This is a genomic window from Mycobacterium montefiorense (genome assembly GCF_003112775.1).
Classification (GTDB): Bacteria; Actinomycetota; Actinomycetes; order Mycobacteriales; family Mycobacteriaceae; genus Mycobacterium; species Mycobacterium montefiorense.
Genome location: NZ_BFCH01000019.1, coordinates 1 through 57,671 on the forward strand (window position 1 = coordinate 1; position 57,671 = coordinate 57,671).

At 64.6% G+C, this 57,671-nt stretch carries 49 protein-coding genes, 2 tRNA genes and 1 pseudogene (1 of these 52 running past the window's edge); 21 read left to right on the forward strand and 31 right to left on the reverse strand.

Features of this window, described 5'->3' with window-relative positions:
• The first annotated feature begins 44 nt into the window (after positions 1 to 44).
• Both DB708_RS18290 and DB708_RS18295 read left to right on the forward strand, forming a co-directional pair.
• Positions 45 to 998: a 4-(cytidine 5'-diphospho)-2-C-methyl-D-erythritol kinase gene (locus DB708_RS18290; protein WP_409347615.1), complete on the forward strand. Its 954-nt coding sequence runs from the start codon at positions 45 to 47 to the stop codon at positions 996 to 998.
• A gap of 321 nt (positions 999 to 1,319) precedes the next feature.
• Positions 1,320 to 2,957: a fatty acyl-AMP ligase gene (locus tag DB708_RS18295; RefSeq protein WP_108924406.1), complete on the forward strand. Its 1,638-nt coding sequence runs from the start codon at positions 1,320 to 1,322 to the stop codon at positions 2,955 to 2,957.
• A gap of 113 nt (positions 2,958 to 3,070) precedes the next feature.
• Here the strand turns inward: DB708_RS18295 and pth are convergent, their stop codons facing one another.
• The 10 genes from pth to DB708_RS18345 form a co-directional block, all read right to left on the reverse strand.
• The gene (pth, locus tag DB708_RS18300; protein WP_108924407.1) at positions 3,071 to 3,646 is read right to left on the reverse strand and encodes an aminoacyl-tRNA hydrolase; all 576 of its coding nucleotides are present in this window, start codon (positions 3,644 to 3,646) and stop codon (positions 3,071 to 3,073) included.
• A gap of 12 nt (positions 3,647 to 3,658) precedes the next feature.
• Positions 3,659 to 4,315, reverse strand: coding sequence for a 50S ribosomal protein L25/general stress protein Ctc (locus tag DB708_RS18305; protein ID WP_108924408.1), 657 nt, complete (start codon positions 4,313 to 4,315; stop codon positions 3,659 to 3,661).
• A 142-nt stretch (positions 4,316 to 4,457) separates the two neighbouring features.
• Positions 4,458 to 5,327, reverse strand: coding sequence for an oxidoreductase (locus tag DB708_RS18310; RefSeq protein ID WP_108924409.1), 870 nt, complete (start codon positions 5,325 to 5,327; stop codon positions 4,458 to 4,460).
• 328 nt (positions 5,328 to 5,655) lie between these two features.
• A complete protein-coding gene (locus DB708_RS18315; protein ID WP_235616847.1) occupies positions 5,656 to 5,868 on the reverse strand; it encodes a DUF4926 domain-containing protein in 213 nt (70 codons plus the stop codon).
• A 13-nt stretch (positions 5,869 to 5,881) separates the two neighbouring features.
• Entirely contained in the window at positions 5,882 to 6,604 is a 723-nt protein-coding gene (locus DB708_RS18320; protein ID WP_133251026.1) for a DUF6883 domain-containing protein, read from the reverse strand.
• A gap of 459 nt (positions 6,605 to 7,063) precedes the next feature.
• Entirely contained in the window at positions 7,064 to 7,717 is a 654-nt protein-coding gene (locus DB708_RS18325; protein ID WP_108924411.1) for an LpqN/LpqT family lipoprotein, read from the reverse strand.
• Positions 7,714 to 8,070, reverse strand: a complete 357-nt coding sequence (gene arsC, locus DB708_RS18330; protein ID WP_108924412.1) for an arsenate reductase (glutaredoxin) — start codon at positions 8,068 to 8,070, stop codon at positions 7,714 to 7,716. The genes DB708_RS18325 and arsC overlap by 4 nt, the downstream gene beginning before the upstream one ends.
• Entirely contained in the window at positions 8,071 to 9,051 is a 981-nt protein-coding gene (locus DB708_RS18335) for a ribose-phosphate diphosphokinase (RefSeq protein ID WP_108924413.1), read from the reverse strand.
• A gap of 100 nt (positions 9,052 to 9,151) precedes the next feature.
• Positions 9,152 to 10,627, reverse strand: a complete 1,476-nt coding sequence (glmU, locus tag DB708_RS18340) for a bifunctional UDP-N-acetylglucosamine diphosphorylase/glucosamine-1-phosphate N-acetyltransferase GlmU (RefSeq protein ID WP_108924414.1) — start codon at positions 10,625 to 10,627, stop codon at positions 9,152 to 9,154.
• 108 nt (positions 10,628 to 10,735) lie between these two features.
• Positions 10,736 to 10,807 (reverse strand) — tRNA-Gln (locus DB708_RS18345).
• Positions 10,808 to 10,977: 170 nt separating this feature from the next.
• On the opposite strand from DB708_RS18345, the gene DB708_RS18350 reads away from it, so the two are divergent.
• The gene (locus DB708_RS18350; RefSeq protein WP_133251027.1) at positions 10,978 to 11,571 is read left to right on the forward strand and encodes a TetR/AcrR family transcriptional regulator; all 594 of its coding nucleotides are present in this window, start codon (positions 10,978 to 10,980) and stop codon (positions 11,569 to 11,571) included.
• Positions 11,572 to 11,635: 64 nt separating this feature from the next.
• On the opposite strand, the gene lysA is transcribed toward DB708_RS18350, so the two are convergent.
• Entirely contained in the window at positions 11,636 to 12,976 is a 1,341-nt protein-coding gene (lysA, locus tag DB708_RS18355) for a diaminopimelate decarboxylase (RefSeq protein ID WP_108924416.1), read from the reverse strand.
• 107 nt (positions 12,977 to 13,083) lie between these two features.
• On the opposite strand from lysA, the gene mfd reads away from it, so the two are divergent.
• The 7 genes from mfd to DB708_RS18390 all read left to right on the forward strand — a co-directional run bounded on the left by mfd (position 13,084) and on the right by DB708_RS18390 (position 22,450).
• Positions 13,084 to 16,734, forward strand: coding sequence for a transcription-repair coupling factor (gene mfd, locus DB708_RS18360; RefSeq protein WP_108924417.1), 3,651 nt, complete (start codon positions 13,084 to 13,086; stop codon positions 16,732 to 16,734).
• 51 nt (positions 16,735 to 16,785) lie between these two features.
• A complete protein-coding gene (locus DB708_RS18365) occupies positions 16,786 to 17,922 on the forward strand; it encodes a nucleoside triphosphate pyrophosphohydrolase (protein ID WP_108924577.1) in 1,137 nt (378 codons plus the stop codon).
• A gap of 269 nt (positions 17,923 to 18,191) precedes the next feature.
• Entirely contained in the window at positions 18,192 to 18,923 is a 732-nt protein-coding gene (locus DB708_RS18370) for a lytic transglycosylase domain-containing protein (RefSeq protein ID WP_108924578.1), read from the forward strand.
• 78 nt (positions 18,924 to 19,001) lie between these two features.
• A complete protein-coding gene (gene eno / locus DB708_RS18375) occupies positions 19,002 to 20,291 on the forward strand; it encodes a phosphopyruvate hydratase (RefSeq protein ID WP_108924418.1) in 1,290 nt (429 codons plus the stop codon).
• Positions 20,292 to 20,326: 35 nt separating this feature from the next.
• The gene (locus tag DB708_RS18380) at positions 20,327 to 21,031 is read left to right on the forward strand and encodes an FtsB family cell division protein (protein ID WP_108924419.1); all 705 of its coding nucleotides are present in this window, start codon (positions 20,327 to 20,329) and stop codon (positions 21,029 to 21,031) included.
• A complete protein-coding gene (locus DB708_RS18385) occupies positions 21,024 to 21,515 on the forward strand; it encodes a DUF501 domain-containing protein (RefSeq protein ID WP_108924420.1) in 492 nt (163 codons plus the stop codon). Before DB708_RS18380 ends, DB708_RS18385 begins: the two co-directional genes overlap by 8 nt.
• Positions 21,506 to 22,450, forward strand: a complete 945-nt coding sequence (locus DB708_RS18390; protein ID WP_108924421.1) for a Ppx/GppA phosphatase family protein — start codon at positions 21,506 to 21,508, stop codon at positions 22,448 to 22,450. The genes DB708_RS18385 and DB708_RS18390 overlap by 10 nt, the downstream gene beginning before the upstream one ends.
• A gap of 101 nt (positions 22,451 to 22,551) precedes the next feature.
• Here DB708_RS18390 and DB708_RS18395 read toward each other — a convergent pair.
• From DB708_RS18395 to DB708_RS18450, 12 genes and pseudogenes are all read right to left on the reverse strand, one after another.
• Positions 22,552 to 23,232 (reverse strand): annotated as a pseudogene (locus DB708_RS18395) (response regulator).
• Complete coding sequence (locus tag DB708_RS18400; protein ID WP_108924422.1) at positions 23,229 to 25,808, reverse strand: sensor histidine kinase; 2,580 nt, start codon at positions 25,806 to 25,808, stop codon at positions 23,229 to 23,231. Before DB708_RS18400 ends, DB708_RS18395 begins: the two are co-directional and overlap by 4 nt.
• Positions 25,809 to 25,820: 12 nt before the next feature.
• Positions 25,821 to 26,747, reverse strand: a complete 927-nt coding sequence (locus DB708_RS18405; protein ID WP_108924423.1) for a potassium-transporting ATPase subunit C — start codon at positions 26,745 to 26,747, stop codon at positions 25,821 to 25,823.
• Position 26,748: 1 nt separating this feature from the next.
• Positions 26,749 to 28,881 carry a potassium-transporting ATPase subunit KdpB gene (gene kdpB / locus DB708_RS18410; protein WP_409347616.1) on the reverse strand — a complete coding sequence of 711 codons (2,133 nt, stop codon included), beginning with the start codon at positions 28,879 to 28,881 and terminating at the stop codon, positions 26,749 to 26,751.
• 14 nt (positions 28,882 to 28,895) lie between these two features.
• Entirely contained in the window at positions 28,896 to 30,566 is a 1,671-nt protein-coding gene (gene kdpA, locus DB708_RS18415) for a potassium-transporting ATPase subunit KdpA (protein WP_108924425.1), read from the reverse strand.
• Positions 30,566 to 30,655 (reverse strand): K+-transporting ATPase subunit F, encoded by a 90-nt coding sequence (locus tag DB708_RS18420; RefSeq protein ID WP_108924426.1) that lies wholly within the window; start codon positions 30,653 to 30,655, stop codon positions 30,566 to 30,568. The genes kdpA and DB708_RS18420 overlap by 1 nt, the downstream gene beginning before the upstream one ends.
• A gap of 292 nt (positions 30,656 to 30,947) precedes the next feature.
• Positions 30,948 to 32,456: a sensor histidine kinase gene (locus DB708_RS18425; RefSeq protein WP_108924427.1), complete on the reverse strand. Its 1,509-nt coding sequence runs from the start codon at positions 32,454 to 32,456 to the stop codon at positions 30,948 to 30,950.
• On the reverse strand, positions 32,453 to 33,226 hold the full coding sequence (locus tag DB708_RS18430) for a response regulator transcription factor (protein ID WP_108924428.1): 774 nt from the start codon (positions 33,224 to 33,226) through the stop codon (positions 32,453 to 32,455). The genes DB708_RS18425 and DB708_RS18430 overlap by 4 nt, the downstream gene beginning before the upstream one ends.
• A 244-nt stretch (positions 33,227 to 33,470) precedes the next feature.
• Positions 33,471 to 33,755 carry a WXG100 family type VII secretion target gene (locus DB708_RS18435; protein WP_108924429.1) on the reverse strand — a complete coding sequence of 95 codons (285 nt, stop codon included), beginning with the start codon at positions 33,753 to 33,755 and terminating at the stop codon, positions 33,471 to 33,473.
• Between the two features lie 48 nt (positions 33,756 to 33,803).
• Positions 33,804 to 34,100 (reverse strand): WXG100 family type VII secretion target, encoded by a 297-nt coding sequence (locus tag DB708_RS18440; protein ID WP_066824874.1) that lies wholly within the window; start codon positions 34,098 to 34,100, stop codon positions 33,804 to 33,806.
• A 141-nt stretch (positions 34,101 to 34,241) separates the two neighbouring features.
• A complete protein-coding gene (locus DB708_RS18445; RefSeq protein ID WP_108924430.1) occupies positions 34,242 to 35,417 on the reverse strand; it encodes a PPE family protein in 1,176 nt (391 codons plus the stop codon).
• 61 nt (positions 35,418 to 35,478) lie between these two features.
• Positions 35,479 to 36,408, reverse strand: coding sequence for a PPE family protein, SVP subgroup (locus DB708_RS18450; protein WP_108924431.1), 930 nt, complete (start codon positions 36,406 to 36,408; stop codon positions 35,479 to 35,481).
• A gap of 856 nt (positions 36,409 to 37,264) precedes the next feature.
• Here DB708_RS18450 and DB708_RS18455 point away from each other — a divergent pair.
• Complete coding sequence (locus DB708_RS18455) at positions 37,265 to 37,444, forward strand: hypothetical protein (protein ID WP_108924432.1); 180 nt, start codon at positions 37,265 to 37,267, stop codon at positions 37,442 to 37,444.
• Positions 37,441 to 39,891, forward strand: coding sequence for an ATP-binding protein (locus DB708_RS18460; RefSeq protein ID WP_108924433.1), 2,451 nt, complete (start codon positions 37,441 to 37,443; stop codon positions 39,889 to 39,891). Before DB708_RS18455 ends, DB708_RS18460 begins: the two co-directional genes overlap by 4 nt.
• 661 nt (positions 39,892 to 40,552) lie before the next feature.
• Here the strand turns inward: DB708_RS18460 and DB708_RS18465 are convergent.
• A complete protein-coding gene (locus tag DB708_RS18465) occupies positions 40,553 to 41,527 on the reverse strand; it encodes an AAA family ATPase (RefSeq protein WP_108924434.1) in 975 nt (324 codons plus the stop codon).
• Positions 41,528 to 41,598: 71 nt separating this feature from the next.
• Between DB708_RS18465 and DB708_RS18470 the strand changes: the two genes are divergently transcribed.
• A complete protein-coding gene (locus DB708_RS18470) occupies positions 41,599 to 41,922 on the forward strand; it encodes a helix-turn-helix domain-containing protein (RefSeq protein ID WP_165839867.1) in 324 nt (107 codons plus the stop codon).
• Entirely contained in the window at positions 41,919 to 44,333 is a 2,415-nt protein-coding gene (locus tag DB708_RS18475; protein ID WP_108924436.1) for a S8 family peptidase, read from the forward strand. Before DB708_RS18470 ends, DB708_RS18475 begins: the two co-directional genes overlap by 4 nt.
• A 698-nt stretch (positions 44,334 to 45,031) precedes the next feature.
• Here the strand turns inward: DB708_RS18475 and DB708_RS18480 are convergent.
• From DB708_RS18480 to DB708_RS18500, 5 genes are all read right to left on the reverse strand, one after another.
• Positions 45,032 to 46,429: a hypothetical protein gene (locus DB708_RS18480; protein WP_235616848.1), complete on the reverse strand. Its 1,398-nt coding sequence runs from the start codon at positions 46,427 to 46,429 to the stop codon at positions 45,032 to 45,034.
• Positions 46,430 to 47,262: 833 nt separating this feature from the next.
• Positions 47,263 to 47,793: a pyridoxamine 5'-phosphate oxidase family protein gene (locus DB708_RS18485; protein WP_108924580.1), complete on the reverse strand. Its 531-nt coding sequence runs from the start codon at positions 47,791 to 47,793 to the stop codon at positions 47,263 to 47,265.
• A gap of 265 nt (positions 47,794 to 48,058) precedes the next feature.
• Entirely contained in the window at positions 48,059 to 48,487 is a 429-nt protein-coding gene (locus DB708_RS18490; RefSeq protein ID WP_108924581.1) for a transposase, read from the reverse strand.
• Positions 48,488 to 48,578: 91 nt separating this feature from the next.
• On the reverse strand, positions 48,579 to 50,150 hold the full coding sequence (locus DB708_RS18495; protein ID WP_235616849.1) for an ATP-binding protein: 1,572 nt from the start codon (positions 50,148 to 50,150) through the stop codon (positions 48,579 to 48,581).
• A 46-nt stretch (positions 50,151 to 50,196) separates the two neighbouring features.
• A complete protein-coding gene (locus DB708_RS18500) occupies positions 50,197 to 50,394 on the reverse strand; it encodes a helix-turn-helix transcriptional regulator (protein ID WP_108924437.1) in 198 nt (65 codons plus the stop codon).
• A 171-nt stretch (positions 50,395 to 50,565) separates the two neighbouring features.
• Between DB708_RS18500 and DB708_RS18505 the strand changes: the two genes are divergently transcribed.
• The gene (locus DB708_RS18505; RefSeq protein WP_457852094.1) at positions 50,566 to 51,813 is read left to right on the forward strand and encodes a tyrosine-type recombinase/integrase; all 1,248 of its coding nucleotides are present in this window, start codon (positions 50,566 to 50,568) and stop codon (positions 51,811 to 51,813) included.
• A gap of 20 nt (positions 51,814 to 51,833) precedes the next feature.
• Positions 51,834 to 51,907 (forward strand) — tRNA-Leu (locus DB708_RS18510).
• Between the two features lie 91 nt (positions 51,908 to 51,998).
• On the opposite strand, the gene DB708_RS18515 is transcribed toward DB708_RS18510, so the two are convergent.
• Both DB708_RS18515 and DB708_RS18520 read right to left on the reverse strand, forming a co-directional pair.
• Entirely contained in the window at positions 51,999 to 52,328 is a 330-nt protein-coding gene (locus tag DB708_RS18515; RefSeq protein WP_108924438.1) for a DUF732 domain-containing protein, read from the reverse strand.
• Between the two features lie 155 nt (positions 52,329 to 52,483).
• Positions 52,484 to 53,689, reverse strand: a complete 1,206-nt coding sequence (locus DB708_RS18520) for a class I SAM-dependent methyltransferase (RefSeq protein WP_108924439.1) — start codon at positions 53,687 to 53,689, stop codon at positions 52,484 to 52,486.
• Positions 53,690 to 53,785: 96 nt separating this feature from the next.
• Here DB708_RS18520 and DB708_RS18525 point away from each other — a divergent pair, with 96 nt between their 5' ends.
• The 5 genes from DB708_RS18525 to DB708_RS18545 form a co-directional block, all read left to right on the forward strand.
• Positions 53,786 to 54,580 carry a hypothetical protein gene (locus DB708_RS18525; RefSeq protein ID WP_108924583.1) on the forward strand — a complete coding sequence of 265 codons (795 nt, stop codon included), beginning with the start codon at positions 53,786 to 53,788 and terminating at the stop codon, positions 54,578 to 54,580.
• A 68-nt stretch (positions 54,581 to 54,648) separates the two neighbouring features.
• Positions 54,649 to 56,232: an esterase-like activity of phytase family protein gene (locus DB708_RS18530; RefSeq protein ID WP_108924440.1), complete on the forward strand. Its 1,584-nt coding sequence runs from the start codon at positions 54,649 to 54,651 to the stop codon at positions 56,230 to 56,232.
• A gap of 113 nt (positions 56,233 to 56,345) precedes the next feature.
• Positions 56,346 to 57,101 (forward strand): dienelactone hydrolase family protein, encoded by a 756-nt coding sequence (locus DB708_RS18535; protein ID WP_108924441.1) that lies wholly within the window; start codon positions 56,346 to 56,348, stop codon positions 57,099 to 57,101.
• A gap of 12 nt (positions 57,102 to 57,113) precedes the next feature.
• A complete protein-coding gene (locus tag DB708_RS18540; protein WP_108924442.1) occupies positions 57,114 to 57,386 on the forward strand; it encodes a DUF6295 family protein in 273 nt (90 codons plus the stop codon).
• 7 nt (positions 57,387 to 57,393) lie between these two features.
• Positions 57,394 to 57,671 carry the 5' portion of a DUF427 domain-containing protein gene (locus tag DB708_RS18545; RefSeq protein ID WP_108924443.1) on the forward strand. The gene runs 493 nt beyond the window's last position, so the window shows 278 of its 771 coding nt (coding positions 1-278); its start codon is at positions 57,394 to 57,396; the stop codon falls past the right edge of the window.

Here is a 57,671-nt window from a genome sequence, read left to right on the forward strand (position 1 = left end):
GGCGGTGGCGGTGGCGGTGGCGGTGGCTTGCTGGGTGACTGCGAATGTCTGACGGCAACACCGCTGCGCAGTGGGTGCCCACCGGGTCAGTCACCGTTCGCGTGCCCGGAAAGGTCAACCTGTACCTCGCCGTCGGCGATCGTCGCGACGACGGCTATCACGAGCTGACGACGGTGTTTCAGGCCGTCTCGCTGCTCGACGAGCTGACGGTGCGCAATGCCGACGTTTTGTCGCTCGAAGTCGTCGGCGAGGGGTCCGACAAGCTGCCTACCGACGAACGCAACCTGGCCTGGCAGGCCGCCGAGCTGATGGCCGAGCACGTGGGCCGGGCGCCCGACGTCTCGATCATGATCGACAAATCCATCCCGGTGGCCGGCGGTATGGCGGGTGGCAGCGCGGACGCGGCGGCGGTGCTGGTCGCGATCAACGCGCTGTGGGAGCTCAACGTGCCACGCCGCGATCTGCGCATGCTCGCGGCGCGACTGGGCAGTGACGTGCCCTTCGCGCTGCACGGTGGCACCGCGCTGGGCACCGGGCGCGGCGAGGAGCTGGCCACGGTGCTGTCCCGTAACACCTTCCACTGGGTGCTGGCCTTCGCCGACGGCGAATTGCTGACCCCGGCGGTGTTCAGCGAGCTCGACCGGCTCAGGGAAGCCGGGGACCCCGACCGGCTGGACGAGGCCGGGCCGGTGCTGGCCGCGCTGGCCGCGGGCGACCCGGAAGCGCTGGCGCCACTTTTGGGTAACGAATTGGAAGCCGCGGCGGTCAGCCTGGATCCGACGCTGCGACGTGCGCTGCGGGCCGGCGAGGAAGCGGGCGCGTTGGCCGGCATCGTGTCCGGATCGGGCCCGACTTGTGCGTTTTTGTGCACGTCAGCGCCCTCGGCGATCGATGTCGGCACTGCTCTGTCAGGGGCCGGTGTCTGCCGTACGGTGCGGGTCGCGAGCGGTCCGGTGCCGGGTGCCCGGGTTGTGCCGACCCCGATGACCGACGCCTGAACACACTGTGAAATCCGACTCAAATCGCTGAAATGGTGGGTTGTTACTTAAGAGGAGTTTAAGATAACTCGCGGTGACGACTATCGATCAGCATTCGGCTTGGCCGCCCGCCGGGGGATACGGTGGACGGCCAATTGCTCTCCGCCTGCAGGGCAGGGTTGCGGCTGATCGGGCAACCGGACACGGGGTTGCTGGCTCATCACTATTCCGAGACGTAACTGCTTCCCAACTGTGCTCGCGTGGCTGCTACAAAGTGTTGCCCGGCGAGCGGAACATGAAAACCCGGGTCTTGGGGATAGCACCGGAACCAAGGAGGTTTGCGTGAGCAGGTTTACCGAGAAGATGATCCACAATGCCCGGATTTCGAAGAAGGGCATGGTCACCGGTGATCCTCACGCACCTGTCCGCCACACCTGGGGTGAGGTCCACGAGCGCGCTCGCTGCATCGCCGGCGGCCTGGCCGCCGCGGGCATCGGCCTCGGCGACGCTGTGGGCGTGCTCGCCGGCTTCCCGGTAGAGATCGCCCCCACCGCCCAAGGTCTATGGATGCGCGGAGCCAGCCTCACGATGCTGCACCAGCCCACCCCACGCACGGACCTGGCTGTGTGGGCCGAGGACACCATGAACGTCATCGGCATGATCGAAGCCAAGGTCGTCATCGTCTCCGAGCCCTTCCTGGTCGCGATCCCGGTGCTGGAGGAAAAGGGCATCAAGGTCCTCACCGTTACCGACCTGCTCGCGTCGGAGCCGATCGACGCCGTCGAGGTGGGCGAGGATGATCTGGCGCTGATGCAGCTGACGTCCGGCTCGACCGGCTCGCCGAAGGCCGTCCAGATCACCCATCGCAACATCTACTCCAACGCCGAGGCGATGTTCATCGGCGCCGAGTACGACATCGAAAAAGACGTGATGGTCAGCTGGCTGCCCTGCTTCCACGACATGGGCATGGTCGGCTTCCTCACCATTCCGATGTACTTCGGCGCGGAGCTCGTCAAGGTCACGCCGATGGACTTCCTGCGCGACGCGCTGCTGTGGGCCAAGCTGATCCACAAGTACAAGGGCACCATGACCGCGGCGCCCAACTTCGCCTACGCGCTGCTGGCCAAGCGACTGCGCCGCAACGCCAAGCCCGGCGACTTCGATCTGTCGACTCTGCGCTTTGCGCTGTCCGGCGCGGAGCCCGTCGAGCCCGCCGACGTCGAGGACCTACTGGACGCCGGTAAGCCGTTCGGTCTGCGGTCCTCGGCGATCCTGCCGGCCTACGGCATGGCCGAGACGACGCTGGCCGTGTCGTTCTCCAAGTGCAACTCGGGTCTGGTCGTCGACGAGGTGGACACCGACCTGCTGGCCGCCCTGCGCCGGGCCGTACCCGCCACCAAGGGCAACACCCGCCGGCTGGCCACGCTGGGCCCGCTGCTCAAGGACCTCGAGGCCCGCATCATCGACGAGCAGGGCAACGTGATGGCCCCGCGCGGAGTCGGCGTCATCGAGCTGCGCGGCGAATCGCTGACACCCGGCTACCTGACCATGGGCGGCTTCATCTCGGCCCAGGACGAGCACGGCTGGTACGACACCGGTGACCTCGGCTACATCAACGAAGACGGCCACATCGTGGTCTGCGGCCGCGTCAAGGACGTCATCATCATGGCCGGCCGCAACATCTACCCGACCGACATCGAGCGGGCCGCCGGCCGCGTCGACGGTGTCCGGCCGGGCTGCGCCGTGGCGGTCCGCCTGGACGCCGGCCACTCCCGCGAGACGTTCGCCGTCGCGGTCGAGTCCAACGCCTTCCAGGACCCGGTCGAGGTGCGCCGGATGGAACACGAGGTCGCCCGCGAGGTCCTCAAAGAGGTCGACATGCGGCCCCGCAACGTCGTGGTCCTCGGTCCCGGGACCATCCCGAAGACGCCGTCGGGCAAGCTGCGTCGGTCCAACTCCGTCACCCTGGTCACCGGGTAGCGGTCTTTTCCACCGGCGGTCTTTTCCACCGAGTGTGCGCTGACGGCGGCGACACGCCGCGCGGCGCAGCCCTGGACGCACACTCGGTGCTCTGGATGCACGCTCGGCGCGAATTACCAGGCGTGGACGCGGTTTTGCGCGGGCTCTAGCCCCAATTCGATCAGTGTCTCGGTGGCGTCGGCGGCCTGCTCGCAGATGGTAGGAATCTCGGGCCGTTCGGTGGCGGTGAAATTCTCCAGCACGAATGCCGCGGGGTCTTTGCGTCCGGGCGGACGCCCGATCCCGATGCGCACCCGCTGAAAGTCTTTGGTGCTCAACGCCGAAGCGACCGAACGGAGCCCATTATGGCCGCCCTCGCCGCCGCCGATCTTGAGCCGGATGCGACCGAAGTCGAGGTCAAGGTCGTCGTGGATGACGATGATGTCGGCGGGCGCCACTGAGTAGAACTTGGCCAGCGGGCCGACCTGTCGGCCGGACTCGTTCATATAGCAACGCGGCTTGGCCACCAGCACCGAGTGCCCGGCTAGCCTGCCGCTGACCACTTCGGCGCCGGAGCGCTTGTGCACCTTGAACTTTGAGCCCAGTCGTGTAGCGAGCAGGTCGGCAACCATGAACCCGACGTTGTGCCGGGTGCGGGCGTAGTTGTCTCCGGGATTGCCCAGGCCGACCACCAGGAGCGGTTCGGCCATGTTGCCGGCCGCCTACTCGGACTCTTCTTCGGAGGCCTCGGCTTCGTCGCCCGGCTCCTCCGCGGCTTCGACACCTTCGGCCTCGCCCGCGCCCTCTTCCTCGAGGTCCTCGGCGGTCGGTGCGGTCACCACGTTTACCACCAGCATTTCCGGGTCGGAAATCAGGTTGACGCCCGATGGCAGCGCGATCTGTCCGGCGGTGAACTGGGTGCCCGGTTCGGCCTCCTCGACGGACACCGTCAGCTGCTCGGGGATCGACAGGGCGTCGGCCTCGATTTCGATGGTGTTGGTGTCCTGGGTGACCAGGGTGCCGGACGCGGCCTCGCCCTCGACGATGACCCTGACCTCGACGACGACCTTCTCGCCGCGGCGCACGACCAACAGGTCCGCGTGCTGGATGTTGCGGCGGATCGGGTGGATGTCGAGCGCCTTGGTCAGCGCCAGCTGTTCCTTGCCGGCGATGTCCAGGGTCAGTACCGCGTTGGTGCCCGAGTGGCGCAGCACCGCCGCGAACTCATGCCCGGGCAATTCCAGGTGCTGCGGGTCGCTGCCGTGGCCATAGAGGACGGCGGGAATCCGGCCGTCGCGGCGGGCCCGCCGGGACGCGCCCTTACCGGTCTCGGTTCGCACCGTGACGCTGAGTTGGTTGACTGCGGATTTCTTAGCCATCGTGTCGCTCCTGTGTGCTGACGTACCTGAGTGTCAAGGCACGGCTAGGGTCGCGACATATGTCGGTCTCCGTCGATAACGGTGCTGGCTAGACGCCTGCCACCCTCGCCGTGACGCCCGGCCAGGGTAGCGCATCAGCGCCTCAGAGCGGAAATTCGACGCCGGTGAGCTGCTCGGACAGCTCCCACAGCGCGGCGGCGGTGGTCGGGTCCTGTGCCCGTCGGCTGCGGCTGACGAGCTGGGTTCGGCCGAGGTAGCCGAACTTGGGGCCGATGTACGTATCGCCGGGCAGGTCCTGCGACGCGGCGTACAGCGTTTGCTGCGCGCCGAAATCGGCGCTGACGGCGAACACCCGGGTAGCGGTCAGCATAACCGCGTCGCCCACCTTGCGGCCGGTGGCGCCGTGCAAGTTGGTGGTCGCGTAGCCGGGATGGGCCGCCACCGAGCGCAGCGGCGAACCGGCCAGCCGTAGGCGCCTCTGCAGCTCGCTGGTGAACAGCAGGTTGGCCAGCTTCGACTGGCTGTACGCCGACCACGGCGAGTAGCGCCGGGTTTTCCAGTTGATGTCGTCGAAGTCGATGCGGCCCAGCCAGTGCCCCATCGACGTCAGCGTCACCACCCGGTCGGTGAGCTTGGGAAGCAACAGATTGGTCAGCGCGAAATGACCGAAGTGGTTGGTGCCGATCTGGCTCTCGAAGCCGTCGGCGGTGAGCTCGAACGGGTGGGCCATGATGCCCGCGTTGTTGATCAGCAGATCGGCTGCTGCGATCCCGTCGGCGAATTGGTGCACCGACGCCAGGTCCTGCAGATCCAGTTGGCGCACCTCGACGTCGCCGGGCATCTGCGCGGCCGCGGCCTCACCCTTGCTCGGGGTGCGTACGGCCAGGATGACGTGGGCGCCGGTTCGGGCCAGCTCGCGGGCCGTGATGGCGCCCAGCCCACTGTTGGCGCCGGTGACGATCACGGTGCGCCCGGCGAATGATGGCAGATCGACGGCGGTCCAATCGGTCATGCCCTCATTGTCTCCTAGTGCCCGGGATCGAATTCCAACGGCACGCGTGATGTCGACTCGATCCGGATCGGTGTACGCGTCCGGCGATCGACGTCTTCGGCGGCCTCCCGGACGATATCGAAAATTACTGGCTAGCGACGCATTAACTCCTCAGCCGCATAAGGCAACAGCTCGGGATCCCGGCCTAGCGGAGCCACTCGTCCGGATGGTTGCAGAGTGCCCGCGCCGCAAGGGCTTCGTCTCCGCATGAGGCGAGGGATTCGCGTTGCCCATCAAAGGGGCGATCACGTATGCGCAGCGCGGTCGTGGCGCCCCGATATCGGACCGCTTACGAAGGCCGCCAGACGACTTCGAGGTTGTCCTCCGGCACGTGGACCAGCGCCTGAGTCACCCCGTCAGAATCCGCGAACTCCACGAGGTAAGCGGGTGGTACATCCGGCGTCTGGACGTCGTTAACAACGGTTCCTTGCGCTCCGGCCGCAAGGCTATGCTCGGGCAGCGACTGGCGCAGTCGGACGATATCGGAGTCTTCGGGTTTCACGCTTCAACCGTCCTCATTTTTTCTTGTTGTCGACATATGCCGTTGTCAGCCGCACGAAGTCTTCGTCGAGTTTGCGAATAAAAGCACATAGAACGTTTTTCATCGCACCGTTCGGGCCCGTGACGAGTATACGCTGTTCGTACCTGGTGCCGTACTGATCGATTCCTTTCTGCACCGCTTTGCCTGAATCGAACACAATCTGGTGTTGCAGATCTTCGTAATTAGTGAGGTCAAAACCCAGTGCCGATTTGAAGACCCTCGCTTTGTCCTTGCCCTTTGGGTGCTCGCTGTTCAGACAGTATTTCGTCAATTTGTTTTTCAACGACTCCGGCTCGACGCGGTCCGCCTCAGCGCTTGCAACGATTTGGCCGGCACGCCCGGACGATTCAGCCGCGCCATCTATCGAACGCCCAGGTTGAGGCGACACGGTTTCTTCTGAGCCTATACTTTTGAAATACGATGCGCCGGTTTCTTCTTGTTGTTCGACCATCGAGATACCCTGCTGCAGTGTTCCCGTGATGCTGCCCAATGTGGAGTTGTTTGTCTGACAGACTTGCTTAATCTCGTCCGCCGCGTTTTGGAATGCATCTGCCATTGGGCCCTGGGCATTATTTCGGAGGCTGTTAGCGGCGGCTCCCAGCTCCTGATTATTAGCTGCCGTCTTATCGACTAATTCGGCGAATGTATTCGTTTGTGCAGCCTGATTATTAAGATCCTGCTGAAACGGGGTAGTCATGGACGCTAATCTTCCACTGATTGACGTCAGGTGACCGGTTGCGCGCAATTGTGCCGAGGAGAGCCCGCGCCAAGGTTTGTAGCTCACTAGCAACCGGTCGTAGCACTCAGAAGCAATGTTTACCATAGAAACTATATACATAGGCAAGCAAAGATGGAAGTAGTTTGCGCATCCTCTTCCGGCCCTCGTGAATCGACTACCTGCAGTGTGGGTCTGCTGCACGAATTAGGTGACAACCGAGATGGCTTGGCCAGGGAGGCGGGCCGGACGGATGTCACTATGGCACACGGCCGTATTCGAGAGAGTTCCGTGACGATGTTGTTCGGGTTGCCCGCAGTCGCGATTCATCTTTCACCCTGACAGGGCAGTGAATTTCGAAGCCGCCGATTCGTCCATGCATTGGGCCGCGACCACATGGCCGGCTCGATGGGCAGCGTCGGAACCGCCGGCGACACCGCACTATTTCGTAGTGACGACGAACCCGTGGATGATCGCGTCGATGTCTGTCGACTGCGCGGCCGCCTGGTCGGCCAGACCGGTGATGGTGAGCTGAACGAAGTAGCGCTGCTTGGCCGGGGGCGACCCGGTCGGCAGCACGATCCGGTTCCAGCTGTGCAGCCGGGTGCCGTCATCACTGTTGTAGCTGCCCTGGATCATCGACGACGGGAACCCGTTGAAGGGTGTCATCGAGGAGTCCAATTGCTTGAAGTTCTGGAACAATTGAGCATCGTCATTGCCGTGCTTGATCACCTGCGCCGGGTCGAAGTCCCCGATCAGCTTGAACACCACCAGCCGCGCCGTCGGATACTTGCCGCCCTTAGCCAGGATCAGCGTTTGAGACGCGATGTGTGGATTGGTAAACGGCGCCCAGCGCGAAGGTGTCGGAATCGACACCTTCAGGTCGGTCAGAGAACTCGGCGCCACCTGCTGCCCGGTCACGCCGATGCTGTCCAGGTACAGCGATAGGGGGACCGGCTTGTCCGTGGTGGTGGTGGTCGTCGCGGTCGCTGAACTCGTCGTCCAAACCGAGGAGTAGTCAGGCGCTTTCGGTCCACACGCCGCCGCGACCACCGTCAGCGCGGCGATCGTGACAGCGGCCGCGAGCCGTCTCACAGAATCTCGCGGACCGCGTCGATCGGACGGGCCAGCCGGGTGCCGTTGGCCGTCACGACGAACGGGCGCTCGATCAGAATCGGATGTTCGGCCATCGCGTCGAGCAGCTGATCGTCGGTTGCGTCGGCGAGGTTGAGTTCGGCATACAACGCTTCACGCTTGCGCACCGCGGTCCGCACGTCGATGCCCGCATCGCGGATCATCTTGACGAGCTCGTCCCGGGACGGCGGCGTCTTCAGGTACTGGACAATGGTGGGTTCTAAACCGTCGTCCCGCAACAAATCCAGTGTCTTGCGTGAGGTACTGCACTTAGGGTTGTGGTAGATGACGGTGCCATCGGAACCAGAAGCCATCTAGGCGTCTCCGTCGAATAGTCCTGTGACAGAGCCATTTTCGAATACGGCGCGAATGGTGCTGGCCAGCAGCGGCGCGATCGACAACACCGTGAGCGCCGCGAAGCGCTTGTCGTCGCCGATCGGCAGCGTGTTCGTGACGATGACCTCGCGGGCACCACATGCGGCCAGCCGCTGCGCGGCGGGCTCGGACAGCACACCGTGGGTCGCCGCGACGATCACGTCACTGGCGCCGTCTTCGCGCAGAAGATTGACGGCGCCGGCGATGGTGCCACCGGTGTCGATCATGTCGTCGATCAGCACACAGGTGCGGCCGTCGACTTCACCGACCACGCGGTTGGAAACCACCTGATTGGGCACCCGCGGGTCACGGGTCTTGTGAATGAAGGCCAGCGGGACGCCGCCCAGCGAGTCGGCCCACTTCTCGGCGATGCGCACCCGGCCCGAGTCGGGGGAGACGACGACCATGTTGCCGTCGGGGTAGTTCTCCTTGATGTAGGTGGTCAGCAGGGTCTGGCCGCGCATGTGGTCGACGGGCCCGTCGAAGAAGCCCTGAATCTGGTCGGTGTGCAGGTCGACGGTCACGATCCGGTCGGCGCCCGCGGTCTTGAGCAGGTCGGCGACCAGCCGCGCCGAGATCGGCTCGCGGCCGCGATGCTTCTTGTCCTGCCGTGCGTAGGGATAGAACGGCATGACGGCGGTGATCCGCTTGGCGCTGCCTCGTTTGAGGGCGTCGATCATGATCAGTGCTTCCATCAGCCAGTTGTTCACTGGATCTGGACAGGACTGCAGGACGAACGCGTCGCACCCGCGCACTGACTCGTCGAAGCGGACGAAGATCTCGCCATTGGCGAACTCGCGCGCGGTCTGCGCGGTGACGTGAACGTCGAGTTCCTTGGCGACCTGCTCCGCCAGCTCGGGGTGTGCCCGGCCGGAGAACAGCATCAAATTTTTGCGGTTATCGGTCCAGTCGTGGCTCACCGTGCTGCCCTCGCCGTTCGGATCGAAATGGAAGTGCCCATCGTACGTAGCGAATCGTACGGAAGGTTCGCCGGGTTGCCAGCCATCAAATTCATGGTGTCTATTCGGCTTCGGCCGGCGCAGTCGCCGGCGGCGCTTGCTGGGCGGCCTTGTCCGCGGCTTCCGCGGCGGCGCTGCCTGGACGTTTCCGTTGCACCCAGTTCTCGATATTGCGCTGCGGGCCAGCCGAAACCGCCAGTGCGCCCGGCGGCACATCGTCGCGCAACACCGTGCCCGCGCCGGTGTAGGCGCCGTCGCCGACGGTTACCGGCGCCACGAACATGGTGTCCGAACCGGTGCGGACGTGTGAGCCGATGGTGGTGCGCCGCTTGGTCGTGCCGTCGTAATTGACGAACACGCTGGACGCGCCGATATTGCTGTGCTCGCCGATGTCGGCGTCGCCGACGTAGGTCAGGTGCGGCACCTTGGTGGCGGTCCCGATATTGGAGTTCTTGACCTCTACGAACGCGCCAAGCTTGCCGTCGGCTCCCAGCACGGTGCCGGGCCGCAGGTAGGTATACGGGCCGACCGTGGCATCGCGACCGATCGCCGCCGACTCGCCATGCGTCCGGATCACCGCGGCTCCATCGGCGACGGTCACGTCGGTCAGCGTGGTGTCCGGGCCGACCACACAGCCGCCGCCGATCTGGGTTCGGCCGAGCAGCTGGGTTCCGGGGTGCACCACGGTGTCGCGGCCGATCGCCACGTCGACGTCGATCCAGGTGGTGGCCGGATCGATCACCGTGACGCCCGCCATTTGGTGTGCGGCGACGATGCGGCGGTTGAGCTCGGCTCCCAGCTGGGCCAGCTGGACGCGGTTGTTCACCCCGGCCACCACTGCGCTGTCGTCCACGTGCCGGGCACGCACGGGCTGGCCGTCGCCGCGCAGGATGGCGATGACGTCGGTCAGGTAGAGCTCTTGCTGGGCGTTGTTGGAACTCAGCCGGCCCAGCGCCGAGCGCAAAGCCGCGGCGTCGAAGGCGTAGACGCCGGCGTTGACCTCGCCGATCTTGCGCTGCGAGGCAGTCGCGTCGGCTTCCTCCACGATCGCCATCACTTCGTCGTCCTGAGTGCGCAGGATGCGGCCGTAACCGAAGGGATCGCGCAGCGTGGTGGTCAGCACCGTCGCGGCGGCCGAGACCGCGTTGTGGTTCGCGATCAGATCGGCCAGGGTGTCGGAGTCCAGCAGCGGGGTGTCGCCGGAGGTGATCACGACGACACCGGCGTAGTCCGCCGGCAGCGCGGACAGGCCGCAGAGTGCGGCGTGGCCGGTGCCGCGGGGACTGTCCTGCAGCGCGACGTCGATGGGACGCCCGAGCACATCGGCGAGTTCGGCGACGATCGGCGCGATGCGCTGGTGCTCATGCCCCAGGACCACGACCAGTCGTTGTGGCGCCACCTTGGTGATCGCGTGCAGTGAATGCGACAGCATGCTGCGGCCGGCGATGGTGTGCAGCACCTTCGGAGTGTCGGAGCGCATCCGGGTGCCGGGCCCGGCCGCTAAAACCAGGACCGCAGTGTCACCGCGAAACGACATCGACTCTCCTCGGGCTTTGTCTCACGCGAGGCGGGAAGCCGAAGCCCCGCCACGCCGTCAAGACTGTTATTTCACCCCTGATGCGACCTCTAAGACAAGCAGCCGAAGCTCCGTCGCCAGGACTCGAACCTGAACTATCTGAACCAAAATCAGAGGTGCTGCCGATTACACCACGACGGACTGTAGATCACGGCCGGCGGCGGTGAACCACCGATTGCGCCACCAAGACTTTAGACGGTGCCGGGCCATTTGCGGTCCCCAGGGAAACTCCGGCAATTTCACCTGGGCAAACCGATACGCTGGTTGCCGTGGCAGCCCCGGATAAAGAAGTGCGCGCCCCGCGCGCGCGGATGACCGGTACTGAGCGCCGACACCAACTCATCGGCATCGCGCGCTCGCTTTTCGCCGAACGCGGTTATGAAGGCACCTCGATCGAGGAGATCGCGCAGCGCGCCAACGTCTCCAAACCGGTCGTCTACGAGCATTTCGGCGGCAAGGAGGGCCTGTATGCGGTGGTCGTCGACCGGGAGATGTCGGCGCTGCTGGACATGATCACCTCGTCGCTGACCAACAACCGGTCCCGGGTGCGGGTCGAGCGGGTGGCGCTGGCATTGCTCACCTATGTCGAAGAACGCACCGACGGCTTCCGGATCATGATCCGCGACTCGCCCGCGTCGATCAGCGCCGGCACCTATTCCAGCCTGCTCAACGACGCTGTCAGTCAGGTCAGTTCCATCCTGGCCGGCGACTTCGCCCGCCGCGGCCTGGATCCGGATCTGGCGCCACTGTACGCCCAGGCGTTGGTCGGCTCGGTGTCGATGACCGCGCAATGGTGGCTCGACACCCGCGAACCCAAGAAGGAAGTCGTCGCCGCGCACCTGGTCAATCTGATGTGGAACGGCTTGACGCATCTGGAATCCGATCCCCGCCTGCAAGACGAGTAAGTTGCGCCGGGCGACCCCACCCGTACCCTCGGCGAAGCATTGGCCCCGGCTCGCGGGGCCACATTCAACCGCAGTCGCGTGACATCAGGTCGGCGACCGTCTCCCGGCGAATCAGCTGATGCGCCCGACCGTCCCGTACGGCCACCAGCAGCGGCCGGCAGACCATGTTGTAGTTCGACGCCATGCTGTGGTGGTAGGAGCCGGTGCAGGCCACGGCCAGCAGGTCGCCGGGGTGCAGGTCTACCGGTAGCTCGATATCGCGGGCGATCTCGTCGCCCGCCTCGCAGTGCCGCCCGGCGACCGTGACCCGCTGCTTAGGCCCCATCGAATGGCGATTGGCCAGCGTGACCGTGTACTGGGCGCCGTACAACGACACCCGCGGGTTGTCGCTCATGCCGCCGTCGACCGCGACGAAGGTGCGTCCGCCTGGCTGCGTCTTGACCGAGCACACGCGGTACAGCGTCACGCCGGCCCGGCCGCTGATGGCGCGACCGGGTTCCACCACGATGGTCGGCCGCGGGAAATGTTCGGCCGCGCAGGCCTCGTCCAGGGCGTCTTCGATCACGACGGCCAGGTCGTCGATCTCGAACTCGCGATCGCCCGAGATGTAGGGGATCGCGTGGCCGCCGCCGATGTTCAGCTCGGTGAGGATGACGCCATGCTGCGCGCGGATGTCAGCCATCGCGGCGATCATCCGGTGGATGGCCTCGCCGTACAGGGCAGGGTCGGTGACCTGCGAGCCGATGTGGCAGTGCAGCCCGATCAGGTCGAGGATCGGGTGCGCCAGCACCCGCTTCACCGCGTCGGCGGCCTGGTCGTGGGCGAGGGTGAATCCGAATTTCTGGTCGCTGATACCGGTGGTGACCGCGCGGTGCCCGTGGATGTCGATGTCCGGGGTCACCCGGATGAGCACCGGCTGGCGCTTGCGGGCGCATCCCGCCAAGTAGGCGATCTCGATGCAGGAGTCCAGCACGATGCGCCCCACTCCGGCGCGCACCGCCTCCTGCAACTCGTCGGGTGATTTCGCGTTGCCGTGCATGATGATCCGGGCCGGGTCCATGCCGCCGGCCAGGGCGACGGCGAGCTCACCGGCCGAGCAGACGTCGACGCCCAGGCCTTCTTCGCGTGCCCAGCGTGCCACCGCCGTGGTCAGTAGTGACTTTCCGGCGTAGACCACCTCGACGCCGCGCAGCGCCTTGCGGTAGCGACGGGCGCGGAAACGGAAGTCGGTTTCGTCGATGACGTAGGTGGGGGTGTGGAACTCGTCGGCGATGTCCGAAAGGGGTAGGTCGCCGATGCAAAGGCGGCCCTCCTCGTCGGAATGTGTAGTGACAGGCCAGATCGCGGGATCTAGCCGTCGGGGCGCCGCCCGACCAATGGAGGGCAGCATGTCAAGCAATGTCATGACTTCAAAGTGCGCCCAGCCCGGGGTCGATGGCGAGATCCTTACGATCCTTTGACGCACCCAGGGGCAATATTGACGATGTTCGGCGCACCTAGAATGGGTGCATCATGACCGCACCGGGGCTTGCTCGCCCAGAAACCCCGATCGCGGGGCTTGTTGAATTAGCGCTGACAGCGCCCACCTTCGCCCAGATCGCCGCGGATGCGCCGGCCGAATTGCACCTGGTCGGCCCGGCCAGCGCGCGCTTGTTCGTGGCCAGCGCGCTGGCGCGGCGGGGTCCGCTGCTCGTCGTCACCGCCACCGGGCGCGAAGCCGACGACCTGAGCGCCGAACTGCGCGGCGTATTCGGCGACGCCGTCGCGGTGTTTCCGTCCTGGGAAACGCTGCCGCATGAACGCCTTTCACCGGGCGTCGACACCGTCGGTACCCGGTTGATGGTGCTGCGCCGGCTGGCGCATCCCGACGACGGGAGGCTGGGTCCGCCGCTACAGGTGGTGGTGACCGCGGCACGCTCGCTGTTGCAGCCGATGACGCCGCAGCTGGGCCTGGTGGAACCGCTGACGTTGAGCGTCGGTCTGGAAGTCGAATTCGAGGGTGCGATCTCCCGGCTGGTCGAGTTGGCTTACACCCGCGTCGACATGGTCGGCAAGCGCGGCGAATTCGCCGTGCGCGGTGGCATTCTCGACATCTTCGCGCCCACCGCCGAGCATCCGGTGCGCATCGAGTTCTGGGGTGACGAGGTCAGCGAGATGCGGATGTTCGCGGTCGCCGATCAGCGATCCCTGCCGGAGATCGAGGTCGACACGCTCGTCGCGGTCGCGTGCCGCGAACTGCTGCTGACCGACGACGTGCGGGCGCGGGCCGCCGAGTTGGCCGCACGCCATCCCGCGGTCGAGGGCTCGATCACCGGCAGCGTCTCCGACATGCTGGCCAAGCTGGCCGAAGGCATCCCGGTCGACGGAATGGAGGCGCTGCTCCCCGTCCTTCGCCCCGACGACCACGCGCTGCTGACCGATCAGCTGGCCGCCGGCACACCGGTCTTACTGTGCGACCCGGAGAAGGTGCGCAGCCGCGCCGCCGACCTGATCAAGACCGGCCGCGAATTCCTGGAGGCGTCCTGGTCAGTCGCGGCCATGGGCACGGATGCGCCCGTCGACGTCGAACAGCTGGGTGGGTCGGGCTTCGCCGAACTGGACGACGTGCGGGCCGCTGCTTCCCGAGCCGGTCATCCGTGGTGGACGCTGAGTCAGCTGTCCGACGAGTCGGCCATCGAACTGGACATCCGGGCGGCGCCGTCGGCGCGCGGGCATCAACACGACATCGAGAGCGTCTTCGCGATGCTGCGAGCGCACGTCTCGACTGGCGGCTACGCCGTGATCGTCGCCCCAGGCACCGGTACCGCCCACCGCGTGGTGGAGCGGCTGGCAGAGTCCGATACCCCCGCCGCGATGCTGGATTGCGGCGGGGTTCCGAAGGCGGGCGTGGTCGGGGTGCTCAAGGGCCCGCTGCACGACGGCGTCGTGATACCCGGCGCCAATCTGGTGGTGATCACCGAGACCGACCTGACCGGAAACCGCGCGACGTCGCCCGAAGGTAAGCGGCTGGCCGCCAAGCGGCGCAACACGGTCGACCCGCTGGCGCTGACGGCCGGCGACCTGGTGGTGCACGACCAGCACGGCATCGGGCGGTTCGTGGAGATGACCGAACGGACCGTGGGCGGCGCACGGCGCGAGTACCTGGTCCTCGAGTATTCGTCGAGCAAGAGGGGCGGGGGTTCCGACAAGCTGTTCGTCCCGATGGACTCGCTGGACCAGCTCTCGCGGTACGTCGGTGGGCAGGCGCCGGCGCTGAGCAAGCTCGGCGGCAGCGACTGGGCCAACACCAAGACGAAGGCCCGCCGCGCGGTGCGCGATATCGCCGGTGAGCTGGTGGCGTTGTACGCCAAGCGGCAGGCCAGCGCCGGACACGCGTTCGCGCCGGACACGCCCTGGCAGGCCGAGATGGAAGACGCGTTCGGTTTCACCGAGACCGTCGACCAGCTGACCGCGATCACCGAGGTCAAGTCGGATATGGAGAAGCCTGTCCCGATGGATCGGGTGATCTGCGGCGACGTCGGCTATGGCAAGACCGAGATCGCGGTGCGCGCGGCGTTCAAGGCGGTGCAGGACGGCAAACAGGTCGCGGTGCTGGTGCCCACCACGCTGCTGGCCGACCAGCATTTGCAGACCTTTACCGACCGGATGACCGGCTTCCCGGTGACCGTCAAGGGGCTGTCCCGGTTCACCGATTCCACCGAATCCCGCACCGTGGTCGACGGCCTGGCCGACGGGTCGGTGGACGTCGTGATCGGCACCCACCGGCTGCTGCAGACCGGGGTGCGCTGGAAGGACCTGGGCCTGGTCGTGGTCGACGAGGAGCAGCGATTCGGCGTCGAGCACAAGGAACACATCAAGTCGCTGCGCACCCACGTCGACGTGCTGACCATGAGCGCTACCCCGATCCCGCGCACGCTGGAGATGAGCCTGGCCGGGATCCGCGAGATGTCGACGATCCTGACGCCGCCCGAAGAGCGCTACCCGGTGCTGACCTACGTCGGGCCGCACGACGACAAGCAGGTCGGCGCCGCGTTGCGCCGCGAGCTGCTGCGCGACGGGCAGGCCTTCTACGTGCACAACCGGGTGAGCTCCATCGACTCGGCTGCCGCCCGGGTGCGGGGTCTGGTGCCCGAGGCCCGCGTCGTCGTCGCGCACGGGCAGATGAACGAGGACCTGCTGGAGCGCACCGTGCAGGGCTTCTGGAACCGCGAATACGACATCTTGGTGTGCACCACGATCGTGGAAACCGGCCTGGACATCTCCAACGCGAACACGCTGATCGTCGAGCGCTCCGACACCTTCGGGCTGTCCCAGTTGCACCAGCTGCGGGGCCGGGTCGGCCGCAGTCGAGAACGCGGCTATGCCTACTTCCTCTATCCGCCGCAGGTGCCGCTGACCGAGACGGCCTACGACCGGTTAGCGACCATCGCGCAGAACAACGAGCTGGGCGCGGGGATGGCGGTCGCGCTGAAGGACCTCGAGATTCGCGGCGCGGGCAACGTGCTGGGCGTCGAACAGTCCGGGCACGTCGCCGGGGTCGGCTTCGACCTATATGTGCGGTTGGTGGGCGAGGCCGTGGAGGCCTACCGGGCGGCCGCCGACGGCCAAACCGTCACCACCCCCGAAGAGCCCAAGGATGTGCGCATCGACCTTCCGGTGGACGCGCACCTGCCGCCGGATTACATCGCCAGCGATCGCCTGCGGCTGGAGGGCTATCGGCGCCTGGCGGCCGCGCCCGACGACGCGGCCGTCGACGCCGTCGTCGAGGAGCTCACCGACCGCTACGGCGCACTGCCCGAACCTGCCCTGCGGCTGGTGGCCGTGGCGCGGCTGCGGCTGCTGTGCCGGGCCTCCGGCATCACCGAAGTGTCGGCCCCATCTGGGGCGACGGTGCGGCTGTCGCCGATTGCGCTGCTAGATTCTGCCCAGGTGCGGCTCAAGCGGATGTATTCGGCCGCCAACTATCGCGCCACGACGTCCACGGTGCAGGTGCCGATCCCGCGGGCCGGCGGCGTGGGTGCACCGCGGCTCCGCGACGTCGAGTTGGTGCAGATGGTGGCGAACTTGGTGACGGCCCTGCAGGGGAAACCGCAGCAAGAAATTGGTATAACCAGTTCGTCACCGGAGCACGACGAAGATGAAGGCCGCAAATCGGCCGGCTGAGAAGTCCGGCTAGCAGCTTCAGCGATGACGAGGGAGGAGCAACAAGCGAACATGATCGTCGTCTTGTTCGACCCCCGCCGCCCGTCGCTGGTGCCCCTCGATGCGATCGAGCACCTCAGCGGTGAGATCCAGTACACCGAGGAGATGCCCGTCGCGGTGCCCTGGACGCTGTCGTCGGCGCGGCCGGTCGACACCGGGGACGACGCGCCGGTGTTGCTGTCCTCGGACCGCGATCACCCCGCCGTGATCGCCCGATTGGCCGCTGGCGCCCGGCTGATCTCGGCGCCGGACACGCCGCGCGGTGAACGACTTGTCGATGCCGTCGCGATGATGGACAAACTGCGCACCGCCGGGCCGTGGGAAAGCGAGCAGACCCACGATTCGCTGCGCAGGTTCTTGCTCGAGGAGACCTACGAGCTGTTGGACGCGGTCCGCAGCGGCAATGCCGACCAGCTGCGCGAGGAACTCGGTGACGTGTTGCTGCAGGTGCTCTTTCACGCCCGCATCGCCGAGGAAGCGCGCCAGTCCCCGTTCGACATCGACGAAGTCGCCGCCACGCTGATGCGCAAACTGGCTAACCGGGTGCCAGGAGTGCTTGCGGGCCAACCGATTTCGCTCGAAGAGCAACTGGCTCAATGGGAAGAGCGTAAAGCGGCCGAGAAACCCCGCAATTCGGTGATGGATGACGTCCATACCGGTCAGCCGGCCTTGGCGCTGGCGCAGAAGGTGGTTCAACGCGCGCATGCGGCCGGTCTGCCTGCCGACCTGGTTCCCGCCGAGATCACCTCGATCTCGGTGCTGGCCGACGTCGATGCGGAAAGCGTCCTGCGCGCAGCGGTTTTGGAGTTCGTGGACACTGTCCGCGCGGTCGAGCGGTCGATCGCCGCCACGCGCCGCGGGGACAGCGTGCCGGAAGAATTCGACGTGGCCCCGATGGGCGAGGTTAGCGAGGAGGAGTGGCGCCAGCACTGGCCCTCCGACCCGGCCGACGATGTCGAGCCCGACGAGTCCGGCCAGACGGGCGCGGTTGACGAGGCGGCCGAGGATGCCGACGAGGACACCGCCGAGCCCGACGACGAAGCATCAGCCGACGACGAGCGCGACGATGCCGGCGACGCCGATGGGGAGTCCTGCAAGGCGTCGAAGAGATCCGGCAAGGGCTCCAAGCGGAGCCGGGACCGAGGCTGACGCCGGTTTGGATCGGGCGCGCAGGTTTACCGATCAGCGACCGCCGCGGTGTTTGCCATTTTTCGTGGTGCCGACGGGTAATGTAGCTCGCGAGTTGGTGAATCCCGGTGGTCGGCATCGTTCTCACGTTGCCAGCCGCGGTAGCCGGCGGCTAATCGAAAAATTAGCTGACGGCGGGGTTGCCGGCTTGCGACGACCGGCTCCGGCGAAAGGTCATGGGACGATAATCAGTGGGTGACGTTGGTATAGGGGAAGCTAAGGAGTACGTGGTGTCGCCGAGGCGTTGGTTGCGGGCGGCCGCCGTGATCGGCGCGACTGCGATGCTGCTGGCCTCGAGCTGTACCTGGCAACTCAGCCTCTTTATCCCCGCCGGCGTTCCGCCGCCGTTCGGAGACCCGGTGCCGGCGGTGAACACTCATGCCAGCGGCCGGCCCGCGGACCAGTTGCGGGCCTGGGCACTGCCACGCTCGGCGGCATTGGAGATTCCGCTGATCGCTTTGGAGGCCTATGCCTACGCGGCCCGGGTCGCCGAGGTCGAAAACCCGAAGTGTCATATCGCCTGGACCACGCTGGCCGGCATCGGGCAGGTCGAGAGCCACCACGGCACCTACAAGGGCGCGACGCTGTCGCCGAACGGTGATGTCAGTCCACCCATCCGGGGTGTTCAGCTGGACGGTAGCGGCGGCAACCTGCGCATTGTCGACGCCCAACAGAACAGCACTGATAGCGAGCCCGCGGTAGCGCGCGCGATGGGGCCCATGCAGTTCATTCCGGAGACATGGCGGTTGTACGGCGTCGACGCCCACAACGACGGTCGCCTCAGCCCGGACAACATCGACGACTCGGCGCTTGCGGCGGCGGGTTACTTGTGTTGGCGGGGAAAGGATCTCGGGACGGCCAGGGGATGGATTACCGCGCTGCGGGCCTACAACAACTCCGGCGTCTATGCGCGCGCGGTCCGGGACTGGGCGACCGCCTACGCGGCGGGTCACCCGCTGTAGAAGGATGAATCGCTGACCCAGGCTTTAGGCTGAAGGCCGGCCCGGGGACAGCATCAGCTACGACGCAAGGAGATCCTAGTGCCGATTATCGAGCAGGTCGGGGCCCGCGAGATCCTCGATTCCCGAGGTAACCCGACTGTCGAGGTCGAGATTGCCCTGATCGACGGAACCTTCGCCCGCGCGGCGGTGCCGTCCGGCGCGTCGACCGGCGAGCACGAGGCGGTCGAGCTGCGTGACGGCGGCGAGCGCTACGGCGGCAAGGGCGTGCAAAAGGCTGTGCAGGCCGTGCTCGACGAGATCGGCCCCGCTGTGATCGGACTCAATGCCGACGATCAGCGGCTGGTCGACCAGGCGCTGGTGGACCTCGACGGCACCCCCGACAAGTCGCGGCTCGGTGGCAACGCGATCCTGGGCGTCTCGCTGGCCGTCGCCAAGGCGGCCGCCGATTCGGCCGAGCTGCCGCTGTTCCGCTACCTCGGCGGGCCGAACGCGCACATCCTGCCGGTGCCGATGATGAACATCGTCAACGGCGGCGCCCACGCCGACACCGGGGTGGACGTCCAGGAGTTCATGGTGGCGCCGATCGGTGCGCCCAGCTTCGTCGAAGCGCTGCGCTGGGGTGCCGAGGTGTATCACTCGCTGAAGTCGGTTTTGAAGAAGCAGGGGCTTTCCACCGGTCTGGGCGACGAGGGTGGCTTCGCCCCCGATGTGGCCGGAACCACCGCGGCGCTGGACCTGATCAGCTCGGCCATCGAGGCGACCGGTTTGAAGCTGGGCACCGATGTGGCGTTGGCCCTCGACGCCGCGGCCACCGAGTTCTACACCGACGGCAGCGGCTACAGCTTCGAGGGCGCCACCCGCACCGCCGAGCAGATGACGGAGTTCTACGCCAAGCTGCTCGACTCCTACCCGCTGGTGTCCATCGAAGACCCGCTGTCCGAAGACGATTGGCAGGGCTGGGCGGACCTGACGTCGTCGATCGGCGACCGGGTGCAGATCGTGGGTGACGACATCTTCGTCACCAATCCCGAGCGGCTCGAGGAGGGCATCGAAAAGGGCGTGGCCAACGCGCTGCTCGTCAAGGTGAACCAGATCGGCACGCTCACCGAGACACTCGACGCGGTCGCCCTGGCTCACCACAGCGGATACCGCACGATGATGAGCCACCGCAGCGGCGAGACCGAAGACACCACGATCGCCGATCTGGCGGTGGCCGTCGGCAGTGGGCAGATCAAAACGGGCGCGCCCGCCCGCAGCGAGCGGGTCGCTAAATACAACCAGCTGTTGCGCATCGAGGAAGCGCTGGGCGACGCGGCCCGCTACGCTGGCGATCTGGCCTTCCCGCGCTTCGCATTGGATGTGAAATAGCTTGACAGCCAACGAGAAACGCGACTAGATCTGAGATGCCCGACGCGAAGCGGCCAGATCCGAAGCGGCGCTCCCCGGCATCGCGCCCGGGGAAAGCGGGTGATTCGGTTCGCCGCGGTCGCGCCGCCAAACCGTCGTCCAAGCCGTCGTCACGCGCGTCGAAACTCGCGCAGAACGCCGCCGATGCCAGGACGACGGCTGAGCACATCGTCGAACCGATCAAGCGGCAAATCGCGGAGTCCGTCGAGCAGCGGTCTGAGCAGCGGATGGGCTTCACCGCCCGGCGTGCGGCGGTGCTGGCTGCGGTCGTATGCGTGCTGACGCTCACCATCGCGGGTCCGGTGCGTACCTATTTCGCGCAGCGCACCGAGATGTCTCAGTTGACCGCCAGTGAGGCCGCGCTGCGCCGTCAGATCGCCGACCTCGAGCAGAAGAAGGTCAAGCTTGGCGATCCGGCCTACATCGCGGCGCAGGCCCGGGAGCGCCTGGGGTTTGTGATGCCCGGCGACACGCCGTTCCAAGTCCAGCTTCCGGCGGGCGCGGCGGCTTCCCCGCAGCCGGGCGGCGAGACGGCCAAGCCGGCGAGCAACGCCCCGTGGTACTCGTCGCTGTGGCACACCATCGCCGACGCCCCGCACCTGCCGCCGGCCCCACCGGCCAACGCCCCGGCGCCCGCGCCGGCCGACCCCTCGGCGCCCGCGCCGCCGGAATTACCGAAGCCCACGACTCCCGGTGGTTGATCGTGCCGACCTGGAAGCGGTGGCACGCCAGCTCGGTCGCGAGCCGCGTGGTGTGCTGGAGATCGCCTACCGGTGTCCCAGTGGCGAGCCCGGCGTGGTGAAGACCGCGCCGAAACTTCCTGACGGAACTCCGTTTCCGACGTTGTACTACCTGACGCACCCGGCGCTCACTGCGGCCGCGAGCAGGCTCGAGACGACGGGGCTGATGCGGGAGATGACCGAGCGATTGCAGACGGACTCCGATTTGGCCGCCGCCTACCGGCGCGCCCACGAGTCCTATCTGGCCGAGCGCGACGCGATCGAGCCGCTCGGGACGGCGTTCTCGGGGGGCGGCATGCCGGACCGGGTCAAGTGCCTGCACGTGCTGATCGCGCATTCGCTGGCCAAGGGGCCCGGGGTTAATCCGCTCGGAGACCACGCGTTGGCGCTGCTTGCCGCCGAGCCGGCGATGGCCGCGGTGCTGGACGGTGAGCTGTGGCGTTGAGAGCGGCCGGCGTCGATTGCGGCACTAACTCGATTCGGTTGCTGATCGCCGACGTATCGGGCGGGCAGCTGTGCGACGTGCATCGCGAGACGCGGATCGTGCGCCTGGGCCAGGGTGTCGACGCCACCGGTCAGTTTGCGCCGCAGGCGATCCAGCGGACCAAAGCGGCGCTGGTCGACTATGCGGATCTGATGCGAGCCCACGGCGTCGAGCGGGTTCGAATGGTTGCCACCTCGGCCGCTCGCGACGTCACCAACCGCGATGACTTCTTTGCGATGACCGCCGACGTGCTGGCCGGTGTGCTACCCGGTGCGGTCGCCGAGGTGATCACCGGAGCCGAAGAGGCCGAGTTGTCATTCCGCGGAGCGGTCGGCGAATTAGACGTCGCCCGTGGACCTTTCGTCGTCGTCGACCTCGGTGGCGGCTCAACCGAAATCGTGCTGGGCACAGACCAGGTGTTGGCGAGCTACTCGGCCGACATCGGCTGCGTCCGGTTAACCGAGCGCTGCTTGCACTCCGACCCGCCGACGCGTGCGGACGTGCACGCGGCGCGTCAGTTTGTGCGCGATCGGCTCGAGCCCGCACTGCGGGCCGTGCCCGTCGAGGCAGCCCGGACCTGGGTCGGGCTGGCCGGCACGATGACCACCCTGTCGGCGTTGGCGCACCGCATGACGACGTATGACGCTGCGGCCATTCATCTTTCGCGGGCTGCCGGCGATGAACTTTGGTCGGTGTGCGAGGGGCTGGTCGGCATGACGCGGTCCCAGCGTGCGGCACTGCCGCCGATGCACGAGGGCCGGGCCGATGTGATCGGCGGCGGCGCGATCGTGGTGCAGGAATTGGCGCGCGAGCTACGCGCCCGGGCCGGCATCGACGAGCTCTCCGTCAGCGAGCACGACATTCTCGACGGCATCGTGCTGTCGATCGCGCGGTAATGAGCATGGCTTTCAGTGTGCGGTGACGGCGGCCTTTCCCGGCGTGTCGTCGCCGTGGGCGCACACCCGGCGCCGTGGACGCACATTGGGCGCCGGAAAGCTCATGCCTCGAAGCGGTAGCCCATACCGGATTCGGTCAGCAGGTGTTTGGGATGCGACGGGTCGTCTTCGAGTTTGCGCCGCAACTGTGCGAGATACACACGCAGGTAATGGGTTTCGGTGGCTTACGCTGGGCCCCACACCTCTTTGAGCAACTCCTCGCGGCCGACCAGCTTGCCGCGATTGCGCACCAGTACCTCGAGCATGCCCCACTCGGTCGGGGTGAGGTGCACCTCGGCGCCGTTCTTCGTCACTTTCTTGGCGGCCAGGTCGACGGTGAAAGCATCGGTTTCGATCACCGGCTCGTCGGTTTCCGATGCCGCGGCGTTGCGGCGGACCGCGGCCCGCAGCCGGGCTAGAAACTCGTCCATCCCAAACGGTTTCGTGACGTAGTCGTCGGCCCCGGCGTCCAGCGCTTCGACCTTGTCGGACGAATCGGTGCGCGCCGACAACACGATCACCGGTGCCGTCAGCCACCCGCGCAGACCGGCAAGCACCTCGATACCCGAGATGTCGGGCAAGCCGAGGTCGAGGACCACCACATCGGGTTTGTGTTCGGCAGCGGCGCGCAGGGCGCCGGCACCGGTCGCCGCCGTGACGACTTCGTAGCCGCGCACCGAGAGATTGATGCGCAGCGCACGCAGAATATGCGGCTCGTCATCGATCACCAATACCCGGGTCATCGGACACCAATCGGTTGCGGCGGTGCCGCCAAGTCTACGACGACGGTGAGTCCGCCCCCGGGCGTGTCGCTGGCCTGGATGGTTCCGCCCATGGCTTCCACGAAGCCACGCGCCACCGACATCCCCAGCCCCACACCGGTGGTGTTGTCGTGATCGCCCAGCCGCTGAAATGGTTCGAAGAGCTGATCTTCGTTCCCGGGTGGGACTCCCGGTCCTTCGTCGATGACGTTGATCAGGACCCGATCGCCCACGCGCCCCGCGTTGACCCGGACCACGGAGTTCGGCGCGTAGCGCAGCGCATTGTCGATCAGGTTGGCCAGCACGCGTTCGAGCAGCCCGGCGTCGGCCATGGCCACCGCGTCACCCACGTCGACTTTGACGCGATCGATCGCTGATCGGTAGAACCCGGTGGCGCCCTTGCCGATACTGACCAGCGCGCGTTGCACCGTTTCCTCCAGATACACCCAGCGCAGATCCGGGCGAACCACGTCGGCGGCCAGACGCGAAGAATCAAGCAGGTTTCCAACCAACGCGGTCAACTGATCGATCGACTCCTCAATGGTGGCCAGCAATTCCGCGGTGTCTTGCGCGGAGAACGCAACATCTTCGGCGCGCAAACTGGATACCGCGACCTTGGCCGCGGCCAGCGGTGTGCGCAGATCATGGCTGACCGCCGAGAGCAGCGAGCGCCGCAGCTCGTCGGCCCGCACAATCGCCTCGGTTCGACTTGCTTCGTCGACCAGCTCACGCTGCCTGATCAGACCCGCGGCTTGTCTGGCCACCGCGCTCAGCACCCGGCGATCGCGCGCGGACAGCTTGCGGCCGGCCAACAGCATCCAGAATTCGTCGTCACCGACCTCGATCGCGGTGTCCGCGGAATCAACCGTGACACAAGGATCTTTGCCCACACAGGCCACGATGTAGCTCTTCTTGCCGACGGCGCGGTCCTCGTCGCTGGGCTCTCGCAGCACGCTGACCGCCTGCTGCGAGTAGGTCTCGCGCACGCGTTCGAGCAGTGTGTCGAGGTCGGCGCCGCGCAGCACCGATCCAGCGAACAGCGTCAGCAGTTCGGCCTCTTGGGAAGCCCGCCGGGCTTCCCGGGCTCGTTTCGCCGCGAAGTCGACCAGCACCGCGACCGCCACCGCGATCAGCAGCAGCACCAATTCGGTAATGGCGCTGTTGGGTTCGGCGATCGTGAAGCTGTGTCGTGGCGCGATCAGGTAGTAGTTCAGTAGCAGCCCGGACAGCACCGCCGAAAGAGCTGCCGGGGCAACACCTCCCAGCAGGCCCACCAGCAGAACCCCGACAAAGAACAGGGCGCTCTTTCCGCCGGTGTCCAGATATGGGTCGAGCACGCCCACCGTGACCGCGCAGATCGCGGACGGGACGATGCAGGCCGCCAGCCAGGAGGCGATGCGTCGCTCGCGGGGCGCCAGCGACGCGATGTGGAAGCCGCGCCTGGATTCTTCGTGCGTGACGATGTGCACATCGATCTTGCCGGATCGCTGCACAATGGTCGGGCCGATGCCCTCCTCGAAAATCCGCGACCACCGCGACCGGCGCGAGCTGCCGATCACTAACTGGGTGCCGTTGATCTCACGCGCGAAATCCAGTAGCGCTGTGGGCACGTCGTCGCCGACGACGGTGTGCACCGACGCGTCCAGACTGCCGGCCAGCTCGCGGATCTTGATCATCCGGGTTTCCGACAAGCCGGCCAGCCCGTCGCCCCGTAGCACGTGCACGACCATCAGCTCGGCGCTGGACTTCGACGCGATCCGGGATGCCCGTCGTACCAGCGTCTCCGATTCCGGGCCGCCGGTGACCGCCACCACGACGCGCTCGCGCGCCTCCCACATGTCGGTGATCTTGTTCTCCGCGCGGTACTTGGCCAGCGCGGTATCCACCTGATCGGCCAGCCACAGCAACGCCAATTCCCGTAGGGCGGTGAGATTTCCGCGGCGGAAGTAGTTCGACAGTGCGGCATCGATTCGGGCCGGGGCGTAGACGTTGCCGTGAGACAGCCTGCGCCGCAGCGCTTCCGGTGTGATGTCGATCAGCTCGACCTGTGCGGCTTCCCGCACGATCGAGTCCGGCATCGTCTCCTTCTGTTCGATCCCGGTGATCTGGGCGACGACGTCGTTGAGGCTTTCCAGGTGCTGGATGTTGACGGTGGTGATCACGGTGATCCCGGCGTCGAGCAACTCTTCGACATCCTGCCACCGTTTCTGGTTCTTGCTTCCCGGTGTATTGGTGTGGGCCAGTTCGTCGACCAGAACCACCTGCGGATGCCGCTCCAGCACGGCCGGCACGTCGAGTTCGGCGAAGCTACCGCCGCGGTACTCGATGAAACGCGGCACGATGATTTCGATGCCCTCCAGCATCTCCGCGGTTTTGCGGCGGCCATGCGTCTCCACCACGGCGGCCACCAGATCGGTGCCGCGTTCCAAGCGCCGGTGAGCCTCCCCGAGCATCGCGAACGTCTTGCCGACACCCGGGGCCGCACCGAGGTAGATGCGTAGCTCCCCGCGCTTGGGATGGTGGTCCCCGAGGCTGACGTCGCTCACGTCAACCATCATCCACCCGCGTCCCTAGCTCGTGGCCGGGAACCGGTGGTCGAGTTCGGCGTTCAGCTGCAGCACATTGACCGTTGGTTCGCCGAAGAATCCCAGGGCACGGCCGTCGCTGAACTGCGCGAGGACCGCGCGTATCTGGTCCGGGCTGACGTGGCGGGCCTTGGCCACCCGGGTGACCTGAATAGCGGCGTAGGCCGGTGAGATGTTCGGATCCAGGCCACTGCCGCTGGCGGTGACGGCGTCGGCGGGCACCTGCGGGCTACCCGCGGCGGCTCCGCCAATCGGCACGATCTGGCCGTTCGAGTAGTCGTCGCCGAACTTTGCGCACTCGACCCGAACACCTTCGTAGAAGTCCAGGAAGGGTTGCTTCGTCGTCGCGCACGGCTCGTTGACGCTGACCACCCGAGTCGGGTGGACGACGTAACCGCGCGAATCGCGGGGGCCAATCACCGACAGCACCGCTCCGACACCGCCGCCGGTGCAGAACGGCCTTGCGCCATTGACACCTTCGAGTTGTCCGATCGATACGCTTCGCGTGCACACCTGCGTCAGCAGGCTTGGCTTGAACCCGGCGTCGGACGCACTGGCGCCCGACGCCAGTTTGGCCGGATCGCCCGGGGTGTCGACAATGCTCTCGGGCCCAAGGTTGCTGCCGCCACTCGACGTCGGGTCATATCCATTGCTGCCCGCCGCCGAAGGCCGGCTCTGGAAGTACTTCGGCAGCGGGTTGCCGCTAGCGTCGGTGAACGACTGGCCGATCAGTCGACTGCCCACCGGCTTGCCGCCGATGGTGATGATCGAACCCTCCGCCTTGTCGTGCAGTCCCGGGATGAAGGCAATCAGCCAAATCAGCAGCGGGTAGCCAAAACCGAGGATCACCGTGAGGACGAGCAGCGCGCGCAGCGCGGCCACGTGTTGGCGAATCGTGTTGGCGATGTTCATCTCAGGCCATCCCAGGGAGCAGTTGAATCAGCAGGTCGATGAGCTTGATCCCCACGAACGGGGCGACGATGCCGCCCAATCCGTAGACGTAAAGGTTTCGGCTGAGCAGTTTCGATGCACGGCTGGGCGTGTACCGAACACCGCGCAGCGCCAACGGAATCAGGGCGACGATGACGACCGCGTTGAAGATGACCGCGGACAGGATCGCCGATTGCGGGCTGTGTAGCCGCATCACGTTGATCAGGTCCAGGCCGGGGAAGATCGCCACGAACATCGCCGGGATGATCGCGAAATATTTGGCGATGTCGTTGGCGATCGAGAAGGTCGTCAACGCACCACGGGTGATCAGCAGTTGCTTACCGATTTCCACGATCTCGATGAGCTTGGTCGGATCGGAGTCCAGGTCCACCATGTTGCCGGCCTCTTTGGCGGCCGATGTGCCGGTGTTCATCGCCACTCCGACGTCGGCCTGAGCCAGCGCCGGCGCGTCGTTGGTGCCGTCGCCGGTCATCGCCACCAGGCGACCACCCTGCTGCTCCTTTTTGATCAGCATCATCTTGTCTTCGGGTGTGGCCTCGGCGAGAAAGTCGTCCACTCCGGCCTCGTCGGCGATTGCCTTGGCGGTCAACGGATTATCGCCGGTGATCATCACAGTACGGATGCCCATCAGGCGCATCGCGTCGAACCGTTCGCGCATGCCCTGCTTCACCACGTCCTTGAGGTGGATGACGCCGAGCACTTCGGCCTTGCCGTCATCGACCTGCCCGACGACCAGCGGGGTTCCGCCGGCCGCCGAGATGCCGTCGACGATCTCGCCGAGTTCGGTCGGGACGTTGCCGCCGTGGCCGCGGACCCATTCCGAGACCGAGCTCGCCGCGCCCTTGCGTAGCTGCCGGCCGTCGAGGTCGACGCCCGACATCCGGGTGGTCGCAGTGAATTCCACCCAGTTAGCGTTCGTCAATTCTCCAGGTGTTCGCGCGCGCAGGCCGTAGGCCTCTTTGGCGTACACCACGATGGAGCGTCCTTCTGGAGTCTCGTCGGCGAGACTCGACAGCTGTGCGGCGTCCGCCAAGTCGGCGTTGGTCACGCCGGTCACCGGAATGAATTCCGACGCTTGACGATTGCCGAGCGTGATCGTTCCGGTCTTGTCCAACAGCAAGGTGTTGACGTCACCGGCCGCTTCGACCGCGCGGCCCGACATGGCCAGCACGTTGCGTTGCACCAGCCGGTCCATACCCGCGATACCGATCGCGGAAAGCAGCGCACCGATGGTGGTCGGAATCAAACACACCAGCAGTGCCACCAGGACGATGCCACTGATGCCGTCGGAGCTGAGCGCCGAGGTATCAGGCACCCCAGGGTTGTTCACCTTGGAGTAGATCGCCAGCGGTTGCAGTGTTGCGACCGCGAACACGAAGATGATGGTCAGTGCCGCCAGCAGGATGTTCAGCGCGATCTCGTTGGGCGTCTTCTGCCGGTTCGCGCCCTCGACGAGCGCGATCATCCGGTCCACAAAGCTCTCGCCCGGCTTCTGGGTGATCTTGACGACGATGCGGTCCGACAGCACGGTTGTCCCGCCGGTCACCGCCGAGCGGTCACCGCCGGATTCCCGGATCACCGGTGCCGATTCGCCGGTGATGGCCGACTCGTCAACCGAGGCAATGCCTTCCACGACATCGCCGTCGCCGGGAATGACTTCGCCCGCGGTGATCACCACGAAGTCGCCTTGCTGCAGCAGCGGCGCCGCAATCTCTTCGGGGTTGCCAGCCGCGCCGGGCTTCCAATCCTTGAGCCGGTGCGCGATGGTGTCGGCCTTCGTCTTGCGCAGCGAGTCGGCCTGCGCCTTGCCGCGCCCCTCGGCGACCGCCTCGGCCAGGTTCGCGAAAAGCACTGTCAGCCATAGCCAGAACACTGTTAGCCAGCTGAACCAGGTGCCGTCGCCGACCGCGAGCACCGTCGACCAGACGGCGCCGATCTCCACGATGAACATCACTGGGTTGCGCCACAGCGTGCGGGGATCGAGTTTGCGCAGTGCGTCCGGCAGCGACTTCAGCAGCAGGGCCGGGTCGAGCGAGCCGCCCTGAAGCTTTTCGCCGGGCGCCTGCGCGGTGCGTCGGCGGGTGCCTGAATTCAATGTGGTGGTCACTTTCAGTGAATCCCTTCGGCAAGCGGCCCGAGCGCCAGCGCGGGCAGGAAGGTGAGGGCAACCAGGATGACTGTCACGCCCACCACAAGTCCCACGAACTGCGGCTTATGCGTGGGCAGGGTGCCACTGGACTCGGGCGTCATGCCCTGGCTTGCCAGTGAACCGGCAAGCGCGAGAACCAGAATCATCGGCAGGAAGCGGCCGAAGACCATAGCCAGACCCAAGGCGGTGTTCCACCAGACCGTGTTGGCCGACAGACCCGCGAAAGCCGAACCGTTGTTGTTGGCTGCCGAGGTGAAGGCGTACAGCACCTCGGACAGGCCGTGCGGCCCGCCGTTGGCCATGGCGGCGCGCTCACCCGGCAGCGCCATCGCGATCGAGGTGCCGAGCAGCACGAGCAGCGGGGTGATCAGGAAATACCCTGCGGCCAGCTTCATCTCGCGCGGATTGATCTTCTTGCCCAGGTACTCCGGTGTCCGGCCGACCATCAACCCCGCGACGAACACCGTGATGACCGCGAGGATCAGGATGCCGTACAGCCCCGAGCCAGTGCCACCGGGCGCGACCTCACCGAGCTGCATGTTGAACATCGTCATCATGCCGCCCAGGCTGGTATAGGAGTCATGGGTGGAATCGACTGCGCCCGTTGAGGTCAGCGTGGTCGCGTCGGCGAAGACCGCGGAGTCGGCGACGCCGAAGCGCTGTTCGACTCCTTCGGATGAGGCGCCCACCGCCGAGGGGACGGTGCCGTGGTGCTGCAGCTGGAACAGCATCATGAAGGTGACGCTGAGCAGGGCCAGGACGCTGACGATCGCGGCGATGGCGTAGCCCTGCTTCTTGCTGTTAACCATGCGGCCGAACGTGCGCGGCAGCGAGAAGCCGATGACCAGGATCAGGAAGATCTCGACCCAGTTGGTCCACGCGGTCGCGTTCTCGAACGGATGCGCCGAGTTGGCGTTGTAGAAGCCACCGCCGTTGGTGCCCAACAACTTAATTGCCTCTTGGCTGGCAACCGGACCACCGGGAAGGGTCTGCGGGGAGCCGGCCAGGGTGTTCACCACCTGGTCATTGAGGTGGAAGTTCTGGATGACACCGCCGGCCAGCAGGGTGAGCGCGCCGATGATCGAGATCGGCAACAGGATGCGCAGCGTGCCGCGGGTCAGGTCCACCCAGAAGTTTCCCAGTTCATTGGTGCGGTGTCGGATGAAGCCGCGGACCAGCGCGACCGCGACCGCCATCCCGACCGCGGCGGATACGAAGTTCTGTACCGCCAGACCGGACATCTGGACCAGATGGCCCATGGTCGACTCACCGGAATAGGCCTGCCAGTTGGTGTTTGTGACGAAGCTGATCGCGGTGTTCCAGGCCAGCGCCGCTGTCATCGGCGTTCCCGGATCGTGCAGATGCAGCGGCAGCTTTCCCTGCACGAGTTGCAGGACGAATAGGAACACGACGCTGACCGCCGAAAACGCCAGCACGCTACGGGCATACGTTTTCCACGTCTGCTCAGAGTCGGGGTTGGCGCCAATCAATCGGTAAATGAATTTCTCGGTGCGCGAATGCTTTTGAGCGCTGTACACCCGATACATGTAGTCGCCCAGCGGCACGTGGACCACCGCCAACGCGACAATCATCAGCGCGAGGAAGACCACACCCGCGGCGGTGCCGCTCACTAGAACCGCTCCGGAAACATCAAGGCAGCCCCCAGTAACAGTGCGATCAGGACAGACAGAATCAGGCCCACCGTATTGGCGGTGCTCACGATCCGAGCCTCAGTGTCAAGCCGAGTGCGGCGAACACCACCACAGTCAGCACCAGGTAAATCACCACAGACATGTTTGTCTCTCGTTCAATGACCGATTAATGCCAGATTGTTTTCGGGCAACAGTGACCTGACCTCGGTGAGGAGGTCACGATCGAATCTAGGCTCGCCCGCGGGGCAAAGCGTTGCCCTTAACGCTTTCTTTACGTCTTGACCGCCACTTTTGCGGTCTTCCTGACCTTTGCCGCCTCGTTTGTCCCGCGCGTCTCACTGACCTCGCGCGCGGTGGGCGCTAGCTGGCGCCCGGACTGTCGATCAACGGCAGCTTCACCCGGAAGACCGTTCGGCCCTTGCTGGATTCGGCGCTGACCGAGCCGTGGTGGGCTTTGACGATCGAACTGACGATGGCCAGGCCCAGGCCGATGCCCGAACCGTCGGACCGGGAGGTGTTTGCGCGGACGAATCGCTCGAACAACCGGGGGAGCAGGTCGGCGTCGATGCCGGGCCCGTCGTCGGTGACGGTGAGCTGGGCATGCGGCGCGTCGGGGTCGCCGCGGTGGCAGGCGATCGCGGTGGTCACCGTGACGTCGGGCGGTGTGTGCAACGCGGCGTTGCTGAGCAGATTGCTGACCAGCTGATGTAGCCGGGCATGATCCCCGCGGACCCAGACCGGTTCCTCGGGAAGGTCTTTGACCCACTGGTGTGTCGGCGCTGCGACCGCGGCGTCGTTCACCGCGTTGTTGACCAGATCGGCCAGGTCGACGTCTTCGTTCTGCAGGTCCTCACCCTCGCCCAGGCGGGACAGCAACAGCAGCTCCTCGACGAGCAGAGCCATGCGGCGTGCTTCGGACTCGATGCGCGCCAGTGCGTACTCGGTGGTCGGCGGCAGGGCCGAACTGTCTTGGCGGGTCAGCTCGGCGTAGCCCTGAATCGCCGCCAACGGGGTTCTCAGCTCGTGGCTGGCGTCGGTGAGGAATTGGCGCATCCGCAAGTCGGAATCGACGCGATGCGCCAGCGCGCTATCCACGTTGTCCAGCAAGCGATTCAGCGTGTGCCCGACGATCCCGACTTCGTTGTCCGGGTCGGTGTCTTCCTGCTGGACCCTGACGCCGATCCGGTGTTCGTCGCCGGTGAGCGGCATCACCGCAACTTCCGCGGCGGTCGCGGCGACCCGGCGCAGCGGGCGAAGTGTGTAGCCCACCACCCACACGGTGAGTCCCGCGGTGACTACCAGGGCGGCCGCGACCAGCAGGCTGGTGGTGATGTACTTGCGGGCCATGATCTCGTCGGCGAGCTTCACCGACATCCCGACGATCAGGAGGTCGGATCCATCGACTCGGCTGTCGACGCGATAGGCGCCGAGGCTGCCGAGCCGTATGGTGCGCGGCGGCGCGTCGGCCCAGGACTCCGCCTCGATCGCACGGATGACATCGGCTGGGGCGGGTTTTGGCTGGTCCTCCGAGAAAACCGCCGAGCCGACGACATCGCCATGGTGCACCACGGCGATCACGTTTCCCGGCGTTTGCCCGGTGAACTCCAGCAGCGCCTCTGCTATCGGCGGAGTGCGCCGGTGTGCCGAGGTGTGTTCGCCGTTCTGGTACCGGATGTACGAGTTACTGAATGCATCAAGGGATTCGGAGACATCGGCGTCGGCTATCGCGGTGACGTAGCCGCGCAGGCTGAGCACTGAGACTATGCCGACGGTTACCAATACCACTGTGACGACTGCTAATACGCCAATAAGCAGTTGGCGGCGCAGAGACCGTGGTAGCCACGAAGGGGTGTTGCGTTGCCGGGTCATTCCGCTGGTCGCAGCATGTATCCAACACCACGGACGGTGTGGATCATCGGCTCCCGGCCGGAGTCGATCTTCTTTCTCAAGTATGAGATGTACAGGTCGACGATGCTGGTACGCCCGGCGAAGTCGTAGTTCCAGACCCGATCGAGGATCTCGGTGCGGCTCAATGCACGGCGCGGATTGCGCATCAGGAAGCGCAGTAATTCAAATTCGGTCGACGACAGCGATATCGGCGTGCCGTCGCGGCTGACTTCGCGGCTGGCGGTGTCGAGCCGGAGATCGCCGACCTTGAGCGCTTCGGCCGCCGGTGGGGACTGCTGGCTGGAGCGCCGCAGCAGCCCGCGAAGCCGGGCGACCAGTTCTTCGAGGCTGAACGGTTTGGTCATGTAGTCGTCGGCGCCCGCGGTGAGACCGGTGACACGGTCCATGACCGAATCGCGTGCGGTCAGGAACAGCGTGGGGGTGTAAATTTCGGATTCGCGGATTCGCTGCAGAATGCGCAGGCCATCCATGTCGGGAAGCATGATGTCGAGGACCAGCACATCGGGGGCCGCCCGCTCGAATTTGGCCAGTGCTTCGCGGCCGTTGTGGGCGATCTCCACCACCCAGCCCTCGTAATGCAGTGCCATCTTGACCAGGTTGGTCAGCGCTGGCTCATCGTCCACCAGCAATACCCGGATCGGTGATCCGTCAGCACGATAGATCCTGGGTAGCTGCCCAAGAATGGCTTGGCGTGGACGCTGGCTTCCTGCGTAACCCGACATTACGGTCATGTTCTTGAATTCTCGCAAAGCACATATGCGCTTGTCACCTCGTTCATAGATTTCTCAAATGTTTAGGTGACCGGATCGGGCCCTGCTGCGCGGAGTTCTCTGTGTCGCGTCCGCCGCATCGGGACGTGGCGATTCGCGAAAAGCACTGAAATGAACGACCTTAGTTCAAATCACTAACACCCTCGTGCCACAGAAAACGGGGCCGCACACCAGTCGGTGCGCGGCCCCGGTTAGAGACGAGGTGCTAGGCCCAGCTGGACCCGACGGCGCTGTCGGTGCTGGCCATGTTGTTGCCCGCGGACTGCACCTTCTGGCCGTGCTGGTTGGCCCGCTCGTAGATCACCTGGAAGTTGCGACCCAACTGGGTGATGAACTCCTGGCAAGACACCGAACCGGCGCCACCCCAAAAGTCACCGGCGGCCAGCACATCGCGAACGATGGCCTGGTGCTCGGCTTCCAGCGAAGCAGCCTGCGCGCGGATCAGGGCGCCGTGGGCGTCCACATCTCCGAACTGATAATTGATCGACATTGTCTATGTCCTCTCTTGAAAGTGTTTGGGTAGCAGCGAGTTTCGCGGCTAGTGGCCGAGGGCCTGCTGCGAGGCCTGCTCTTGCGTCTCGTAGTTGTTGGCGTCACGGATCAAGCCGTCACGCACGCCGTGCAGCATGTTGACAATGTTGTTGAACGCCTGGTTCATCTGACCCATGGTGTCGTAAGAGGTGGCCTGAGCCTGACCGCTCCAGCCCGCGCCGGCGATGTTCATCGACGACGACCACATCTTGCGAGCCTCATCCGACACCGTCTGCGCGTGCATCTCAAAGCGGCCGGCCATCGCACGCATCGCGTGCGGGTCGGTCATAAAACGTGTTGCCATGTTGCCTTTCTCCTTTTTCGGTTGATGCCGTTAATTCATGGAAGTCTTCGCGGCTGGCAGTGGCCGCGCAGCGCACAGATTACGGCGTAGCGGTTAACTGCCAGCCTCCAACGAGTTACATGTGAACCCTTTTTTGGTGCGTCACACAACGACCTGCTTCGGCATGACAATCGGCTTGAAGCCGTACCGCGGACCCGCGCCGTAGGCACCGGCGCCCTTGGCCCCGGCCAGCATTCCCGGCATACCGGGCGCGCCCATGCCCGTCCCGGTTTCCTCGACGGGGACATTCCAGCCCGAGCCCTCGACCGGAGCGGTAGACGAAGCCAATTCCGCCGTGGGGGTGGCCGCGGACCAGGTGGCCGGCACCGAGAGCTTGCCGACGGTGGTCGCCTGCCCCAGACTGCCCATCGCTCCTGCGCCGAGACCGCCGACCGGAGCGACCGATCGGACCATGGTTCCCTCGACCACGCCGGCCGCGCCGGCTTCGGGGACCACGTCACTAACCGCCGCTGCCGGCACCGCGGCACCGGCCAGCGTGTGACCCAGCGATACCGCGGTCGGGATCGTGATCATGGTGAACCACGCCGCGGTGTTGACCGCGCCGTTGATCGCGTTCAGTACCGACGGCGTACCGAGGAAGCCGTCGATAGATTGCAGAATGTTGTTGCTCGAGAAGGGGATCTGCAGCGCGTCGGTCAACGAGCTCAAATCCAATGCATCCAACGCCTGGAACGGGGTATCTGCCGCCTGGAATGCGCTGTTGGCATCCTCGAGGGCCGGCCCGGCCGGGTTGGTGGTCGTTGTCAGTGGTGTCACCGGCCGCAGGGTTGCGGCAGCTGCCTCCGCAGCGGCCTGGTAGGCACTCATCGCGGTAGCGTCCTGGACCCACATCTCCTCGTACTCCATGTCCAACGCCATCAGCTGCGGGAGGGTGAAGGGGAGACCCCCCAATGCGGCCGCCCACTCGGCGCGATTCGCATAAACAAGCGCCGGGCTCACCACCGAGGCATGTGCAGCCTCAAAGGCGGCGGCAGACGCTGCGGCCGCGGAGCTCGCTTGCTCGAGTGCGGCCGCCGTGTCGGTCAGGTAGGACACGATCGGCTGGGCGGCGGTTGCGGCCGCGGCCGACCCGCCACCCGTCCACTGCTCTGTCGTCAGCAACGACACGATCGACTCCCACGAGGTGGCTGTGGTGCTCACTTCGGCGCCCAGGTTGGCGTACGCGGTTGCGGCGGCCATCAGTGGCGCCGAGCCCGGGCCGGTGTATACGAGCGTCGAGGTGATCTCCGGAGGTAATGCGGCAAACTCAAAAACCATTTCTTTCCCCTAAATTCGTCCGAATTAGCTGTTCAGTAACCGTGACGGTCCGTGCTTTGCCCTAGACGGCCGTCGGCTTCGGCATGACGATCGGCTTGACGCCGTAGCGCGGCGCACCAAAGCCGCTGGAGGCGCGTCCCGCGCCGGGAGCGACCATGCCGGGCATGCCGGGGATGCCGGCGCCGGCCTGCGGGGCAGCGCCGGTCCAGCCCACCGTGTGCAGCGGCGTAGCGGTGGTGCCCAGCACCGGGGTGACCTGGCCGCCGGCCCAACTCGGGGGCACCGCCAGATTGCCGACCAGGGTGCCCTGGCCTAAGCCCGCGACCACCGGCATTCCCATGCCGGCCGCGCCGACCGGCACCGGGGTAGTCGAGGCGGCGAGGTCCGCGGCGCCGGCCGCGGCGGCGGCGTCGCCGATGGTGTCACTGCCGGCCGGAAGCAAACCACCACCGGCCATACCGACCAGGTTCGACGCGGCCGAAGCCCAGTTGCCACCACCGATGTTGAGGATGTTGGCCGCGTTACTCGATAGGCCGAACATTCCGCCGAGCATCGACGGGTTGGTGTAGTTGCCGGTACCACCGAGCAGGTAGGTGAGCCAGTCGAGGACGGTGCTGCCGGGACCGGGAGCCGCTACTTGCGACACCGGATCCGAAAGGAGGCTGGCCTGTTGCATCGGGTCGGCTTCCGAGAGAAGAGCCTGAGCGGCGTTGGTGGCCTCGGCGTCGCTGTAACTGGTGGAGCTGCTGCCCAGGTTGGTCGCATACGTTTCCAGCTGGGTCTGAGCTTCGCCCGCAGTCGCCTGGTACGAGGTGCCGTACGCCGAGAAGATCACCGCCTGCTGGGCCGATACGGGATCAGCGCCGGCCGGAGCCACCGCGGTGGTCGCTGCCGCGGCGCCTGCGTTTTGTGCCGCCAGGTTGGCGTTGATCGCTTCTAGCTGCCCCTGCGCGGCTAGCAACTCTTCAGTCACTGTTGTCAGGAAGGACATCCATTGCTCCTCTAGGGTTGGAACCATGTCGTCCCAAAGCTCTGGGTCGACCTGCGTGGTGGGCGTACGAGCCGCTGTGTGATTGCGTAAGGCTAAATTCCCCACTGACCAAGTTCCCGATTGAAATGGCGAGGGTGACGGGCGTTTACGGCCTCTTAACGCCGACGCAGGCAGTTTTAACAAGCTCCTAGCAACCGACATGGCCGTGTCATCTGACACTAGGGGCGATACAGCTAAATGTTGCGCGGCGCGCGGACAGTACGCGAAGCTCGGCCGGCACGCACCCCCAGAATTCGGGCAAAGCCGGATGGGACGCGGTGTCGGAGGTCTTGGTCCCGCGCGCTAGATTCGCCGCCGGGGCCCCCATAGCCCAATTGGCAGAGGCAGCGGACTTAAAATCCTCTGAACTGGGCGTTTGTTGTGTTGGGTCGAGGCGATAGCTGTCAGCTAGATCGTCTTTACCAGGAAATTTAGTGCTGGTGGTGTTGGCTGGCGTTGAGGCTGAATGAAAGCACTGCGGTATCCACTGCGGTACGCGCTCGGTCCTTTGTATCGGCGGTTCCTTGTCCTGAAGTACTACATCGGCTCCTGAAGTACTACATCGGCGAGTTTTGAACTAGACGGGTTGCGTTGACCTGCGCCGACGTCACGTGTGAGCGGAGCTTGTTGTGTTGATTGACGTGGAGGTGACACTGCGGACTACTGCATGTCTGCAAGGGGCGCCGTCCAACCCGGCCGCAGAGAAGGGAATACCCCGTCCCGCAGTTAGCCGAAAGCGAACATGGTGCACGTTTGCTGAAGTCGTAGCTAAGGTGATCGAACCGCTCGGGATACAGGGTAATTCGTAGGGGGTCGGGTGTCTCGAATCGAGTCTGAAGTACTGAGCGCGTTCACGCAGCGCCTACACGAGGTCAGCGAGGTGGTGCCCGCAGCAGTTGCCGCACGGTTGGGTGAGTTCCTCGCCGCAGAGAAGTTGCCTAAAGCCGACGTGTTGGTCACGTTGTTCGCCGAAGAGACCGGTGACCGACGAGCGTGATTCAGATCAAGGCTATCCACATTGAGGAGTTTCGCGGCATCCGGGTGCTGAATCTGCAACTAGATGGCCAGTCGTTCGTCGTTGCTGGGCCAAATGGCTCTGGTAAGAGTGGCGTCGTCGACGCGATCGACTTCGCATTAACAGGGTCCGTAGCGCGACTGAGCGGTGCGGGCACCGGCGGAGTCAGCTTGGCGAAACATGGCCCGCATGTGCATCAACGCAACAACCCAGCGGCCGCGTCGGTGGCACTGACGATTGTGGACACCGCCAGCGGCCAGACAGGCGTGTTGACGCGATGCGTGAAGACTGCCGCCACCTACAAGTTGGAGCCTGACACCCCCGAACTGCAAGCCGCGGTCAGTTGGGCTGCCCAGCATCCCGAGTTGATTTTGTCGCGGCGCGAGGTCATCAAGTATGTCTACGCCGAGCCGGGTAGGCGCGCTCAGGAAGTGCAAGCGCTGCTCAAACTCGACCGCATCGACGAAGTGCGCCGGCTACTGCGTACCGCGATGACCAAGACCTCCGGCGATGAGAAACAGGCGACGACCGAGGTCGGCAACGCTGAAGACGCGTTGCGCCGCCATCTCGATCTCACAACGCTGCTGGAAGCGCAGGTCCTCGACGCAGTCAATCGGCATCGCCAGGTCCTCGGGATTGCGGTGCTGGAGTCGCTGCAGCCCGACACCGACATGACCGTCGAAGCCCAGGCTGCCGGTGAGCAATCCTCTTTCAACAAGACTTCCGCACTCCGAGATGTCAACGAGCTCAGCGCCTTCACCGCCGATCACCGCGACTTGGCTAACGCCGCCCAGGACCTGGTGCAGGCGTTGGCTGAACTGGAGCACGAACCGAGCATCCTTGACGCGCTCACCCATCGCGAGCTAATCGAGACTGGGCTACCGCTGGTCACGGAGGCCGCCTGCCCGTTGTGCGATCAGCCGTGGAAGGACGTTCAGACGCTGCGCCTGCACTTGCAGGCCAAGCTCACACGCTCAGAGGCCGCCAAGACGCTGGAGCAGCGGATTCTGCAGGCCGCAGCACGGACGAAGGCTCAGGTGCAGCGGGCAGAGACGCTGATCCGCGCGGCCCAACCGCATGCACTGAGAGTGGGACGCAACGACGATCAGGCTGTGCTAATCGATTGGCTGGCTGATCTGGCTGCTTTCGCCGCCACACTGGACCATCTGACGACGATCCGTGAACAGGCGACGCGAGTCGGCGCGGACCCCTTAGCCCTTCCTCCTGGAGTGACGGCCCTGCTGGTCGGGATGCGGCAGGATATCGAGGCGTTGCCTGACCAGAGCGCGACCGCTAATGCTCGAAGTGCCCTGACTGTCGCTCAGGAACGGTGGACCCGGCTGCGCCAGGCCCGGGCAACCCACGTCAAGGCTTGCGCGGCCCACAACACTGCCAAGGCGGTCTACGAGATTTACAACGACGTCGCAGATGCGGAGCTGACCAGGCTTTACGCCACTGTGGAGCACGACTTCAGCGACTACTACCGCCGCATCAACGCTGACGACGAGTCGTCGTTCAAGGCGGGGCTCGCTCCGTCGGCTGGGAAGTTGGACCTGGAAGTCGATTTTTACGGACTGGGGATGTTTCCGCCGATGGCCTATCACAGCGAGGGCCATCAAGACGGGATGGGCGTGTGTCTGTATCTTGCGCTCATCCGGCAGCTGCTGCAGGACGACTTCCGGCTGGCTGTGCTGGACGACGTCGTTACCTCCGTGGACACCAATCACCGCCGCCAGTTCTGCCGTCTTCTCAAGGACACCTTCCCTGACGTTCAGTTCATCCTGACCACCCATGACGAAGTCTGGGCCAGGCAGATGCAGTCGTCAGGGCTCGTCGGGACAAAGGCTCACGCCCGATTCCACGGCTGGACTGTCGACCGCGGTCCGGTCTACGGCCAAGGCGAAGACCTCTGGGCGCAAATTGATGCTGACCTCGCCGATGATGATGTTCCCGGTGCAGCCCATAAGCTCCGACGTAACTTGGAAGCGTCGATGGGGGATATCGTCGCCGCGCTGCAGGGCAAGGTGATCTACCGTCCTGACAATAACTACGAACTTGGCTCCTTATTTGCGGCGGCCAAGAGTCGCTATGGAGACTTGCTAAAGAAGGCCGGTGTTTCCGCCGAAAATTGGAGTAACCAGGCTGGTAAGCAGCAAGTCGAAGACCTCAAAGCGGCCCGCCAACAGGCGATGCTTGCTCAGGATGGAGAGAACTGGGCGATCAATGCCCTGGTGCACAACAATGACTGGGCGGCGATGGCCAAGGAGGATTTTGTGCCGGTGGTGACGGCCTGTAAGGACTTCATAGATCTGTTCAGATGTTCGAACAGCGCGTGCGGCGGGTGGCTCTACGTGAATGGTTTCCCCGGGCGGGAAGACGCTCTGCGCTGCCCTTGCGGGACGTTGAACCTGAACCTGCGGACCAAGTAGCGCATACGCTCCGTTGGCGGGGAGCTTGTTGGGCGGTGCAACTCAAGTAAGGAGAGGCTGGCTCGCTTCGTCCTAAGGTTCCCACTCTTGGTGGTACGTCCGACTTGCACACACCTACGGTTTGCAGGGGCGAACCTGTCGGGAGCCATGGCGAGTCAATCACGGTGGTCAAGGTTCGGTGCGGCTCATGGATTAATTGCTGTCGTGGACGGAATCGACGACGTTGCCTTGACGTGTTCGTCCGTCGCCGAAATTGACTCGCGCTCATTCCATCTCGGATAGCTGGCGTCAGACACCGGCAGCTTCGTGGGAGGCCCGCCCTTCTCGGCGGAGTCACACGGGTAGGGAGATTCGATGCGCGTGAGTGGGAAATTCAGCGAGCGGTCAGGTGAACTGTCTCATCCGGGCAATGGTGGGAACCCTGCTGGATAACACTGTGAGCATTTTCCGTCGACCAATGTGGCTCCGCGGAATCTGCATACCGTGCAGCGCTCCTGCCAGACGGTGTCGGCCTTGCATGTCCATCGTCCGTTGCGCACGTAGTCTCCGGGCATTGGTTTGGTCACCTCTAGCCTCTAGTTCATGAGTTGTTGCCCATCCGGGCCAACTGGGTGAGCTTGGATCAAGCGGTCACTCACCTGGCTGGGCGATAGGCATTCGTTCATAGTTTGGGTTTTGGCGCGCGAGCCTCTCGTTCAGCGAGCCTCGCGGCAATGCCTTCGCGGGTCGGTCGCTCCGAGTCGCTCAGGATCGCGTCCTTGTAGGCGTCTTCGACAGCTGCTCGAATATCGGCGAAGGATAGGCCGCTGGCTTCGTTGAGTACGGCGCTGGTCGTCTTCAAACGCCAGGGGCGCATCAATCGGTTGAGAAGTTCGCGACGCTGTTCGTCCGTCGGCTCAGGCAGTTCTACGACGTCGTCGAAACGGCGGAATAGTGCTGCGTCAAGAGCGTTCCCTGTGTTGGTCGCCGCGATGAGCAGGCTGTCGCTGATGTCAGCATCCAATAGCTGCAGGAAAGTTGTGACGACGCGTTTGATCTCGCCGACATCGCTGTCGTCAAGTCGGGTGCGGCCGAGTGCGTCGAACTCGTCGAAGAGATAGACCCCTCGAACTCGGGCGACTTCTGCGAACACCTCCGTCAACGTGCCAGCTGTCTCGCCGAGGTATCTACTGAAGATCACTTCGAGTCGCACGCGGACGAGGGGCAGCTTCAATTCGCCGGCGAGTGCCTGCGCTGTCATGGTCTTTCCGCATCCCGGCGGGCCGTGGAGGAGGAGGCGTCGTCGAGGTCGAAGTCCGTGGTCTGCCAACACCTGCGCACGCCGTTGTTCGATCACATAGCGGTCGAGGCTGTTTCGAGTCTGGGATGTGAGCACCAAGTCGGCGAGTTTGGTGTTGCTGTAGGCGACCGCCAGGATCTGTTCAAGATTTCGAGGTGCTCTGGCTAACGGTGTGGCACGCGCAGGAGCATCAGTGCGCGTCGCCTCGATGCGTAACTCACGGAGACGCTCGGCCAGGCGGGAATGGCCCGCGCGCGACTCGGCGGCAATGACCTGGTTGAGAAGGTTCGAGAAACGTCGATCGTCACCCGTGTAGTGCGCCCTGACCAGCTCAGTCAGGTACTCGGCGTTCGCCATGGTTCACCTCCTCATGGGTAGATTACGGCCTCAACCGACAGAAGTATTATTTTACTTCTATGATGACGGCTATGCAGCAGCGTGGCCGCCCGACGCGCGGGACGCGTTCCCGCGAGGATTTGGCTCGCGCGCTGGTTCGCACGCTTGCTGAAGCGCGTCAAAACGCAGGCCTCACTCGGCGTCGTTTGGCGCAGCTGAGTGGAGTGTCAGTGCACACGATCGCCAAGATTGAGCAGTCAGCCGTCACGGACCCCGGCTTCATGGTCGTCGCCGCGCTTGCCGGCGAGATAGGCGTCTCCTTGGACCTCCTGCATCGGCGTGCCGCGGATGCGTCGAAGTCGGCTGGCGTGTCACGCTCGGCCGAAGACACCGCAGCGACAGAATCGGCACCGTGATCGTTCACGGGCTAGCGCTCCTTTCGTTGCGGCAAGCCGAGCCCGAGCCGTTCAAGAGCCGCCGCTCAGGGCGCACGCCCGACGCGCCGGAACGGGACCGCCGGCAACATGCCGCCCACGTTCTGGACCAGATCGACCGCCTTTCTCAACAGATATCGGCCGCGCAGTCGGAGTACCCGGCAACGGAGTCGGGTGCGATAGTCACGGCGCTCGGGCCGAATCTCGACGACCCAAAAGTGTCGCGCCAGCTCATCACGGGTAGTTCCGGCAGCGAACTGCTGGTGAGCGATGGCGGGCGGGTGGTCTTTCGAGTTCGGGATGAACTCGAAAGTTTGCGCGCGAAGGCCGCTGCATACGCGATTGAAGACACCAAGGACGGAAACCCCAAGTACAACAACATCATTGCCCGGATCAATGAGGTTTCTCAGGCCACAATCGCCGATCTGAGCCTGGGGGAAATCCCGAACGACGTACCCGACGAGGATCGTCTCTGGGTCGAGATCTGGACGCGTGGGGGTGTGGGCCTTAGCCCAGCGGAACATCGGGCGATCGAGGCTTCGGTCAGCGCATTTGCGGCGCTCACTACGGCGAGTGTCGGTGCGCTCCCGGTGTTCCGTGGTCCCGAACGAGATGTTCATGTCGTACTTGCGAGTGGTGAGTCGCTGAAGGCGCTCCCAATGCTGCTTCCCGATACGGCTGAGGTGCATTTAGCTCCCACGGTCTTTCCGATCGCGATGGCTGAAGCGCAGGACGCAGACGGCGAGATTGCCGATGTTTATCCGCCGCCGGAGAGCGCTATCGCGGTGGCGGTTCACGACACCGGCATTGATGTTGCGCACCCCTATGTAAGTCCCGTGCTTCTCGGTGCCGAAAGCGTGGTCCCAGGCACCTCAGGAGCAGCAGACGCTGATGGCCATGGAACCCAGATGGCTGGTGTGGCCGCGTATTCAACGCTCGCGGAGGGTGTGGCCGAGGGTCTCATCTATCCGGATGCATGGTTGATAGCCATGCGTCTGCTCGATTCCGCCGCAGAACCTGGAGGGGATCCGGAGCGAGGCGTGCTGTGGGCGGAACGCACCACCGAGTCCGTCGAGGTCGCCGAGTCGTTCGCTGGTGACCGCCCAGTGATCCATAACCTGAGCATCGGCGCGGACAACGTCGCGACCGGTCGGACCGATCGCACAGCGTGGTCAGTAGCAGCCGACCTACTTGCGTGGAACAACGGCAGCGGACGGATATTGGTCGTTGCAGGCGGAAACACTGAATCCATCACGGACCGAAACGATTACCCTTTCATCAATCTCGGACCCCCGTTCCTCCAGCAACCCGCGCAGGCCTGGAATGTTCTCACCGTCGGTGGCTATACAGCTCTCGACACCCTTACCTCGGAAGATGAGGCCAGCGGCTATCCCGCACCGCTGGCCGCCCGCGGACAACTGAGTCCTCACAGCCGGACGGCCGCCGTTGCCAACAACCCAATCAAGCCTGACATCGTGATGGAAGCAGGGAACACCGCCCCTGGGGGTGGACTGGAGAATCCCGAAGCGCAGGGGCTCAGTGTTCTAACGCTCCGGTCGACTACGGGCGGCTCGGCATCTCTGCTGCGGCGCACGTATAAGACCAGCCCGGCGGCGGCCGCCGCGTCGAATGCGTTGGCTCGCATCGCGGCAGCACACCCGGACCTGACGCCTGCGACATGGCGGGCACTTTTGGTGCACACATGTCGCTGGCCTCAACCGGCGCTAGTGCAACTTCCTGACAAGCGAGATCTATTGCGCTCCTTCGGCTACGGAGTCCCCCGTCCGGAGCGAGCGATGTCTAGTGATTCGAACAGGCCGGTCATGATCTACGAGGGCAGCCTGGTTCCTAGCCGGCACAATGGGCCTAAGGCGGATCGGCAAGCCGACTTCATCGAGTTGCCGCTTCCTTGGGAAGAGTTGGATGTCATTGGCGAGTCGAACGTCGAGCTCACGGTCACTCTGTCTTACTTCGCCGAGCCAACCGACAATCTGACCCGTCGGGCGTATGCCGGTGGACGCCTCCGCTGGGACCTGCAAGGTCCGACTGAGACAGCTGACAGCTTTCGTGCCCGAATCAACCGCTTCGTTCTTGACCAGGGCGTGACTCCCGGAGGTGGTTCGTACGCGTGGGAGATTCCGCCCGATGACCGATCTCGTGGGACATTGCAGCATGATTACGCGACAGTGTCTGCCGCCAAGATCGCCGGTGCGCGATTGCTCGCTGTGTATCCGGTCCTCGGCTGGTGGGAGGATTCGCGAGAGGGTCGGAGAAAGGATCTGCCGTATTCGGTCGTTGTAAGTGTCGACCTCGGAAAGGTCGACATCGACCTGCACGGCATCCTCGCAGAGGCTCTCGTCCCTGCTGTAATTCCGGTTGAGCTGGACCAATAGCTGACCCCACGCGGCGTGCGAGCGGGCTTGTTTGACTGCCAATCGTCGTCATCCGGTCGGTCGCGCAGCCTATTCAGCGTCTCGACGTGGCTAATCGATATATGCGGTTCACGATGGCGAGGCTCGACACCTACCCTTCTCAGGCATCAAGCGATGCATTGCCGAGCTCCTGCAGGTATTGGAGGTCGACTGCCGAATGTGCGCCATCGCGACGCCTAAGCGAGTGTTGTTCCCCGAAGATGTCCGACGTCGGCGTGCCTCGCGATCCTCGCGGCACGAAGTCGCCACGCGCGGCCTTGGGGGCTTTTCGAAATATCGTCCGTCGATATTCTGCCTTCTACACTCCAAAGTGCAAGAGATCCGAAATTCGGGGACGTGCGAGTGCTGCTACCGCGAAGCCGAGAAGCGGCATCGCTCGGTCCGGATATCGAGCTACTTCGGTTGCTCGCGATTGACGTCATCACTGAATCGCAGGTGAACGCGCCTTCCCAGCCGCGCGAGCTCTCGATATCGGTCGACCCGTTGGGGCGGAGCTTTGGTCCGCGACGTCGACGGAGAGCGTTGCGTGACAAGATGCTTGGTGTCGTGGGCCTAGCTACTCGCGCAGGCGCTGGTTTACCTCACAGTCTTGGAGGTTGGTCCGAAGGGCCGCCTTGATCACTTGGCCTGCGGACGTCTCGAAATGTGGGGGAGCGATATTAGACAGTCCGTGCGGCGATCTCGCCGGTCCCATTATGAGCAGCGAGCCTGGCCCAGTCGGCAGCGTTCTTGTTGGTGATCCCGATGAGTTCGGCCAGGAAAGGTGCAGGCATCTCGCCTGCGAGTTGGAAGAGCGCGGCTTTTCGATTCTCGTAGGGCTTGATGCCTATCGCGACGAGCTGAGATCGGATGTTCTCAGTGGCAATGTGGTGGCCAGGCATACCGCCGGGGAACAGCCAACTGGTGCCGCGTGACGCGTAGAGGCTCTTGCCTCGGCGCGCTATCTGTTCGCGAATGAGGCAATCGAGGATCGGCGGCATCTGGACGCGAGCTGCGTCGAAGGTGACGTGGGCGGATTTGTCGCCGGCGATATCGACCTGACTGGTTCGCATCGCCACGATCCGTGAAAGTGGTTGTGCGAATAGCAATGTGAAGAGGCCACCAATACGGGTGTAATGGCGCAGGGTCTCGTCGTGTAAGAGGCGATCGACGGCGGCCCAGCGTTGGGCATCCGAAACGGTCGTTGTAGGCCGACGGCGAGTGGTGTCGGCGATCCTTAGTGTGGTGTTGATTCCATTTTCGCGCAGCCAGGCGACGAATGCGTACTGGTGGCAAGGTGCTCGCTTGACGCTTCTCAGATAGCGCTCCAGAAGGTCCTGAGTGGCGGTGGCCGGGGTCGAGTTGTAGGCCGTGAGGAAGGTGACAAACTCGATCGCGACGCAGATACGCTGCCGGCATGCGTCGGCAATTGATTTTGTCAGTAAGCTTTCGCGCGCTGAGTCGCGCATCTGTTTGAGTACGTACTCATGGGCAAACCGACGAATGAGTTCCGTGTCCCTGGCGGACAATTCTGCGACAGCCCTGTCGATCCAAGGCAGCATCCGTTCGATGCGAATCTCGATCGGACCTAGGACGCCGACCGCGACGAGTAAGCTGCGAACGTAGTCGTGAGACCGGTCTGAGGGCAGCGACCGGAATGTGTCATGGCTTATTTCGACTGCACCGCAAGCCATCTGCGCCAAGAGGCGCGGGCCAACGCCGGGCTTCTTGCGTAGCCACCACACTCCGGTCTGCGGACGTTCAGAGTTGACTAGTTCATCGAAGACTGGCTGCAATTGGTGATGGATCAGGCCCGTCGATGGGTCAGTTAGCAGTTCTGTGAGTGCCTCGCGCAGGAAGCAGCGAGCGCATCGGCGATACCCATAGGGGTGATCCTCGCGGCCGCATTCGCAGCAGGCGAAAATGGATTGGACGCCGGCGCACGAGGCGCAGACAAGCCTGTCGTCGCGCGGCCAGGCCAGCGGTCGTACGACATTGCACTGTGGGCAGACTTCGGGATGGTAGTGCCGGCGCCGGCGGCAGCTGGTGCAGATGTATCCATGGGGCAGTCGGGTCAAGCGGCTGACGCTCCCGCACTCCCAGCATGCGCGTTCAGTCATGGTGTGTCACTGGTTCGTTCGACCAGGTCGGTGGTCGTGACATGCCGTTTTCGGCAGTCAGCTGTCGAAGGTCCCAACGGCATACTGGCTTTGGTCCGTTCATTTGCCCGTACATCGGGTTTCTGAATCGGAAGTACTCCCAGTCATGTCACGCACGATAGGTCAACGTTGGGAAGGCAGGCTACAACCAGAGGCGCATTCGCATTCCCGACCTTCAGTAATTGCTTCGCCCGATCGCTCATCGGCTGTGTTCATTCTCGGTGGAAATTGTGCGTCGATCTTGCTTCCCGTTGCGCTCCCCGCCGCTGGTCTCAAAGTCCGACACACCTTTTGCATTTCAGGTCAGAGGTCCGCGTTCTGGCTCTGACTGGAGCTGTCTTGGGAACCTATCTGGGTTAGATCGACGTCGCCGATTTCGGCAATTTCCGCTGTGACCAGGCCGCGAAAGTTCGTCGGCCGGCCCGCAGACGTTCCGTTACCGATGGCCACTGTTGTATTGGGCAATGTAGGGACTCGACTGAGAGTTTTGGGCTCTCTGGTCGTCGATAAGACGATTCGGCGGCGCGGCGCGGCGCGGCGGGGCTGTAGCGAATCGCGGATCGACAACGAATCGATGTATTGCATTGATTGAGGTCGAGGCGTACTCAAGATTGGAGCGACGACGCCCACTGACCCTCAGGTGTGCGCGCGGTTGCCGGCCGCCTGACATTCGCGGCAGCATCCTCGAAACGGGCACTGGCCCCTATCGGCTGGCTCGCACCCGCAGTCAGAAGACCACAGCAGCGAGCTAACTAAACGCGAGAGTCCACGTCCTGCCAAAGATGCGACATCATGATGGGATAGCGTACGGGCCGGAAGCTAGTGAAGGTGATGTCACGGACCTGGCTGAAGTCAGACCAGAGCATCTTTGCGCCCTTCAGCCGCTGTGTTGCGCGGACACTCTGCCGAACCTGTTCGAGCTCGGTCCGGGTCGCCGCCCGCAATGAGCTAACAGTTCCGTACAACCGGACTGCGGGCGGCGCGACGAAACGGCCGGTCACAAGCGAACGAAGCCAGAACAGACGACCGGTATCGACTGCCATGACGCACACCCTCGGGTCGCGATCGACGTTGCGGGCCAGTGCGCTGGTGTATTGATCGAAGTAGAAGCCGGTGCGGTCGTCCCGTAGAAAGACCGTCCCCACGGGCGTGATGTGCGGGGCGCCGTCGGAATCGGTCGATGCAATCGCGCAGTGCAGGGCGGACTTCTTTGCCCGGGCGACGATGTCCTTTATTGCTGTCCAGTGGCTCTCACCGAGAGCGCATTGGTCCTCAGCCGTCATGTTGCCCATTGAAGCACGGCGAGTCAGCAGAACCACCGCAGCTGGGCTGCCATATCGCTGATCGCCCGGGCCACCTCAAATCGTCCAGCAGGGGCCTTCCAAGTTGACATATCTATCATAGCCACCGTCGGTGAAGCGCTGGCAGAGAACGCATCCCAGTACACCTGTATCGACGCGAAAGACGCTGGGGGTCGATGCGGCGACACTATGTGGTTATTTAGCGTTCTGTGGGGCGCCCCTCTTGTGTGTTGTTTGAAGCATGTGACTACCGGTGGGCGCGGCTGCATCCAGTCATGCTCGTATCAGCGCGGCCTAGACACTGAGCGCTCACCTTATTGATCTCGTCCGCGAGCGTCGCGAGGCAGAACTCCAGGTCGAAGATCACGGCCCTGCGCTCAGCGTCGATCATTTCGGCCGCGTCCTCTTGGTGGGGCGGCCAACCGTGTTGGCGTGTGTAGCCGTCAATCACGCTATCGATGGCGTCGTCGAGTCGTGCCGCTAATCGTATGGTTTCGAGTTCGGCATTGCTAGCAATGAATTCATCACGCTGATCCTGGGGCCAGGAAGGCGGGAACTCTAATTGCGAGCGGTAGAGAAATCTGATGGCGTCCTCGAATTGGCTTGAGCACGCGATCTCGGGCCATTCCGTGACGACCGTGTCTGCGAGCGTTTCCAACTCTGTCTTCAGATTCATGATCAGCAAGCCTTTCGTCCGTGTGGACACCTGAACCGATCATGCCCCCAGGGACTGACACTCCGGGCCAATCAGACATGGGGAATGCAGACTACGACGCCTCGGCGGCGCACTCGGGGCCATGTGGGTTGCCGGAGTACAGGACTGACACATGTGTCGCTTCGGGCAACGTGCTGGTGCTGCACAACCACGAGGACCGCGAGGGCTGCGAGTTCTCTTTCATCATCGAATCTTCTTGTGGTGGAGAAATTGTCCACAGCAGGACATTCCGATGATTTCGGGCACCGTCGTCGTCGATGGTCCATCCCAAGCTTCGCAGGGCTGGCGCGTGTCTCCTCAGAATTGCTGTGATGTCTCTGCCGTTCTTCGGCCAATCTTTGGGGCGTCGCCACTGATCACCGGCGGGTGTTGTCATTGCCAGCAGTTCGCCTGCGGACTTGCCGATGATTGGTTCGAGCGTGGACGTGCGTAAACGCTCGATAAACGGATCTGCGGACAGACTGTCTTCAGACAGCTGATCGGCGCGTGACAAATAGCGGCGCAATCCGTCGGCGGCCAACGCTTCATCGACGGCCGCCAGGGTGCGGCCAAAGTCTGCCATCCGTGGCGGGGCATCGAGGGATATCGTTTCGAGCCGTTGGTGGACAACCGCGGCCAGGCTGAGGAGGCCGCCAAGAATGCCTGGTAGTGCCTGTTGCCATTCGTGGCGCAGCGTGGCTTCGGCTTGGCGGCGTTGGCGATCGATACGCCGCAGCTCCACCGTCGCTAGCCGTTCGGCCAGATCGGGGCGAACTGCGCCGACGTCGATCCCGTTCACGATGACGCATCTGCGGAATTTGAGAACTGCAAGATCGGCGTCCGTGTAGAGAGCCCGCTTCACACTGCCATCACCAGTAGCGGCGCGGCACAAGGAGTCCGACAACCACGGCGGGATTGCAGATACGTTGTCCAGCGCCACTACCCAGGACCCTGAGGCCGCGATCACCCACGAGTCGGCGTCTCGTGGGGCCTGGCGAAGCGGAACAGGGGAGGGGTCGATGAGATCGACCAGCATGCGCGTCGTCGTGCTCTTGGCGCTGCCCTGCTCTGCGAAGAGTGCCAAGACTGGATGCGGAACATCGCACTGGACCAGCGCGGCGACGAGCACAGCCAGAAGCACGGGACGATCCTCTGCGCTGACATTGACGAAATCCCACAGCCTTGCCAAGTCACCATCCGGAGCTGGCAGGGGCATGCCTCCGGTCAGCTTTGTGCGCAGAAAGCGCACCGGCGCAGCATCAGTCATGGTCCAACGGCCGCCGCCGATGCGGATGATCTGACCATCTGTCCGGCCAGTGTCGACATATGCCATGCCTTCGTGCTCGGCAATGCGTAGGTACAGACGTTCGGGCCGTTGCGACGCTGCGTGACCCTCCAGGATCAGCGTGGAATCGGTAAGGGCTTGGCCCCCAGCAACGGCGCCGGTTTCGGCGAAATAGCGGGCTGCCAGGTCGGCGCGCAGGCCAGCCCGGCCACCCCGTAAGAACATTGCTAGATGCGGACGCGTGCGATCGGCGCCGAAGGGCTCGCCGTCGTCGGACACCCCAAGGATGTAGCGCTCCTGTGCCATGCCAACTAAACGTGCGGCTACTGACTTCTTGTCAGTCTCTCCGTTGGTGCTCATAGGTTAATTCCTTGTCGGTGCCCCGAGGCCGTTTCGCTAATAAGCCTCACGCGGCGTCGCCGCCTCCACGGCGTGTTGCATTCTCTCGCTGGGAAATCCAGCGCAGCACTTCATCGCGTCGATATACGACTCGGCGTCCTAGGGTGAAACTCGCAGGTCCGATATTCGAGTGACGCCAATAGCGCAAAGTTCCGATAGGAACCCCGATCATTTCTGAAACTTGTTTTGCTACTAGAAGTTCCATGCTTTCCTCCTGATTCAACTTTCTGTGCCGGTTCCAACAGTGCTTGCAGCATTCAGTTTTTGTCTACCGCCGCAGCCGCATTGGCAGTGAAACTATTCGTAACCAGCCGGTTCGACCGATTTCAAACCCTTTCTCTGAGCTGCTTTGTATTTCAATGGATTGGCAAGGCGGATGTCTGCGGCGGATCACTGCGGTATCGTTACGGGCGTGACGACCAGGCACCAGCGGGCGGGTATCGACGACCGCTGGCATAAGCGAGTCAAGGGCCCGGACGGAAATATGCACGCCTCGCGGTCGGCCGTGTATGGCAAGGTCTCGCGTTGGCGTGTCAGGTGGGTTGACGATCGCGGGGAAGAGCGCACCAAGAGTTTTCAACGCAAGCCGGATGCGCAGGCGTACCTCAACGGGCTAACCGCTGATCTCCAGCGTGGTGAGTATGTCGATCCGCGCAAGAGCGCAGAGACGTTTGGATCGGTCGCCGAGCAGTGGTTCGCCACCAAACAGCACCGTAAGCCGAAAACCGTTGCAGGCTATCGCTCATTGCTCGACACCGTGGTGCTGCCGAAGTGGGAAAGCGTTCCGCTCAAACGTCTTGACTACGAGTCCTATTCAACCTGGCTGGGAGCGTTGTCGGTCGACGGAGGGCAACGCGGCGCCGGCCTGTCGGCAAGTCGGATCACCCAAGCGCATCAGCTGATAGGTGCGGTTCTCAAGTACGCCCAACGGACTGGCAAGGTGGCCAAGAACGTCGCATTCGAGATCAAGCGAGACGAAGATCTTCCCGAACAAGTCGAGCGTGAGCGGCGTTACCTGAGCCATGCCGAGCTTCTGATACTCGCTAAGGCGGCAGATCGTTTCGAGACGCTGACGTTGGTGCTGGGCTATTGCGGTCTTCGGTTCGGGGAGGCCGTTGCACTGAGACGCCGACATGTGGGGGATCGGGTGTTGACGGTGCGCTCGTCCGCAACTGCGGTCACCGGTAAGGGCATCGTGGAGTCGACGACCAAGACGAAGCGGGATCGTCACGTGCCGGTGCCTGGGCCTGTCTGGGAGAAACTCAAGGCTGAGTTGCCCGCCGACCCGAACGCGTTGGTGTTTCCCAGTCGTAAGGGCGGGTTCTTACCACTCGGTGAGTACCGCTGGGCATTCGACAACGCGTGTGAAGACGTCGGTATCGACGGGTTGGTACCTCACGGCCTGAGGCACACCACGGCGTCACTGGCGATCAGCGCAGGCGCTAACGTCAAGGTCGTGCAGAGACTCCTGGGGCATGCAACGGCGGCCATGACGCTCGACCGGTATGGACACCTGCTCAACGACGATTTGAGCGGCGTGGCAGATGCGCTGGGCAAGGCCATCGAAAGCACTGCGGTATCACTGCGGTATTCGAGACGCCAGAATGGGGCTGAAACGGCCTAAAGTATGCTGTGAGCTGCAACGCCCCTATAGCCCAATTGGCAGAGGCAGCGGACTTAAAATCCGCACAGTGTCGGTTCGAGTCCGACTGGGGGCACGCAAAAAGTGGTGCTCACCGAGCGCAACCCTGGGGTGTGATCACCCGTTAACGCGAAAGAAGTGTGACTGGCGGCCGATCTTGGGCCAGCTCACATCTTGCTGCGGTTTTCCGGACAGTAGGCGGCAACAGCCGCACCCACGATGCTGCCCGCACCGTTGTTACTCACCCCGAGCGCCTTCTTCACATCGCCGACGGTTTGCTCCATCGTGTCCCCACCGGCAAAGTCCGTACACACCGCGTGACCGACGTTGATCATCGTCTGGTCCTGGCCGTTTGCCCAGCTCAGCCCTCGCTGCTGCAGGGTCTGCAGGTACGTGTCATCCGCCGGGTCGGCGTGCGCGCTCGGTGCGGCGGCGATACCAAGGAGGCCGGCCACAACGGCAGCGATCGGGCCCGCCATCCGTGCCGTGTTCTTCATTCATCGACTCCTTTGGGTGAACTGCCTGCATGCAGGACCCGAATCCTAACTTCGTCTTGACATTATGTCTCCCCGGCGCAACGAGCGGTCTCCGGTTGTGGCCTGTGCACCCGGCTGTCGTGCACGAGATATGTTCCAGTGCAACGTATTACAGCTTATGGCGAGCTTGCGCCGATGGCCATTGCCAGGAAGTCCAGCCGCCACAGTTCCCGAAAAAGCCTGCGCGCATGGGCCTGTGCCTCGCCGTCGCCGCGCTGTGCGACGACGGCAGCGATCTCACCTATGCTGCGCTGGCCGTCGACGAGCTCCGCGAAAGCCAGGTCGGCCGCGCCGAGCCGCAGCCGGGCGCCGGGTCCCATCAGGTCGGCTCCGGACAACATGCACGCGGTGCGCGACACGGGAATGTAATCAAGGGTCTGGGCCGCCGAGAAGTCGACCGTGTACTGCTGCGTCGGGCGGTCCGGACGGCAAGCCATGAAGAAATGCGTCGCGTTCAGCGTCTGCAGCCGTTCCATCACCGACCAGAGTTCGCGGTCGGGCAACTGGGCCAGATGAGATCCGAATTCGCCTGACTGCGTGAGGATTTCGTGTGGATAGTACGGCGACTTGTGGAACCACCCTTGGAATGTGAGCCCGGCCGAGGCGACCAGGTCGAGGCATTCGTCGACGGTGTAGCTGCGTTGGCGGCCATGCAAGAAGGTGTCGACGAGAGCGCCGTCGGTCTGCAAGTCGCGAGCCACCGTCAAATAGCTGCGGACGGGATGGTCCGCGGGCAGCATCGCGATGATGTCCTTGACCGCTTGCACCGACGCCTCGTCCTGGGACAGCCCCAAGTCGCGAAACACCGACTCGAGCAGCTCGACCCCGGTCCGGCCGTACTTGGCATAGAGCATCACCCCCAGTGCGCCGTCGCGGCGCAAACACCCGGCGAGCGCCCGCATACCGGTCAGCGGGTCGGCCAGGTGATGCAGAACGCCGGTGGACACGATCAGGTCGAAGTCGCGGCCCAGCGCCGATACCTCTTCGATCGGCAGTAGGTGCAATTCCAGGTTGTGCAGGGCGTGCTTGTCTTTCAGATATTGCTGGTGGTTCAGTGCCGATTGGCTGACGTCGATGGCCACCACCTTGGCGGCGCGGTTGGTGAAGGCGAATACCGCGGCCTGGTTGGCGCCGCACCCCGCGATCAGAATGTCCAGGTCGGCGCGATAGTCCCGGTCCGGCCACAACACCCGGTGCGCGCGGAACGGGTCGAACCACTCCCAGTTGTTCTTCGAGTAGATCTCGAGGTCGTCGATGGGCGGCGGGTACTGCCACCGGTCGTATTGCCGGGAGACCACGTCGTTGCGCGGATCGTCGTTCACTACAGACGCAATGTAGTGGCTTTGCTGGGTTGCCGCCGGACGCGATGCGGCGATGCGCGCCGTGGTATGAGCCAGCAACTCCTACACTGGCGCACCGTGGGCATGCTCTTTGGATTTGCGCCGTGGCTTATCTACTGGGTGCTGGTTGGCAACGTTCCCTTCAAGACCGCCGTGGTGGTCGCGTTGGTGATCGCTGCCGCCGCGTTTCTGATCGGGCGTCTGCTCGGTAAGCCGGGCGGCACGCTGGAGGTCGGGGCGGTCGCCACCTTCGCGGTGCTGACGGTGCTGACCTTCACGCTCAGCGAGTCGTTCATGCACCGCTGGATACAGCCACTCAGCAGTGGCGGGATCTTACTGGTGGCTCTGATCGGCCAGCTGGTCGGCAAGTCGTTTGTGCGTGAGTTCGCCGCGGCGGAGCAACCGCCTGACGTGGTCAAGACCGAGCTGTTCGACCGGATCACCGACGTCTTGTCCTGGATCTGGATCGCCGCGTTCGCCGGCATGACGGTGTCGTCCGCGATTCCGCCGATCTTGGAGGAGTTCGGCGGGCGTGAGGCCACGATCCTCGATACGCGGACTCCGCTGCTGTTCATCTGCTACTGGGTCATCCCGTACTCGCTGCTGGGCGTGGCGGCGCTGGCGTCACGGTATGTGCCAGAGCGGATGCTCGTCGGGATCGACGACGTCGCCCGGGAGACCTCGTTCGTCGCCTACGACGAAGCAACGATCGATGAGCTGTATTACCTTGCCCAGGAACACGCGAATCGCGAGGTGGGCCCGGGCAAGGAGGCGTACAACGTGAAGGTCGGGGGGATCGGAACCCCGCTGACCGGAGACGAGTCGCGCAAGTCGTGGCCCTCGTCCTACAAGGTGCGCGACAAGGACCACTAGGGGCGCGCTGTTCGTCCGCGCGCCCGACTTCCACCGGCGCGACAACTTCCACTTGTTAGGTCGATCGCATGGCATCCCACAGGACTTGGCCGCTGGCTGCCGCCACGGTGCTGATCGCGGTGGCGGCCTGCTCATCAGGCCACTGGGGGTCGGGCGCCAAGGTGGCGTTGAGCACCGGCGCCGGCAAGGCGCTGACCATCATCCCGGATCAGCTGCTGGCCGCGACGGACGGCGAGACGCCGGTGGCGTTCGGCAAACCCGAGCACGGCAACATCGCGTACGGCGCCAACGGCGCGATGATCTACACCCCCGACGCGGGCTTCACCGGCACCGATCGGCTCCACATCACCGTCACGCCCAGCGTCAAGCTCTATGCCGAGAACCTGCCGCCGCTGGCCACTGTCGGCGGCGTCGCCGTCCAGGCCAACGCGCACGGTTCCGCAATCGCCCCGGTGCCCGGTAGCTCCAACGAGATTTACGGCCTGACGGATCGCGGCCCCAACGTCGCCGGGCGCACGCCGAACGAAATCGTTTTCCCCGTACCCGATTTCCACCCGCAGATCGCCAAGCTCAAGCTCGCCGACGGGGTGGCGTCGGTGGAGCAAATCATCACGCTGGCCGGCAAGGACGGCGCCCCGTTGGTCGGACTGTCCCACCCGCAGGCCAGCACCGGCGATTCGATGGTCGACATCAACGGTGCCCCGTTGCCGCCATCCGATCACGGACTGGACGGCGAAGGCTTGGTCGCTTTGCCGGACGGCACCTTCTGGGTTTCCGACGAATACGGCCCGTTCATCGTCCATTTCGACGCCAACGGCAAAGAGCTGGAACGGCTTTCGCCTTTCGACGGAACTCTGCCCAAGGAGTTGTCGCTGCGCAGCCCGAACCACGGGATGGAGGGCCTTACCGTCACCCCCGACGGCACGACGTTGGTGGGCATCATGCAGTCGGCGCTGCAAACACCCGGCCTGGTCGGCCCGTCGACGTCGGTCCCGATCACCCGCATCGTGACGATCAAACTCGCAAACCGCGGCGACGTGCACGAGTACCTGTACCCGCTGGCCAACCCCCAGCAGACCAAGGTCGCGGTCTCAGAGATCACCGCGGTCACGGCCACCACCTTCCTGGTCGACGAGCTCGACGGCGAGCCACAACCCAACGCCAACAAGAAGATCTACTCGGCCGACATCTCCGGGGCCACCGATGTGGGTCCGCGCGCGAAGCTGCCCGGGGCGACCTATCGGGCCGACGGCGGCGGATTGCTGATCAATGGGGTTCCGATCGAGACCTTCGTCGGCATCGGCGGGGTCGACGCGGCGATCGACGAACTCAGCGCCGCCGGTATCACGGTGACGGGCAAGAAGCTCAAGCTCGATCTCACCGACATGCTGCGTTCCCTGTCCGCCAACGGCAACTTTTTCGGGCACGCCAAGATCGAAGGCGTCATCACCCCGGACGGCGGAAAGACGATATTCATCGCCAACGACAGCGATTTCGGGCTGGCCGGCCTGGCGTCCACCACCGCGCCGTTTTCGCTCAAGCCCAAGATGACGCCCAACGGTGCTGCGGACAGCGGTGAGATTCTGACGGTCGACACCGGGAAGCTGCCCCCCACGATGGAGTCGGAGACAGTCCCTATCAAGGTTGGCTGAGCCCCGACGCGAAGTTCGGATACGTTGGTGTCGGGCGGTCACACCACCCCGCCGACACCCGGACGAGCCGCACGCGCTGCGCACCCGATTGCGGCCCAGCAAGGAGCATTTCGATGAATGCGGTTAGCCCAGATGCCATTCGCGCGGAGACGATCACCATCACCGGCCATGGCGGTGAGGAGATCGAGGCCTACCGCGCGACACCGCTCGCGCAAGGATCGCGCGGCGCGGTCGTCTGGATCCATCACATGCCCGGCTACGACCGCGAGACCAAAGAGTTCGTCCGCCGGCTTGCCGTCAGCGGCTATCACACCGTGGCGCCGAATCTTTACTCCCGCGAGGCGCCGGGGGCCGCTCCCGACGACGCGGCTGCCGCGGTGCGCGCGGCCGGCGGGGTGCCCGACGAGCGGCTGGTCGGCGATGTCGCGGGCGCGATCGAGCACCTGCGGTCGCTGCCCGGCGCGAACGGGAAATTCGGCGTCATCGGACACTGCTCGGGCGGCCGGCACGCCTACCTGGCGGCGTGCTCGCTGCAGCTGGACGCCGCGGTGGACTGCTACGGCGGCCGCGTCGTCGAGGATGCCCGGGAGGGAATGCCCAAGGCCATGACGCCGATCCTGCACCTGGCGCCGAAGCTGAGTTGTCCGCTGCTGGGCCTGTTCGGGGCCGACGATGTGTTCCCGACGCCCGCCGCGGTGGCCACGCTGGACGCAGAGCTGACCAAGCTGGACAAGCCGCACGAGTTCCACTCCTACGACGGCGCGGGCCACGCCTTCTTCTCCGTCGACCGGCCCGCATACCGCCCGGAGGCGGCGGTGGACGGCTGGCGTCACATCGACGAATTCTTCGCCACGCATCTGAAAGGCTAGGTCCGCCAAGCGATGTGCACACATCTCACCGAACACGTCGAGATCGACGGCAGTGGCAAGGGCCCGGCGGGCTGGTTCCGCGCCGACCGCGCGACCGTCTACGTCGATCACGCCGTGCACGCGCCCTACACGCACACGGTCAACGTCGACGTCATCAATCCGGAGCTGGGCCCGTCGGCGCGGGTTGCGCTGGAACTCACCGAGGAAAGTGCGCTGGCGCTGGCCGACGCCATCTACAAAGCGATCGCGAACGCGCCGGTCGGTCTCGCGTCCAAGGACCAGTAGGTGACCCATGACGACCGAGCCTGACTACCCGCAGCCGGCCGCCGCCCGGGGACGCATCGAGCCCGTGCCGCGGCGGGTCCGGGGTTTCCTGGGTGACGAGGCGGTGTTCGACACGACCGCTGCTCGCTATGTGTGGGAAATCCCTTACTACCCGGCGTATTACGTGCCGCTGGTCGACGTGCGCCCAGAGTTCCTGCGCGACGAGGACCACGCGCAGAAGGTGCAACTCGGGCCGTCGCGGCTGCACTCCGTGGTCGGGGCGGGCCAGACGCACCCGGCGGCCGC

Coding starts and splice junctions, on each gene's coding strand:
- DB708_RS18450 (WP_108924431.1), bottom strand. CDS start 36,408: ATGTCCTTCCTGACAACAGTGACTGAAGAGTTGCTAGCCGCGCAGGGG.
- DB708_RS18495 (WP_235616849.1), bottom strand. CDS start 50,150: ATGAGCACCAACGGAGAGACTGACAAGAAGTCAGTAGCCGCACGTTTA.
- DB708_RS18465 (WP_108924434.1), bottom strand. CDS start 41,527: ATGGCGAACGCCGAGTACCTGACTGAGCTGGTCAGGGCGCACTACACG.
- glmU (WP_108924414.1), bottom strand. CDS start 10,627: ATGTCGTTTCGCGGTGACACTGCGGTCCTGGTTTTAGCGGCCGGGCCC.
- DB708_RS18350 (WP_133251027.1), top strand. CDS start 10,978: ATGACCGGTACTGAGCGCCGACACCAACTCATCGGCATCGCGCGCTCG.
- arsC (WP_108924412.1), bottom strand. CDS start 8,070: ATGGCTTCTGGTTCCGATGGCACCGTCATCTACCACAACCCTAAGTGC.
- DB708_RS18440 (WP_066824874.1), bottom strand. CDS start 34,100: ATGGCAACACGTTTTATGACCGACCCGCACGCGATGCGTGCGATGGCC.
- pth (WP_108924407.1), bottom strand. CDS start 3,646: ATGGCCGAACCGCTCCTGGTGGTCGGCCTGGGCAATCCCGGAGACAAC.
- DB708_RS18405 (WP_108924423.1), bottom strand. CDS start 26,747: ATGAACATCGCCAACACGATTCGCCAACACGTGGCCGCGCTGCGCGCG.
- DB708_RS18490 (WP_108924581.1), bottom strand. CDS start 48,487: ATGAATCTGAAGACAGAGTTGGAAACGCTCGCAGACACGGTCGTCACG.
- DB708_RS18540 (WP_108924442.1), top strand. CDS start 57,114: ATGTGCACACATCTCACCGAACACGTCGAGATCGACGGCAGTGGCAAG.
- DB708_RS18400 (WP_108924422.1), bottom strand. CDS start 25,808: ATGATGGTTGACGTGAGCGACGTCAGCCTCGGGGACCACCATCCCAAG.
- DB708_RS18445 (WP_108924430.1), bottom strand. CDS start 35,417: ATGGTTTTTGAGTTTGCCGCATTACCTCCGGAGATCACCTCGACGCTC.
- DB708_RS18365 (WP_108924577.1), top strand. CDS start 16,786: ATGATCGTCGTCTTGTTCGACCCCCGCCGCCCGTCGCTGGTGCCCCTC.
- mfd (WP_108924417.1), top strand. CDS start 13,084: ATGACCGCACCGGGGCTTGCTCGCCCAGAAACCCCGATCGCGGGGCTT.
- DB708_RS18310 (WP_108924409.1), bottom strand. CDS start 5,327: ATGACCGATTGGACCGCCGTCGATCTGCCATCATTCGCCGGGCGCACC.
- DB708_RS18530 (WP_108924440.1), top strand. CDS start 54,649: ATGGCATCCCACAGGACTTGGCCGCTGGCTGCCGCCACGGTGCTGATC.
- DB708_RS18290 (WP_409347615.1), top strand. CDS start 45: ATGTCTGACGGCAACACCGCTGCGCAGTGGGTGCCCACCGGGTCAGTC.
- DB708_RS18535 (WP_108924441.1), top strand. CDS start 56,346: ATGAATGCGGTTAGCCCAGATGCCATTCGCGCGGAGACGATCACCATC.
- DB708_RS18305 (WP_108924408.1), bottom strand. CDS start 4,315: ATGGCTAAGAAATCCGCAGTCAACCAACTCAGCGTCACGGTGCGAACC.
- DB708_RS18500 (WP_108924437.1), bottom strand. CDS start 50,394: ATGGAACTTCTAGTAGCAAAACAAGTTTCAGAAATGATCGGGGTTCCT.
- DB708_RS18380 (WP_108924419.1), top strand. CDS start 20,327: ATGCCCGACGCGAAGCGGCCAGATCCGAAGCGGCGCTCCCCGGCATCG.
- DB708_RS18515 (WP_108924438.1), bottom strand. CDS start 52,328: ATGAAGAACACGGCACGGATGGCGGGCCCGATCGCTGCCGTTGTGGCC.
- DB708_RS18425 (WP_108924427.1), bottom strand. CDS start 32,456: ATGACCCGGCAACGCAACACCCCTTCGTGGCTACCACGGTCTCTGCGC.
- DB708_RS18320 (WP_133251026.1), bottom strand. CDS start 6,604: ATGACTACCCCGTTTCAGCAGGATCTTAATAATCAGGCTGCACAAACG.
- DB708_RS18485 (WP_108924580.1), bottom strand. CDS start 47,793: ATGACGGCTGAGGACCAATGCGCTCTCGGTGAGAGCCACTGGACAGCA.
- DB708_RS18435 (WP_108924429.1), bottom strand. CDS start 33,755: ATGTCGATCAATTATCAGTTCGGAGATGTGGACGCCCACGGCGCCCTG.
- DB708_RS18430 (WP_108924428.1), bottom strand. CDS start 33,226: ATGACCGTAATGTCGGGTTACGCAGGAAGCCAGCGTCCACGCCAAGCC.
- lysA (WP_108924416.1), bottom strand. CDS start 12,976: ATGACATTGCTTGACATGCTGCCCTCCATTGGTCGGGCGGCGCCCCGA.
- DB708_RS18505 (WP_457852094.1), top strand. CDS start 50,566: ATGTCTGCGGCGGATCACTGCGGTATCGTTACGGGCGTGACGACCAGG.
- DB708_RS18470 (WP_165839867.1), top strand. CDS start 41,599: ATGCAGCAGCGTGGCCGCCCGACGCGCGGGACGCGTTCCCGCGAGGAT.